The sequence below is a fragment of the Bradyrhizobium sp. LB13.1 genome (genome assembly GCF_054056815.1).
The window spans coordinates 227513-285183 of the sequence record NZ_JBSRYQ010000001.1; the positions used below are offsets into that span (position 1 = coordinate 227513).

Annotated in this window: 47 protein-coding genes, 1 tRNA gene and 2 pseudogenes (1 of these 50 cut by a window edge); 29 read left to right on the forward strand and 21 right to left on the reverse strand. The window is 64.4% G+C overall.

Going from position 1 to position 57671, the window contains the following annotated elements; translation table 11 throughout:
• Positions 1-263, reverse strand: the beginning of a protein-coding gene (locus ACVWYI_RS01090) for an ABC transporter substrate-binding protein (RefSeq protein ID WP_354106847.1). It extends 727 nt beyond the left edge of the window; 263 of the gene's 990 nt are visible here — the first part of the coding sequence; the start codon lies at positions 261-263; its stop codon lies beyond the left edge, outside the window.
• A gap of 189 nt (positions 264-452) precedes the next feature.
• On the opposite strand from ACVWYI_RS01090, the gene ACVWYI_RS01095 reads away from it, so the two are divergent.
• Both ACVWYI_RS01095 and ACVWYI_RS01100 read left to right on the forward strand, forming a co-directional pair.
• The gene (locus tag ACVWYI_RS01095) at positions 453-1406 is read left to right on the forward strand and encodes a LysR family transcriptional regulator (protein ID WP_456660980.1); all 954 of its coding nucleotides are present in this window, start codon (positions 453-455) and stop codon (positions 1404-1406) included.
• Positions 1407-1595: 189 nt separating this feature from the next.
• The gene (locus ACVWYI_RS01100; protein ID WP_456660981.1) at positions 1596-2780 is read left to right on the forward strand and encodes an integrase core domain-containing protein; all 1185 of its coding nucleotides are present in this window, start codon (positions 1596-1598) and stop codon (positions 2778-2780) included.
• 44 nt (positions 2781-2824) lie between these two features.
• On the opposite strand, the gene ACVWYI_RS01105 is transcribed toward ACVWYI_RS01100, so the two are convergent.
• Positions 2825-2914 (reverse strand) — tRNA-Ser (locus ACVWYI_RS01105).
• Positions 2915-3111: 197 nt separating this feature from the next.
• On the opposite strand from ACVWYI_RS01105, the gene ACVWYI_RS01110 reads away from it, so the two are divergent.
• Positions 3112-3453, forward strand: a complete 342-nt coding sequence (locus tag ACVWYI_RS01110; RefSeq protein ID WP_456660982.1) for a hypothetical protein — start codon at positions 3112-3114, stop codon at positions 3451-3453.
• Positions 3454-3511: 58 nt separating this feature from the next.
• On the opposite strand, the gene ACVWYI_RS01115 is transcribed toward ACVWYI_RS01110, so the two are convergent.
• From ACVWYI_RS01115 to ACVWYI_RS01130, 4 genes are read right to left on the reverse strand one after another with little or no spacing between them, the layout of a single operon-like run.
• Positions 3512-4975, reverse strand: a complete 1464-nt coding sequence (locus ACVWYI_RS01115; RefSeq protein ID WP_456660983.1) for a trehalose-6-phosphate synthase — start codon at positions 4973-4975, stop codon at positions 3512-3514.
• 18 nt (positions 4976-4993) lie between these two features.
• On the reverse strand, positions 4994-5191 hold the full coding sequence (locus ACVWYI_RS01120; protein WP_456660984.1) for a hypothetical protein: 198 nt from the start codon (positions 5189-5191) through the stop codon (positions 4994-4996).
• A 23-nt stretch (positions 5192-5214) separates the two neighbouring features.
• Complete coding sequence (gene otsB / locus ACVWYI_RS01125; protein WP_456660985.1) at positions 5215-6036, reverse strand: trehalose-phosphatase; 822 nt, start codon at positions 6034-6036, stop codon at positions 5215-5217.
• 3 nt (positions 6037-6039) lie between these two features.
• The gene (locus ACVWYI_RS01130) at positions 6040-7527 is read right to left on the reverse strand and encodes an MFS transporter (RefSeq protein WP_456660986.1); all 1488 of its coding nucleotides are present in this window, start codon (positions 7525-7527) and stop codon (positions 6040-6042) included.
• A 176-nt stretch (positions 7528-7703) separates the two neighbouring features.
• Between ACVWYI_RS01130 and ACVWYI_RS01135 the strand changes: the two genes are divergently transcribed.
• Positions 7704-8042 carry a DUF3175 domain-containing protein gene (locus ACVWYI_RS01135; protein WP_247444614.1) on the forward strand — a complete coding sequence of 113 codons (339 nt, stop codon included), beginning with the start codon at positions 7704-7706 and terminating at the stop codon, positions 8040-8042.
• A 39-nt stretch (positions 8043-8081) separates the two neighbouring features.
• On the opposite strand, the gene ACVWYI_RS01140 is transcribed toward ACVWYI_RS01135, so the two are convergent.
• Both ACVWYI_RS01140 and ACVWYI_RS01145 read right to left on the reverse strand, forming a co-directional pair.
• A complete protein-coding gene (locus ACVWYI_RS01140; protein ID WP_456660987.1) occupies positions 8082-10115 on the reverse strand; it encodes a methyl-accepting chemotaxis protein in 2034 nt (677 codons plus the stop codon).
• A 272-nt stretch (positions 10116-10387) separates the two neighbouring features.
• Positions 10388-12427, reverse strand: a complete 2040-nt coding sequence (locus ACVWYI_RS01145; protein WP_456660988.1) for a methyl-accepting chemotaxis protein — start codon at positions 12425-12427, stop codon at positions 10388-10390.
• 352 nt (positions 12428-12779) lie between these two features.
• Between ACVWYI_RS01145 and ACVWYI_RS01150 the strand changes: the two genes are divergently transcribed.
• From ACVWYI_RS01150 to ACVWYI_RS01165, 4 genes are all read left to right on the forward strand, one after another.
• Complete coding sequence (locus ACVWYI_RS01150; protein WP_247345050.1) at positions 12780-13265, forward strand: (2Fe-2S)-binding protein; 486 nt, start codon at positions 12780-12782, stop codon at positions 13263-13265.
• 84 nt (positions 13266-13349) lie between these two features.
• A complete protein-coding gene (locus ACVWYI_RS01155; RefSeq protein ID WP_456660989.1) occupies positions 13350-15692 on the forward strand; it encodes a xanthine dehydrogenase family protein molybdopterin-binding subunit in 2343 nt (780 codons plus the stop codon).
• A gap of 15 nt (positions 15693-15707) precedes the next feature.
• The gene (locus tag ACVWYI_RS01160) at positions 15708-16508 is read left to right on the forward strand and encodes an FAD binding domain-containing protein (RefSeq protein ID WP_456660990.1); all 801 of its coding nucleotides are present in this window, start codon (positions 15708-15710) and stop codon (positions 16506-16508) included.
• A gap of 200 nt (positions 16509-16708) precedes the next feature.
• The gene (locus tag ACVWYI_RS01165) at positions 16709-17821 is read left to right on the forward strand and encodes a CaiB/BaiF CoA transferase family protein (RefSeq protein WP_456660991.1); all 1113 of its coding nucleotides are present in this window, start codon (positions 16709-16711) and stop codon (positions 17819-17821) included.
• Positions 17822-17988: 167 nt separating this feature from the next.
• Here ACVWYI_RS01165 and hppD read toward each other — a convergent pair whose 3' ends face one another.
• Positions 17989-19104, reverse strand: coding sequence for a 4-hydroxyphenylpyruvate dioxygenase (hppD, locus tag ACVWYI_RS01170; protein WP_354106011.1), 1116 nt, complete (start codon positions 19102-19104; stop codon positions 17989-17991).
• A gap of 122 nt (positions 19105-19226) precedes the next feature.
• On the opposite strand from hppD, the gene ACVWYI_RS01175 reads away from it, so the two are divergent.
• Both ACVWYI_RS01175 and ACVWYI_RS01180 read left to right on the forward strand, forming a co-directional pair.
• Entirely contained in the window at positions 19227-19706 is a 480-nt protein-coding gene (locus ACVWYI_RS01175) for an Lrp/AsnC family transcriptional regulator (RefSeq protein WP_247345064.1), read from the forward strand.
• A gap of 74 nt (positions 19707-19780) precedes the next feature.
• Positions 19781-20092, forward strand: coding sequence for a DUF1272 domain-containing protein (locus ACVWYI_RS01180; RefSeq protein ID WP_354106010.1), 312 nt, complete (start codon positions 19781-19783; stop codon positions 20090-20092).
• 70 nt (positions 20093-20162) lie between these two features.
• On the opposite strand, the gene fahA is transcribed toward ACVWYI_RS01180, so the two are convergent.
• From fahA to ACVWYI_RS01205, 5 genes and pseudogenes are all read right to left on the reverse strand, one after another.
• Positions 20163-21434: a fumarylacetoacetase gene (gene fahA, locus ACVWYI_RS01185; protein ID WP_456660992.1), complete on the reverse strand. Its 1272-nt coding sequence runs from the start codon at positions 21432-21434 to the stop codon at positions 20163-20165.
• A 155-nt stretch (positions 21435-21589) separates the two neighbouring features.
• On the reverse strand, positions 21590-22936 hold the full coding sequence (gene hmgA / locus ACVWYI_RS01190; protein ID WP_456660993.1) for a homogentisate 1,2-dioxygenase: 1347 nt from the start codon (positions 22934-22936) through the stop codon (positions 21590-21592).
• 2 nt (positions 22937-22938) lie between these two features.
• A complete protein-coding gene (locus ACVWYI_RS01195; protein ID WP_354106007.1) occupies positions 22939-23892 on the reverse strand; it encodes an MBL fold metallo-hydrolase in 954 nt (317 codons plus the stop codon).
• A gap of 23 nt (positions 23893-23915) precedes the next feature.
• Complete coding sequence (locus tag ACVWYI_RS01200; RefSeq protein WP_456660994.1) at positions 23916-24140, reverse strand: DUF2783 domain-containing protein; 225 nt, start codon at positions 24138-24140, stop codon at positions 23916-23918.
• A gap of 8 nt (positions 24141-24148) precedes the next feature.
• A pseudogene (locus tag ACVWYI_RS01205) lies at positions 24149-25793 on the reverse strand (FAD-dependent oxidoreductase).
• Positions 25794-25903: 110 nt separating this feature from the next.
• Between ACVWYI_RS01205 and ACVWYI_RS01210 the strand changes: the two are divergent.
• On the forward strand, positions 25904-26446 hold the full coding sequence (locus ACVWYI_RS01210) for a MarR family winged helix-turn-helix transcriptional regulator (protein WP_456660995.1): 543 nt from the start codon (positions 25904-25906) through the stop codon (positions 26444-26446).
• Here the strand turns inward: ACVWYI_RS01210 and ACVWYI_RS01215 are convergent, their stop codons facing one another.
• Complete coding sequence (locus ACVWYI_RS01215; protein ID WP_456660996.1) at positions 26447-27253, reverse strand: N-acyl homoserine lactonase family protein; 807 nt, start codon at positions 27251-27253, stop codon at positions 26447-26449. It abuts the gene before it with no gap.
• 373 nt (positions 27254-27626) lie between these two features.
• On the opposite strand from ACVWYI_RS01215, the gene ACVWYI_RS01220 reads away from it, so the two are divergent.
• The 5 genes and pseudogenes from ACVWYI_RS01220 (at position 27627) to ACVWYI_RS01240 (ending at position 34483) form a co-directional block, all read left to right on the forward strand.
• The gene (locus ACVWYI_RS01220) at positions 27627-29126 is read left to right on the forward strand and encodes a caspase family protein (protein ID WP_456660997.1); all 1500 of its coding nucleotides are present in this window, start codon (positions 27627-27629) and stop codon (positions 29124-29126) included.
• Between the two features lie 143 nt (positions 29127-29269).
• Complete coding sequence (locus ACVWYI_RS01225) at positions 29270-29941, forward strand: OmpA family protein (protein WP_456660998.1); 672 nt, start codon at positions 29270-29272, stop codon at positions 29939-29941.
• Between the two features lie 158 nt (positions 29942-30099).
• A pseudogene (locus tag ACVWYI_RS01230) lies at positions 30100-31030 on the forward strand (efflux RND transporter periplasmic adaptor subunit).
• Complete coding sequence (locus ACVWYI_RS01235; protein WP_456660999.1) at positions 31030-34179, forward strand: efflux RND transporter permease subunit; 3150 nt, start codon at positions 31030-31032, stop codon at positions 34177-34179. Before ACVWYI_RS01230 ends, ACVWYI_RS01235 begins: the two are co-directional and overlap by 1 nt.
• Positions 34180-34243: 64 nt before the next feature.
• Positions 34244-34483: a DUF433 domain-containing protein gene (locus tag ACVWYI_RS01240; protein ID WP_247345106.1), complete on the forward strand. Its 240-nt coding sequence runs from the start codon at positions 34244-34246 to the stop codon at positions 34481-34483.
• 11 nt (positions 34484-34494) lie between these two features.
• Here the strand turns inward: ACVWYI_RS01240 and ACVWYI_RS01245 are convergent, their stop codons facing one another.
• Complete coding sequence (locus tag ACVWYI_RS01245; RefSeq protein ID WP_247345109.1) at positions 34495-35169, reverse strand: Crp/Fnr family transcriptional regulator; 675 nt, start codon at positions 35167-35169, stop codon at positions 34495-34497.
• A gap of 261 nt (positions 35170-35430) precedes the next feature.
• Between ACVWYI_RS01245 and ACVWYI_RS01250 the strand changes: the two genes are divergently transcribed.
• From ACVWYI_RS01250 to ACVWYI_RS01260, 3 genes are all read left to right on the forward strand, one after another.
• The gene (locus tag ACVWYI_RS01250; RefSeq protein ID WP_247345112.1) at positions 35431-37497 is read left to right on the forward strand and encodes an AsmA family protein; all 2067 of its coding nucleotides are present in this window, start codon (positions 35431-35433) and stop codon (positions 37495-37497) included.
• A gap of 250 nt (positions 37498-37747) precedes the next feature.
• Positions 37748-40195: an adenylate/guanylate cyclase domain-containing protein gene (locus ACVWYI_RS01255; protein ID WP_456661000.1), complete on the forward strand. Its 2448-nt coding sequence runs from the start codon at positions 37748-37750 to the stop codon at positions 40193-40195.
• A 295-nt stretch (positions 40196-40490) separates the two neighbouring features.
• Entirely contained in the window at positions 40491-41318 is an 828-nt protein-coding gene (locus ACVWYI_RS01260; RefSeq protein WP_456661001.1) for a hypothetical protein, read from the forward strand.
• Here the strand turns inward: ACVWYI_RS01260 and ACVWYI_RS01265 are convergent, their stop codons facing one another.
• Both ACVWYI_RS01265 and ACVWYI_RS01270 read right to left on the reverse strand, forming a co-directional pair.
• Positions 41319-42587, reverse strand: coding sequence for a Spy/CpxP family protein refolding chaperone (locus ACVWYI_RS01265; RefSeq protein WP_247345120.1), 1269 nt, complete (start codon positions 42585-42587; stop codon positions 41319-41321).
• A 157-nt stretch (positions 42588-42744) separates the two neighbouring features.
• A complete protein-coding gene (locus ACVWYI_RS01270) occupies positions 42745-43770 on the reverse strand; it encodes a LysM peptidoglycan-binding domain-containing protein (RefSeq protein ID WP_456661002.1) in 1026 nt (341 codons plus the stop codon).
• 261 nt (positions 43771-44031) lie between these two features.
• Between ACVWYI_RS01270 and ACVWYI_RS01275 the strand changes: the two genes are divergently transcribed.
• The 6 genes from ACVWYI_RS01275 to ACVWYI_RS01300 all read left to right on the forward strand — a co-directional run bounded on the left by ACVWYI_RS01275 (position 44032) and on the right by ACVWYI_RS01300 (position 51263).
• Entirely contained in the window at positions 44032-46695 is a 2664-nt protein-coding gene (locus ACVWYI_RS01275; protein WP_247444594.1) for a bifunctional diguanylate cyclase/phosphodiesterase, read from the forward strand.
• A gap of 320 nt (positions 46696-47015) precedes the next feature.
• Positions 47016-47975 carry a helix-turn-helix domain-containing protein gene (locus ACVWYI_RS01280; protein ID WP_456661003.1) on the forward strand — a complete coding sequence of 320 codons (960 nt, stop codon included), beginning with the start codon at positions 47016-47018 and terminating at the stop codon, positions 47973-47975.
• A gap of 98 nt (positions 47976-48073) precedes the next feature.
• Positions 48074-48364 (forward strand): hypothetical protein, encoded by a 291-nt coding sequence (locus tag ACVWYI_RS01285; protein ID WP_456661004.1) that lies wholly within the window; start codon positions 48074-48076, stop codon positions 48362-48364.
• A gap of 108 nt (positions 48365-48472) precedes the next feature.
• A complete protein-coding gene (locus ACVWYI_RS01290; RefSeq protein ID WP_456661005.1) occupies positions 48473-49678 on the forward strand; it encodes an NAD(P)/FAD-dependent oxidoreductase in 1206 nt (401 codons plus the stop codon).
• A 93-nt stretch (positions 49679-49771) separates the two neighbouring features.
• On the forward strand, positions 49772-50689 hold the full coding sequence (locus tag ACVWYI_RS01295; RefSeq protein WP_456661006.1) for an MBL fold metallo-hydrolase: 918 nt from the start codon (positions 49772-49774) through the stop codon (positions 50687-50689).
• Positions 50690-50903: 214 nt separating this feature from the next.
• Complete coding sequence (locus ACVWYI_RS01300; RefSeq protein ID WP_247345139.1) at positions 50904-51263, forward strand: hypothetical protein; 360 nt, start codon at positions 50904-50906, stop codon at positions 51261-51263.
• Between the two features lie 29 nt (positions 51264-51292).
• Here the strand turns inward: ACVWYI_RS01300 and ACVWYI_RS01305 are convergent, their stop codons facing one another.
• Together ACVWYI_RS01305 and ACVWYI_RS01310 are read right to left on the reverse strand one after the other, a co-directional pair.
• Complete coding sequence (locus ACVWYI_RS01305) at positions 51293-51415, reverse strand: hypothetical protein (RefSeq protein ID WP_279666951.1); 123 nt, start codon at positions 51413-51415, stop codon at positions 51293-51295.
• Positions 51416-51511: 96 nt separating this feature from the next.
• A complete protein-coding gene (locus ACVWYI_RS01310; protein WP_247444589.1) occupies positions 51512-51688 on the reverse strand; it encodes a hypothetical protein in 177 nt (58 codons plus the stop codon).
• Positions 51689-51821: 133 nt separating this feature from the next.
• Between ACVWYI_RS01310 and ACVWYI_RS01315 the strand changes: the two genes are divergently transcribed.
• From ACVWYI_RS01315 to ACVWYI_RS01325, 3 genes are all read left to right on the forward strand, one after another.
• Positions 51822-51953 carry a hypothetical protein gene (locus ACVWYI_RS01315; RefSeq protein WP_256467631.1) on the forward strand — a complete coding sequence of 44 codons (132 nt, stop codon included), beginning with the start codon at positions 51822-51824 and terminating at the stop codon, positions 51951-51953.
• Between the two features lie 120 nt (positions 51954-52073).
• The gene (locus ACVWYI_RS01320; protein ID WP_456661007.1) at positions 52074-53198 is read left to right on the forward strand and encodes a lactonase family protein; all 1125 of its coding nucleotides are present in this window, start codon (positions 52074-52076) and stop codon (positions 53196-53198) included.
• A gap of 318 nt (positions 53199-53516) precedes the next feature.
• A complete protein-coding gene (locus ACVWYI_RS01325; RefSeq protein ID WP_456661008.1) occupies positions 53517-54404 on the forward strand; it encodes an efflux RND transporter periplasmic adaptor subunit in 888 nt (295 codons plus the stop codon).
• Positions 54405-54570: 166 nt separating this feature from the next.
• On the opposite strand, the gene ACVWYI_RS01330 is transcribed toward ACVWYI_RS01325, so the two are convergent.
• Entirely contained in the window at positions 54571-55419 is an 849-nt protein-coding gene (locus ACVWYI_RS01330) for a caspase family protein (protein ID WP_456647717.1), read from the reverse strand.
• Positions 55420-55838: 419 nt separating this feature from the next.
• Between ACVWYI_RS01330 and ACVWYI_RS01335 the strand changes: the two genes are divergently transcribed.
• Positions 55839-57569, forward strand: coding sequence for a hypothetical protein (locus tag ACVWYI_RS01335; RefSeq protein ID WP_456661009.1), 1731 nt, complete (start codon positions 55839-55841; stop codon positions 57567-57569).
• Positions 57570-57671 lie beyond the last annotated feature (102 nt).

Here is a 57671-nt window from a genome sequence, read left to right on the forward strand (position 1 = left end):
CGCAACGTACCCTGACCGGCCAGATTATACATGCCGGCCGTGAACCCGGTGACGCCGATATCGCAAGCGCCCGCCGAAACGGCCACGGCGACGGGCTGCGCGGCATCGAAATAGGCGAGGGTGATGTCGAGCCCTTCGTCTGCGTAGTAGCCTTTCTCGACGGCAATGAAATTTGCGGCCGACGAGGTGAACCTCAACCCACAGACCTTCACGGGATCGGCTGCGTGGGCGACCGAAGCCAGAGTCGAGATCGCGCAGGCCACAAGCCCAGCAATCGTGCGGTTTCTCATGAGAGATCCTCCCGTTTCCTTTTGGTTGGTTGGAAACAGAGAAGCCTGCTCAGGCCTATTGACACAATGAAAGCTTTTGCCATCCTCTATGCCTTGAAGGCATAGCAATTAGCAAGCTTTTGCCATCCTCTATGCCTTGAAGGCATAGCAATTAGGGACGACATGGCTGCCGACAGGACGAGTGAAGATTCCGTCGAATACGGACAAGTCAGGAAAACCGCTGCGGACAGGCGGCGCCTGAGCCTCCGCCAGATTGAGGTGTTCCGGGCGGTTATGGCGTCAGGCACCTTGAATGGCGCGGCCAAAGTCCTGGCCACCACGCAGCCCAGCGTTTCGCGCATCGTGCAGCGTTGCGAGGACATTCTCGGTTTGACCCTGTTCAAGCGAACCAAGGGGCGGCTTGTCCCCACGGGGGAGGCCATTCGGCTGCTGGGTTTGGCAAGCAAGGTCTTCGATGAGCTGGACGAGCTAGGGAATGCGGTTGAGCGCCTCGTCAACGGAGACGGAGGACTATTTCGAATCGGCGCCACCGGCAGCCCGGGTCGTGCGGTGGTGCCCAACGTCATCGCCCGCATGCACGAGGCCCTTCCGAAGCTGCAGTTTCATATCGATGTTCTGATGTTGGAGCAGATCATCGACTACCTGCTCCTCCAAAAGGGAGAGTGTGTAGTTTCTATCTTTCCAGTAGCTCACCCTTTGATCGAAAGCGTGCCCGTGCGTCCATGCAAACTCGTTGCGCTTGTTCCGTCTGCTGATCCGTTGGCGGCTTTCGACAAACTGACGGCTACGGACCTCAAGGACAAGTTCTTGATCCTTTTTGAGCCTCATACGCCCCACGGCTCGATCGCGGAAAAGCAGTTTAGAGAAATTGGGATCGAGCCGCACGTTGGCATACGGGTCCGCCATATCGAAACGGCGATAGGCCTTGTGCACGAAGGCGTTGGGATAGCAATCGTCGACGATGTCGCGGTAGTCGGTGAGACCGGCCGACGCTTCAGCACGATAGACATCGATGGCAGTCCGGCCCTTTCGGTGCATCTGAGCTGGAACCGTGAACAGTCGCAGTCGCAGATGTTTCGGCATTTCAGGCGGCTGCTTCACCTACCCGCGCAATGAGGGACGACACCTGCCAGCACGCACTCGACATTGCCAGCCGGAATCCGCCGCCTGGACTTTCGCCGCCGGCGGTCCTTCTCGATACTGACTAATTTTCTTCTTAGTTTTTGAGCGGCCCGAGACATAGGTGGCATTTCGTACCGGACACATGGGTTACACTTTTCGCTTTTTTGCAAGCGGGAGGTGTGGATGCCGTGGAAAGCGAGTTCGGTCATGGAAGAACGCCTGCGCTTTGTCGCCCGCCTGTTGGACGGGGAGGCCATGACGGACGTGTGCCGGGATTTCGGCGTCTCGCGCAAGACCGGCTACAAGATGTTCGATCGCTACAAGGAGCACGGTCTTGAGGCCCTGAGCGATCGCTCGCGGCGGCCGGTGCGCTACGCCAACCAGCTGCCGGAGCAGATCGAGAGCCTGATTGTCCGGCTCAAGGGCGAGAAGCCGCACTGGGGCGCGCGCAAGATCCGGGAACTGCTGGTCCGACGGCTGGACGGCGATATCCGGGTTCCGGCCAAGAGTACCATCCATGCGGTCCTCGACCGCCATGACCTGGTCAAGCGCGCCGGCGGGCCGCGCCACCGCGCGCGCGGCACGCCGCTCTCCGCGGGCACGGGACCCAATGATCTGTGGTGCGCCGACTTCAAGGGCGAGTTCAAGCTCGGCAATGGCCGCTACTGTTACCCGCTGACCGTCACCGATCATGCCTCGCGCTTCCTGCTGTTGTGCGAGGCGCTCGATTCCACGCGTGAAGAGCCTGCCATTACCGCCTTTGAACGGCTGTTCCGCGAGCGCGGCTTGCCGTTCGCCATCCGCTCCGACAACGGCGTGCCCTTTGCCAGTCCCAATGCCCTGTTCAATCTCTCAAAGCTCGCGGTCTGGTGGCTGAGGCTCGGCATCGTCATCGAACGCATCAAGCCCGGCCATCCACAGCAGAACGGCCGCCATGAGCGCATGCATCTCACCCTCAAGAAGGAGACGACCCGTCCGCCGGGCGCCAACAGCCTGCAGCAGCAGGAACGCTTCGACGCCTTCGTCCGCGAGTTCAATACCGAACGGCCGCATGAGGCGCTGCAGATGAAATGCCCCGCCGAACTCTATCGCGCCTCACCACGCCGTTACGATGGCTTGCCCGAGTTGATCTATCCGTTCCACGATCGCGAGATTCTCGTGACCGCTTGCGGGCGCCTCTGCCTGCATCGCAAGCGAATCAACATCTCGACCGTGCTGGCCGGCCAGAAACTCGGCATCAAGGAGGTCGACGACGGCATTTGGCTCGTCAGCTTCATGCACTATGATTTGGGATACTTCGACCTGGAGCAGAAAACCCTGCAACCCCTCGACAACCCGTTCGGCACGAGGTTGTCACCCATGTCTTAGGTACAATCTGTTACCGATGTCTCCGGGCTGGACATTTTGACGATTGGCGGAGAGAGTGGGATTCGAACCCACGGTACGGTTTCCCGCACACACGCTTTCCAAGCGTGCGCCTTAAGCCACTCGGCCATCTCTCCGGAGAGCACTCTCTTGAAGGGACGCCGATGATTTTGCAAGGGATCGCGGGGAAATCGGGTTAAATTTCCGTAAGATCTTGTATTTCATAGATAATATCTGACGCGGCCTCAGCGCTCGGAACCCGCTACGGGCCGAACCGGCGGCGGGTTTGGTGCGACGATTCACTTGAGAATGCCCAACCACGACCGGGAGCATCATGACCATCCGTAACGCCATCATCGCGCTGAGCCTGATTTCGGCCCTTGCCGCCGCCTTCGCCGGACCGGCCGCTGCACAAATCTGCACCCGGCAAGGGGTCGACGTGAGCTGCGACGACGGACGGCGCGGGATGCTTTCGGGCGATGCCATCCTCTGGCCCGACGGCACGCGCTCGAGCTCGACGCCGCATCAGAGCGTGATCATCGGCAACAAAAGTTCAGTGCATGTCGGGCCTGGCGTGTTTGTCGGCCAGGGCAAGGGCATGGTGCCGCTGGACGATCCGAACGCGCCGAACAAGCGGCGATGCGCGATTTTGGAGGGCGTGTCGTATTGTTATTGAAGGGCTGCAGCCACTCACCTCGGCCCTTCCCCCGTAAGAACGGGGCGAGGGAGAAGAGCTAAATCAACCGCACACCTGAGATCGCGGACTTCAGCCAGCGCAACGCCTGAGGCGGCTGTGCTTCGAGCGGCGCCACCGCGGCCTTTTCGGTCCGGCACTTCTCCAGCTCGGCGACAAAATCCGCCGACCATTGCTGGATGGTGTGGCCGCGCAGCTTCTTCATCATCGCCTCCCAGCGCATCTTGCGCTCGGTGAGCGGCATCGCGGCCGCGACCGCGACCGCGCGGGCCATGCCGTCGATGTCGTGCGGATTGACCAGCAGGGCAGTGTCGAGCTCGTTGGCCGCGCCGGCGAATTTCGACAGCACCAGCACGCCGGGGTCGGCCGGATTTTGCGCGGCGACGTATTCCTTGGCGACCAGATTCATGCCGTCATGCAGCGGCGTCACCACGCCGATCTGCGCGGTCCGGTAGAGACCCGCGAGCACGGCCTGGCTAAATCCCTTGTTGAGATAGCGGATCGGTGTCCAGTCGGCCTCGCCGTGGCGCCCGTTGACGTCGGACACGAGACGCGCGACCTCGCTCTGGAGATTGCCATAGGCCTCGATGGCACCGCGCGAGGGATTTGCGATCTGCAACAGCGAGATGCTGCGCGCAAACTGCGGATGCTCGGTCCAGAGCCGGTCGAATGCGCTGATGCGGTTGACGAGGCCCTTGGAATAGTCGAGGCGGTCGACGCCAATTGCCAGCCGCTCGCCATTGAGGCTGCGGCGCAGCCGCGACACGTCCGGATGCGAAACCGACTTCGCCGCATATTGCGCGAACTTCTCGGTATCGATGCCGATCGGAAAGACTTCGCAGCGAGTTCGGCCATACTGCGAGATCGCGACGCCGTCCTCGACAACGAGGCCCAGTTCGCCCGCCACATAGCCGAGAAAATTCTGGCAATCGTCATTGGTCTGGAAGCCGAGCAGATCGTAGGCCAGCATCGCCGTGATCAGCTCGCGATGATTGGGCACGCCCTGCATCACCGCGGCGACCGGCCACGGCGTGTGCAGGAAGAAGCCGATCGGGTCGTCGACGCCGAGATCGCGCAATTCCGCGCCGAGCGCGAGGAAATGATAGTCCTGCACCCAGAACGCCGTTTGTGCTTTCCGGAAGCGCATCAAGGCGCGCGCCATGAAGGCGTTGACCTCGCGATAGCTCACATAGTCATCACGCGAGACGCGGATCAGGTCGCTGCGCGAGTGCAGCGCCGGCCACAAGGCTGAGTTGGCAAAGCCTTCGTAATAGCCGCCATAATGCGCCGCCGGCAGATCCAGCGTTGCGATCGCACCCGAACCCAGTGCTTCAATCTCGGCAAACGGTTCCTTTTGATGGCCATCCCGCACACGACCTGAGGAACCCACCCAGATTGCGCCTGAATTCTCAACGACCGGAAGCAACGCAGCCGCGAGCCCGCCCGTCATCGGCTCGTTAGGTTTGCTGCGCGCAACTCGATTTGAAACGACGACTAAGTTCACAGGTCGTCCCCCTCCTGTTCATTCCACCCCATTTAACTGCCGTTCATCAATATGGTTCCGGTCATCATTTCTTCGAATTGAAACCAAAATCAGGCGCGCGCGTTGGAACCAGTTTTTCCTGGAGGGAACACGCCGCTTTCGCTCAACAAAAACCGGTTTGGTGGCCGGGACATGCAGCACGGATAGCGTGCGCACCGGAACGATTGCGAGCGCCAATGTGGCTCTGAGATGTCGACGCCTTATTCCAACCTTGTGTCGTCGAGCAGACGCGCGAGGAACGTGCGCACATCGTTCGGCGCATCGAAATGGCCGTCGACGCCGATGGCGCGGCGGCCCACCGAGAACGAGAGCCCGTTCATGTCGGGCATGATCCCGAACACGGTCTCGTCGGTGACGTCGTCGCCGATGAAGATCGGGCGGCGTCCCTTGAACGGCTCGTGCGTCATCAACTCGCGCACGCCGGTCGCCTTGGTGAAGCCGGAATGCTTGATCTCGCAGACGAACTTGCCCGGCAGCACCTCGATCGGCGCATTGGGCAGGTCGGCGCGGATCAGCGAAACGGATTCATAGATCGCTTTCTCCGCATGCGGCGCGAGGCGGTAGTGCAGCGCCAGCGAATAACCCTTGTCCTCGAGCAGAATGCCGGGACTGAGCTTGGCAACCGCCGCGAGCCGCCGCTTCAACTCCTTGTCCAGCGGCGGCGCGCTGACGGCATCGGCTTCGTTGTCGATGGAAAGGCGCATTTCCGCGCCGTGGCCCGCGACGGCGCGGAACACATCGGGCGCGAAAATCAGGTCGATGTCGTTGAGCGAACGGCCGCTGACCATCGCCAGCGCGCCCGAGGTGCGCTCCGTCAGCCGGTTCAGCGTTTCCGACAGGCCTGGCGGCACCCACACCTCACGCGGCGTCGGCATCAGGTCGAGCAGCGTCCCGTCGATGTCGAGCAGGATCGCTGTCTTGTTGAGATGCGGCACGAGTGCGTGAGGCACCGGCACCGCATCGGGCGCTTCATCGTCGACCATGGTGCGCTTTTGATCCAATTCAGCCAGTTCCGATTTCATAGTCTACTCCATAGATGCAAGCGGCCGCGCGATTTCTTCGAGCGATTTGCGTTCCGCTGAGACGGCATAGCGCCATGCCACGATCGCGGCCGCGATCATCAGGAATGACCCCAGCAAATAGCCGGCGAACACGCTGGTGCGTGATCCCGTATCGATCAGCGCGCCGAATAGCGCGGGGCCGATCACGCCGCCGATGCCGGTGCCGACCGCGTAGAAAACCGCGATCGCCAGCGCGCGGACCTCCAGGGGGAACGTCTCGCTGACTGTGAGATAAGCGGCGCTCGCTGCGGGCGAGGCAAAGAAGAAGATCACCATCCAGGCGATAGTCTGTCCCTGTGCGCTCAGCGCGCCGATCGAAAACAGATAGCCGGACAGCGCGAGCAACAGGCCCGACGCGCCATAGGTGAACATGATCATGATGCGGCGGCCGAGCGTATCGAACAGCCGGCCGAGCAGCAGCGGACCAAGGAAATTGCCGGCGGCGAAGGGGAGCAGATACCAGCCGACCTGATCGGCGCTGATCCCGTAAAAATCGGTCAGCACCAGCGCGAAGGTGAAGAAGATGGCATTGTAGAAGAAGGCCTGCGCGATCATCAGCACGAGGCCGACCATCGCCCGCTGGCGATAGACCGAGAACAGCGTGTGCACGACCTCCCGGATCGGCGTGTGATCGCGCATCTTCAGCCGGATCTTGGTGAAGCGCCCGTCGCTCGTATCCTGGTCGTGCCCGATCACCGAGCGCTCGATCTCGTCGACGATCTTGTGGGCTTGGTCGGGATGGCCGTGGATCATCAGCCAGCGCGGGCTCTCCGGAATCCACATCCGCATCAAGAGCACGACGAGGCCGATGGCCGCGCCGATGAGATAAGCAAGGCGCCAGCCGAGATCGGGACCGATCACAGCGGGATCGAGCAGCACGATGGCCGCCACCGCGCCCATGGCAGCACCGATCCAGAAGCTGCCATTGATGACGAGATCGGTCTGGCCGCGATAGCGCGCCGGTACCAGTTCCTGGATGGTCGAATTGATCGCGGTGTATTCGCCGCCGATGCCCGCGCCGGTGAGGAAGCGAAACAGCGCGTAGCTCGCGACATTCCATGACAGAGCCGTCGCAGCCGTTGCCGAGAGATAGAGCGCAAGCGTGATGAAGAACAGCTTCTTGCGGCCGATGCGGTCGGTCAGCCAGCCGAAACCGAGCGCGCCGAGCACAGCACCCGCAAGATAGGCGGAATTGGCAACGCCGAGATCGAGATTGGTGAAACGCATCGTGGGACTCTGCTTCAGCGCGCCGGAGAGCGCGCCGGCCAGCGTCACCTCGAGGCCATCCAGAATCCAGGTGATGCCGAGCGCGAGCACGACGCGCGTGTGAAAGCCGCTCCACGGCAGCGCGTCGAGTCGTGAGGGAATGCTGGTCTCGATGATGCGATCGACCGCGGTCGCCGTGGAGACCACAGGTCCATCATTCGGCGCTGGGCTTCGCTGCAATTCCATCGCGTTGTTGCATCTGACCAATGGACGCCCCGGCACGGGAGGTGGACGCGGTCGATCCTATCAAGGGGGTGCGGCATTCCGCCTGCCACCTGCGACAACGTCTGCGGCGAGGACAGGTTCCCGTGGAACGACCGTTCGCACCGCTGGTTTTCGGTGGAGCCGCAAGGAGTTGGCGCATGGCTCATGTCAGAAGGACGACACATTCTCGCAAAACAGCGGCGCGCAAGGGCACCAAACGCGCCTCACCGAAGCGCTGGTCACAGCGGGTGACGAAGGAGAGCGACGCGCTCGACCTCAAACACGGCGTGTTCAAGCTGACCAGCGCGAAGAAGATCGCGACTTCGCTGAAGCGCTCGGCCGAGCACAGCGCGCGCCGCAAGACCGGCGCCTACCGCTCGGCGCTGTCGATGCTGACGTTCTACATCAACCGCGCCGGCAAGACGCTGCCGCAGACGCAGCGCACGCGGCTGGAGCGAGCAAAGGTGGAGCTGAAGCGGGTGTTCGGGAGGGAGTGAGCGCGGAAAGCGCGCCCCTCGCTCTGCCGTAACGAAGCCCTACGCCGCCCGGATATTCCCCATGAAGCGGTCGAGTTCGGCGCGCAGCCGGGTGCTTTCGGATGACAGCGTCTTGGCCGAGTGCAGCACCTCTTCCGAGGCCGAGCCGGTCTCGGCGGCGCCGCGGTTGACCTGACCGATGTCGGTGGCGGCGGTCTGGGTGCCCTGTGCGACGGTCTGGACGCTGCGCGCGATTTCCTGCGTCGCCGCGCCCTGCTGCTCCACTGCGCTCGCAATCGACGTCGAGATCGACGAGATCTGGCCGATGGTGGCGCCGATCTCCTTGATCGCCGCAACCGATTCGGCGGTCGCGCCCTGCATGCCCGTGATGTGCGAGGAGATCTCGTCGGTGGCCTTCGCGGTCTGGCTCGCGAGCGACTTCACTTCGCTGGCGACCACTGCAAAGCCGCGGCCGGCTTCACCGGCGCGTGCCGCCTCGATGGTGGCATTGAGCGCCAGAAGGTTGGTCTGCTCGGCAATCGCCGTGATGAGCTTGACGACCTCGCCGATCTGCTGGGCGGCGTGCGAGAGCTTGCCGATGCGACCGTCGGTCTCCTTCGCCTGCACCACGGCGGCTTCGGCAATGCGGCTGGAATCGCGCACCTGGCGGCCGATCTCCTCGACCGAGGCCGAGAGCTCTTCCGTCGCGGTCGCGACCGACTGCATGTTGCTGGAGGCCTGCTCGGAGACGTCGGCGACCTGGCTCGACAGGCTCTGCGTGGTCTCGGCGGTGCGGGTCAGCGTCGAGGCCGCCGATTCCAGCTGCACGGCGGAGGCCGAGACGTTGGAGACGATGGCGCCGACCGCGCTCTCGAAATCGTCGGCAAAGCGAATCAGCTCGGAACGGCGGCTTGCGGCCTGCTCCCTGTTCTGGACTTCGCTCGCGGCGGCATCGCGCTCGGCCTTGGCCACGGCCTGCATCTTGAACTCCTCGACCGCGCCGGCCATCTCGCCGATCTCGTCCTTGCGGCCCAGGCCCGGCAGCACGACGTCGAAATTACCCGAGGCAAGCTCGCGCATCGCCTTGCACATCGCGATCATCGGACGCGAAATGCCATTGCCCAGCATCCAGGCCAACACGGCACCAATGGCGAGGCCGCCGAGCGCCATCATCAGCATCGTCCGCTCGGTGTCGCCGATGGTGGCGTTGGCGCTCTCCTCGATGCGCTGCTGATCGGCTGAGAGGTCCGACCGCAGCTCGCCCGAGAGTTTCAGGATGGCCGCCGCCGTCTTAGTCATCTCCCCGTTCGACTTGACGATGACCTTCACATTCTCGGTCAGCTTTCCGAAGGAGGTGCGGTACTGCTTCAGGAGATTGCCTATCTCGGTGACGCGGTCGGTGATCTTCTGCTCGTTGGCATAGATCGAGACCAGCAGGGTCTCCAGGAACTTGATGCGGGCGGTCACGCCGTCGGCAGTCTTCGGCTCCGGCTTGGCGACGAAGGCGCCGACCGAGGTAGAGACCGCAAGGTATTGCGATGTGATGTCCTTGGCCGTGGTCTGAACGGATGCAAGCCCCGCCAGCGCGGCGGTGTCGGCGAGATCGTCGAACTTGAAGCGGATCTTGTTGCCGACGCTGTTGAGCTCATCGGCCGCGATCTTGTTGTTCTCGCGCGTCAACGTGATGATCTCGCTGAACACCTTCGTAAAACGCTGGAACTCGGCTTCGAGCTTGCCGACCTGCTCACGGCGCGCCGCGCCCGTGGTCGCGGCCGTCGACTTGGCGATCGCCGCCTTCAGATTTTGTTCGGCGGCCTTGGCCGCGGTCTCGTCATCCGCCGCGCCGGTCAGCGCATAGGCCCGCGCCAGCCCCTGATAGCTGATCAGCTCGCGATCGACCGTCCGTGCAAGGTCCGCTTCCGCCACGCTGGCGCGGTAGGAGGCCACAGCGGCCTGGATCCGCTCGAAGCCGAAATAGGCGAAAGCCATGCTGACGGCGAGGATGGCGAGCACCGCCACGAAGCCAAGGATGATTTTTGCGCGAAAGCGCAGGGTGAGCAACTTCGATGTGTTCGGCTTCGACTTGACGGGCATTCCCCCACCCCATTCCATTCGCGGAAAACCAGGCGCAGCCCGGAAGCAGCCCGCTTCCTGACTCTTCTGCACGTTACGGGGCAAAGGATAAGCGGCGGTAAATTTGTGGCGCCGCAACTAGCGGTTAGGTGACGCGGGGGGTGTCTTCATATGATCACTCCCCTCGTCGGAGCGGTTTGACGAAGACGCGGGGTTACCGGCCACGCGCCGCAACTCTTCGCTGAATAATGGGTCCTGGCTTTCCGCCAGGACGACATTGGAAAAGCGACTGCTTACGCCGCCCGGATATTCCCCATGAAGCGGTCGAGTTCGGCGCGCAGCCGGATGCTTTCGGATGACAGAGTCTTGGCCGAGTGCAGCACCTCTTCCGAGGCCGAGCCGGTCTCGGCGGCGCCGCGATTGACCTGACCGATGTCGGTGGCGGCGGTCTGGGTGCCCTGTGCGACGGTCTGGACGCTGCGCGCGATTTCCTGCGTCGCCGCGCCCTGCTGCTCCACTGCGCTCGCAATCGACGTCGAGATCGACGAGATCTGGCCGATGGTGGCGCCGATCTCCTTGATCGCCGCAACCGATTCGGCGGTCGCGCCCTGCATGCCCGTGATGTGCGAGGAGATCTCGTCGGTGGCCTTCGCGGTCTGGCTCGCGAGCGACTTCACTTCGCTGGCGACAACTGCAAAGCCGCGGCCGGCTTCACCGGCGCGTGCCGCCTCGATGGTGGCATTGAGCGCCAGAAGGTTGGTCTGCTCGGCAATCGCCGTGATGAGCTTGACGACCTCGCCGATCTGCTGGGCGGCGTGCGAGAGCTTGCCGATGCGACCGTCGGTCTCCTTCGCCTGCACCACGGCGGCTTCGGCAATGCGGCTGGAATCGCGCACCTGGCGGCCGATCTCCTCGACCGAGGCCGAGAGCTCTTCCGTCGCGGTCGCGACCGACTGCATGTTGCTGGAGGCCTGCTCGGAGACGTCGGCGACCTGGCTCGACAGGCTCTGCGTGGTCTCGGCGGTGCGGGTCAGCGTGGAGGCCGCCGATTCCAGCTGCACGGCGGAGGCCGAGACGTTGGAGACGATGGCGCCGACCGCGCTCTCGAAATCGTCGGCAAAGCGAATCAGCTCGGAACGGCGGCTTGCGGCCTGCTCCCTGTTCTGGACTTCGCTCGCGGCGGCGTCGCGCTCGGCCTTGGCCACGGCCTGCATCTTGAACTCCTCGACCGCGCCGGCCATCTCGCCGATCTCGTCCTTGCGGCCCAGGCCCGGCAGCACGACGTCGAAATTACCCGAGGCAAGCTCGCGCATCGCCTTGCACATCGCGATCATCGGACGCGAAATGCCGGTGCCGAGCAGGAAGGCGAGGACCGCGCCGAGCAGCGTGCCGCCGATGGCCAGCATCAGCACCAGTTGCTCGGTCTTCCCGATAGTCGCTTCCGATTCGGATTCCAGCCGCTGCTGTTCGGCGACGAGGTCCGCCTTCATGGCGGTGGCGCCCTGAAGGATCGCTCCGGCCGAGCCGCTCATCTCGGTGACGAGATCGTCGACCATCTTGGCGTTGGCGATCAGCTTCTCCAGCGCTTCGCGATAGGCCCCTAACAGCGCCTTGGCTTCCTTCAGGCCGGCGACGATCTTGTCGTCCATGGAATAGACCGCGCCGAGCGAGTTCTCGACGAATTTCAGCCGCGCCAGCGCGCTGGTCGCAATCGCCTGCTCGGACGTCAGCACGAAATTGGTCGCCGCCGCGTTCGCGGTCTGGAACTGGGCGTTGACCTGCTTGGTGCCGAACTCGATCGACTGCGCCTCGGAATCGGAGGCGTTGTTGCCGATGTCGTCGAGCTTGTATTTCAGGAGGTTGGCGTTGCGCGTAAGCTGGTTCTGCACCAGCAGCGCGCTGTCACGCTTGGCCTGAAGGACCTTTGCGAAGGTCGTGGAGAAGTTGGAAAACTCCTTGGCGAGCTTGCCCAGGCTTTCCTGCCGCGCCGGCCTCTTGGCGCTCTTGGTGGCCTGGTCGATGGCGTTCTTGAGGTTGGCCTCGGTGTCCAGCGCCGCCTTGGCGTCGTCCTCCTTGCCGGTGACGACGAAATATTTGACGGCCGAGCGATAGGCGAGCAGCTCGCGGTCGATATTGCGGGCGAGATCGGCCTCGGTGACGCTGGTGCGGTAGGACCCGACCCCGGACGAGACACGCTCGAAGCCAAAATAGGAGAAGGCCATGCTGCCGGCGGAGATCACCAGCACGGCGGCAAAACCCAGAATGATCTTGGCCCGGAACCTGAGGGTCGGCATTATAGTGCGCTTCGAGGACGACGCGATACGCCCGGACATTCCTACCCCCATTTTCTATTCAGCCGCGATCCGGTGGCGCCCCGCCCCCTGACCTGGCTGCGCGAAACTAGGGCACAATGGATAAAGGGCGGTAAATTCGGCGCGCCCCCCAGAGTTTGCGGCTCCACCGGCGAAAGCGGGCCGGATAGGGATATGCCGGATAGGGATATAAAGGCTGGCATCCCAGGTCGGCCTGACGCGGCGTTCCGATCCCGTCGCCCCCCAAATCAACGCAGGCCGTCTGGATCAATGACTTTTCCATGACGAAGACTACCAAAATCCTAGTTGCAAAGTTCCGGGTCGCTGTCTCTAATTGGAAACAATCAAAATCAATCCCGGGAGGACTTCAACCGTGTCTACAGTCAAACTGACGGTGAACGGCAAGGCCGTTGCTGTCGATGTCGAGGACCGCACGCTGCTGGTCCAGCTGCTGCGCGAACACCTCAACCTCACCGGAACCCATGTCGGCTGCGACACCAGCCAGTGCGGCGCCTGCGTCGTCCACGTGGACGGCAAGGCGGTGAAATCCTGCACCATGCTGGCGGGCCAGGCCGACGGCGCCAGCGTCACCACCATCGAAGGCATCGCCAAGGGCGACGAACTGCACCCGATGCAGGCCGCGTTCCGCGACAATCACGGCCTGCAATGCGGCTATTGCACGCCGGGCATGATCATGTCGGCGATCGACATCGTGCATCGTCATGGTGGCGAGCTCGACGAGACCACCGTCCGTCACGAGCTCGAAGGCAATATCTGCCGCTGCACCGGCTATCACAACATCGTCAAAGCCGTGCTGGATGCGGCCGGGCGCATGAAGGTCTCGCAGGCGGCCGAGTAAGCGGCGCGCCTCGAAACAAGAACCACCGCTGCCGCTTTCGAGGGAAAGCGCGGTGAAAACAAATTCCGGTCGGGAGGACCAGACATGGGTGTTGAAGGCATTGGCGCGCGCGTCGTGCGCAAGGAAGACAAGCGTTTCATTACCGGCAAGGGCCGCTACGTCGACGACATCAAATTGCAGGGCATGACCCACGCCCATTTCATCCGCAGCCCGCACGCGCATGCCAAGGTGAAGGGGATCGATTCCTCCGCCGCCCTGAAGATGCCGGGCGTGGTCGCGGTGCTCACGGGACAAGAGATCGTCGACGACAAGGTCGGCAACCTGATCTGCGGCTGGGCCATCACCTCCAAGGACGGCAGCCCGATGAAGATGGGCGCATGGCCGGCGATGGCGCCGGAGACGGTGCGCTTCGTCGGCCAGGCCGTCGCAGTCGTGATCGCCGAGAGCAAAAACCTCGCGCGCGACGCGGCCGAAGCCGTGGTCGTGAACTACGAACAGCTGCCCGCGGTCGCCGACGTCCACGCCGCGATCAAGGCCGGCGCGCCGCAGCTGCATCCCGAAGCCCCCGGCAACCAGGTCTATGACTGGGTGATCGGCGACGAGGGCGCCGCGGACGCCGCCATCGCCAAGGCCGCCAACGTGGTGAAGCTCGACGTCACCAACAACCGCCTTGCGCCGAACGCGATGGAGCCGCGCGCGGCCATTGCCGATTACGATTCGGCGGAGGAGCATTTCACGCTCTACACGACGTCGCAGAACCCGCATGTGGCCCGTCTCGTGCTGTCGGCGTTCTACAACATCGCCCCTGAGCACAAGCTGCGCGTGATCGCGCCCGACGTCGGCGGCGGCTTCGGCTCCAAGATCTTCATCTATCCCGAAGAGATGGTGGCGCTGTGGGCCTCGAAGAAGGTCGGCCGTCCCGTGAAATGGACCGGCGACCGCACCGAGGCCTTCCTCACCGATGCGCATGGCCGCGACCACGTCACCCATGCCGAGATGGCGTTCGACGCCAACAACAAGATCACCGGCCTCAAGGTGAAGACCTACGCCAATTTCGGCGCCTATATGTCTCTGTTCTCGTCGTCGGTGCCGACCTATCTCTACGCGACGCTGCTGTCGGGCCAGTACAACATCCCGGCGATCCATGCCGAGGTGGTCGGGGTTTACACCAACACCACGCCGGTCGACGCCTATCGCGGCGCAGGCCGCCCCGAGGCGAGCTATCTGATCGAACGTCTGATGGAGACGGCGGCGCGGCAATTGAAGGTCGATCCGGCCGCGCTGCGCAGGTCGAACTTCATCACCCAGTTCCCGCACCAGACGCCGGTGATCATGGCCTATGACACCGGCGACTTTAACGCCTCGCTCGATGCCGCGATGAAGGCGATCGATTATGCCGGCTTTGCCGGGCGCAAGGCCAAGGCCAAAGCCGACGGCAAGCTGCGCGGCATCGGCGTGTCCTGCTACATCGAGGCTTGCGGCATCGCGCCGTCCAAGGCGGTCGGCAGTCTGGGCGCCGGCGTCGGTTTGTGGGAATCGGCCGAGGTGCGCGTCAACCCGGTCGGCACCATCGAGGTCCTGACGGGATCGCACAGCCACGGCCAGGGTCACGAGACGACGTTCTGCCAGCTCGTCGCGGAGCGCCTCGGCGTTCCGATCAGCCAGGTCTCGATCGTCCATGGCGATACCGACAAGGTGCAGTTCGGCATGGGCACCTACGGCTCGCGTTCCGCGGCCGTCGGCCTCACCGCAATCCTGAAGGCCATGGAGAAGATGGAATCCAAGGCCAAGAAGATCGCCGCGCATGCGCTGGAAGCCTCGGAAGGCGACATCGTCATCGAGAACGGCGAGTTCAAGGTGGCCGGTACCGACAAGGCGATCGCCTTCCCGATGGTCGCGCTCGCGGCCTACACCGCGCACAACCTGCCGGACGGAATGGAGCCGGGCTTGAAGGAAAGCGCCTTCTACGACCCGACCAACTTCACCTTCCCCGCCGGTGCATACATCTGCGAGCTCGAAGTCGATCCCGGCACGGGCAAGACCACCTTCGTGAACTTCGTCGCGGCCGACGATTTCGGCCGGCTGATCAATCCGATGATCGTCGAGGGACAGGTCCATGGCGGCCTGGCCCAGGGCATTGGGCAGGCACTGCTCGAGCACGCGATCTACGATGCCAACGGCCAGCCGGTCACGGCCTCGTTCATGGATTACTCCATGCCGCGTGCCGACGATTTGCCCTCGTTCAACCTCTCCCACACCACGACGCTGTGCCCGGGCAATCCCTTGGGCATCAAGGGTTGCGGTGAGGCCGGCGCGATCGGCGCCTCCGCGGCCGTGATCAATGCGATCACGGATGCGATCGGCAAGAACAATCTGGAAATGCCCGCAACCCCTGACCGGGTGTGGCGCACGATCCACGCGGCTTAAGGGAGAGGAACGAAGATGTACCAGACCATTTATCATCGCGCGTCCTCGGTTGACGAAGCCGTCAGCCTGTTCGCCAAGGGCACCGAGGCGAAATTCCTCGCCGGCGGCCAGACGCTGCTGCCAGTCATGAAGCAGCGCCTCGCCAGCCCGTCCGATGTGATCGATCTCGGCAAGATCAAGGAGCTGCAAGGCGTCGAGCTCTCAGGCGACGTGCTGACCATCAAGGCCGGCACGACCTATTTCGACATCATGCAGAATGCCGATGTGAAGAAGGCGATCCCTGCGATTGCCTATCTCACGTCGATGCTCGGTGATCCCGCCGTGCGCTATCGCGGCACGATCGGCGGCTCGATCGCCAACAACGATCCCGCCGCGGATTATCCGGCCGCGCTGCTCGCGCTCGGCGCCACCGTGAAAACCAACAAGCGGTCGATTGCGGCGGAGGATTTCTTCCAGGGTCTGTTCACCACGGCGCTGGAAGACGGCGAGATCATCACCGCCGTGTCGTTCCCGGTTCCGGCGAAGGCAGGCTACGAAAAAATGCGGCACCCGGCCTCCCGCTTCGCACTGACCGCCGTGTTCGTGGCACAGACGAAGTCGGGCGAGATTCGGGTGGCCGCCACAGGCGCTTCGGAGAGCGGCGTGATGCGGGTCCCCGCGATCGAAGCAGCGCTGAAGGCGAACTGGTCACCTTCGGCGATCGACAGCGTCAGCATTTCGGCGAGCAATTTGCTGGCCGACATCCACGGCACCGCCGAGTACCGCGCCAACTTGATCAAGGTGATGGCGCAACGCGCGGTGGCTGCGGCCGGCTGATAGCGCCTCGACGCAAATTTTCCGCGGCGCGCACTTCGGTGCGCGCCGTTTTTATTTTGGCCACGCGGCATGAAAACCGCTTGCCTCACCGGCGTGAAGGCGAGAAAAGTTAATCAGCCAATTAACTCGCCCCACAGAGGAACGCCTCGGCGCTTGCCGACCATCGGCAATACGCGCCTTGGATCCGAGGAAACAAAAACGTGCTCGATCAACCAGCCCCCACCTCCTCAGTCCGCACCTCCGGCCCGCTGTCGGGCTTCCGCATCGTCGAATTCGCGGGCATCGGCCCCGGACCGTTCGCCTGCATGATGCTGGCCGACATGGGCGCCGACGTCGTCACGCTCGACCGCGTCGGCGCGAAGATGAGCATGAAGTCGGTGGCGGGGCGCGGCCGCAAGGTGATCGAGCTCGATCTCAAGGACAAGGCGGCCATCGCGGAAGTGCTCGACCTGCTTGCAAACGCCGACGCGCTGGTCGAGGGATTTCGCCCCGGCGTGATGGAGCGGCTCGGGCTCGGCCCCGACATTGTGCTCGCGCGCAATCCAAAACTGGTCTACGGCCGCATGACCGGCTGGGGCCAGCAGGGCCCGCTCGCCAATGCCGCAGGCCACGACATCAACTACATCTCCATCACCGGCGCGCTCGCCGCGATCGGCACCAAGGAAGCGCCGGTGCCGCCGCTCAATTTGGTCGGCGATTTCGGGGGCGGCGCACTCTATCTCGTCGTCGGCGTGCTCGCGGCATTGCTGGAAGCCTCGAGGTCCGGCAAGGGCCAGGTCGTCGATGCCGCGATGTGCGACGGCGCGGCATCGCTGATGTCGTTCTTCTTCGACATGACCACGCTCGGCCGCTGGACCGAAGGCCGCAACCAGAATTTTCTCGATGGCGGCGCGCATTTCTACGGCGTCTACGAATGCGCTTGCGGCCATTTCGTCTCGATCGGCTCGATCGAGCCGCAGTTCTACGCGCTGCTGCGCGAGCATGCGGGCCTGACAGACGCCGATTTCGATGCGCAGATGGACCGCAAGGCCTGGCCCGCGCTGAAGCAGAAGTTGCAGGCGGTGTTCAAGAGCAAGACGCGTGAGGACTGGTGCAAGATCATGGAAGGCAGCGACATCTGTTTCGCGCCGGTGCTGACCATGTCGGAAGCGACCGAGCATCCGCACATGGTCGCCCGACAGGTCTTTGTCGAGCGCCACGGCGTGAAGCAGCCGGCGCCGGCGCCGCGGTTCTCGCGGACGCCGTCGGCGGTGCGCGAGCCGGAAGGGGCGGAGATCGGCGCGGTGACGAAGGCGTGGAAGGCTGAGAAATAAGGGCCGCGGTTGCGTCAAATTCCGATGTCGTTCCGGCGAAGGCCGGGACCCATAGCCATAGGATGTGGTTTGGCGAAGACTCGGAGTTACCATCTCGCGCCACAACTTCTCCCTGTGGTTATGGGTCCCGGCCTTCGCCGGAACGACATCTGTTGGGATGCGACAGCCTACGCCGCATCCACCTTCAACACCCCGCGCCGGATCTGGTCTTCCTCGATCGATTCGAACAGGGCCTTGAAGTTGCCCTCGCCAAAACCGTCGTCGCCCTTGCGCTGGATGAACTCGAAGAAGATCGGACCGATCGCGTTGGCCGAGAAGATCTGCAGCAGCACCTTGGTCTGGCCGCCTTCGACGACACCCTCGCCGTCGATCAGTATGCCGTTGGTCTGAAGCCGCGCAATGTCCTCGCCGTGCTTCGGCAACCGCGCGTCGATCCGCTCGAAATAGGTCTCGGGCGGCGCCGGCATGAAAGGCAGGCCGGCTTCGCGCAGGTCTTCGATAGTGCGGTAGATGTCGCGGCAGCCGCAGGCGATGTGCTGGATGCCCTCGCCGCGGTAGATATTCAGATATTCCTCGATCTGGCCGGCATCGCCGGCGTCCTCGTTGATCGGAATTCGGATCTTGCCGTCGGGGCTGGTCAGCGCGCGCGAGAACAGGCCTGACGCACGGCCCTCGATGTCGAAGAAGCGGATCTGGCGGAAGTTGAAGAGCTTCTCGTAAAAGCCGGTCCAGACGTCCATGCGGCCGCGATGGACGTTGTGGGTGAGGTGATCGAGGTAGAACAGGCCGGCGCCTACCGGCTGCGGATCGCGCGCACCCAGCCATTCGAACTCGCTGTCATAGGCCGAACCCGTGGCGCCGTAGCGATCGACGAAGTAGAGCAGGCTGCCGCCGATGCCCTTGATCGCGGGGACGTCGAGCGTCTTCTGCGCGGAGGACGCGTCGGCAGGTTCGGCCCCGAGCGAAATCGCGCGGTCATAGGCCTTCTTCGCATCGACCACGCGGAACGCCATCGACGGGGCACAGGGGCCGTGTGCGGCGACAAAGTCGTAACCGTGGCTGCCGGGCTCCTCGTTGACAAGATAATTGATGTCCCCCTGGCGATAGACCGTTATCTTTTTGCTCTTGTGGCGCGCGACGGGCGCATAGCCCATCAGCTTGAACAGGGCGTGCAGCTCTTCGGGATTGGGGTGCGCATATTCGACGAACTCGAACCCGTCGGTGCCCATCGGATTGTCGGCGGTAACAGTGGCCGGCGGTGCATCGTGCGGAAACGGTCCCATGGCGTTCTCCCAAATTTGCTGCTGCAATGAACTATCCTTCACGGGGCGTGCAATGAGCGTGCAAACGGGACGAGTTTTGGCTATCATATGCACGATCTGTGCATGAAATACGAAAATTACGCATGATTTCGGTAGACGCCTTCGACCTCCGGATCCTGGGCGCGCTCCAGGACGACGGCCGCCTCACCAACCAGGAACTGGCTGACCTCGCAGGGCTCTCGGCCTCGCAATGCTCGCGCCGGCGGATGCGGCTGGAGGAGGAGAAGGTGATATCAGGCTATCACGCCGATCTCTCCAGCGAGGCGCTCGGCTTCGGCGTGATCGCCTTCATCCAGGTGACGCTGGCGACCCACTCGCCGGATAACTCGAAACGCTTCCGTACGCTGGTCAATCGAATCGACGAGATCCAGGAGGCCTATTCGCTCACCGGCGACGCCGACTATGTGCTGAAAGCCGTGCTGCGCGATCTCAAGGGTCTCTCCAATCTCGTCAACGACGTGCTGATGCCGCACCAGAGTGTGGCGCATGTGCGCTCTTCGATCGTGCTGGACAGGCTGAAGGAAAGCACGCGTCTGCCGCTGAAAGAAATCAAGCCCGGCTGAATTCGAGGGAAATCCGGCATTCGCGCTACGCGCGCGATCTGCGATGATCCCGGCCGATCCGCGGAGACTCAGCCATGGCCCTCCAACTTCGACCGAACTGCGAATATTGCGACCGCGACCTGCCGCCGAACGCGACCGATGCGCGGATCTGCTCCTATGAGTGCACGTTCTGTGCGGACTGCGTGGAGACGAAACTCTCCAACGTCTGCCCGAACTGTGGCGGCGGTTTTGCGCCGCGCCCGATAAGGCCAACACAGGAATGGCGACCGGGCGTGTGCACGACGAAGCAGGCTCCGTCGGACAAGCGGGTGCATTTGAAGTACAGCCAGGAGGATGTCGCTGCGCATTGCGCGCGAATCAAAGACGTACCGCCTGAGAGGCGATAGGCTCTCTCCACGCCGTCATTGCGAGGAGCCCTTGCGACGAAGCAATGACGGGTTTATGGGATCGCGCAACTCACTCCGCCGCCAAAACCGTCCCCTCGACCTCGCCGAAGCCGACGCGATAGCCCTCGCCCTGGCACCAGCCGCGCATGACGAGGCTGTCGCCGTCTTCCAGGAACGACCGCTTGATGCCACCCGGCAATTCAACCGGCTCGGTGCCGTTCCAAGAGATCTCCAGAAGACTGCCGCGCTGGTTTTTCTCCGGGCCGGAGATCGTGCCGCTCCCCAGGAGATCTCCGACATTCATGGCGCAGCCGGAGGAGGCGTGGTGCATCAGTTGCTGCACCGAGGACCAGTACATGTACTTGAAGTTGGTGCGACTGATGCCGGCAGGCGCGTTGGCGCCGGCGGCGCGCAAGGAGACGTCGAGCTCGAGATCGTAGTTCTGCGGCTTATCCTGCTTGAGATAATCGAGCGGCGCCGGCTCCTGCTCCGGCCCCTTCAGCCGGAACGGCTCCAGCGCCTCGCGCGTCACCACCCACGGGCTGATCGAGGTCGCGAACGCCTTGGCGAGGAACGGGCCAAGCGGCACATATTCCCACTGCTGGATATCGCGCGCGCTCCAATCGTTGAGCAGCACGAAACCAAAAATCATCTCCTCGGCCTGTTGCTCGTTAAGCATGCCACCCATCGGCGAGGGCTGGCCGACCACGGCGCCCATCTCCAGCTCAAAATCGAGCCGCTTGCACGGGGCGAAGCTCGGCACCTCGACGTTCGGCGGCTTCAGCTGCCCGCGCGGGCGCTTCACCTTGGTGCCGGAGACCACGACGGTGGAGGCACGTCCGTTATAGCCGATCGGCATATGCAGCCAGTTCGGCTGCAGCGCATTGTCCTTGCCGCGGAACATGACGCCGACATTGGTGGCGTGCTCTTTCGAGGAATAAAAGTCGGTGTAGCCCGAGACCGCGAACGGCAGATGCAGTTTTGCATCACTCATCGGCACCAAGGCCTGCTTGCGCAGCTCCTCATTGTCGCGCAGCTCCGGATGATCGTGACGCAAAAGCTCGCTGACCCGCGCGCGCGTCTTCGTCCAGACCTTCGGTCCCAGCGCCATGAAAGAATTGAGCGACGACGTCGAGAACACGCCAAGCGGCCCGACATCGAGGCGCGAATCCTGCTCGAGCTCCCAGAGATCAAGCACGCAATTGCCGATCGCCACGCCGACGCGCGGCGTCGGATTGGCCGCGGTCGAGAACACCCCGTAAGGCAGATTCTGGATCGAAAAATCGGAGGTGGGATCGACGTCGATGAAAGAGCGGAGGCTGGGGTCGTTGGGATGGGACACGGGATTCTCCGAACTCGAGACCGCCATGGCCGGGCTTGTCCCGGCCATCCACGATCTTTCTTCTGCGTTTCAACACGTGGATGCCCGGGACATCTAGCGCGAAGACGCGCTTCGCGCTTCTGCCCGGGCATGACGACGGAGTGGGTGGCGCGGCGCTACGGCCTGTTCGGATCGAACCGCTTCGCGAGGCCCTTCCAGCAATCCGCGTAGTCGTCCTGCAACGTCGCGGCATTCGCCGCATGCGCGGTGACGCGTTGCGGGTAGCGGGTCTCGAACATGAAGGCCATGGTGCCCGTGAGCTTCACCGGCTTCAATTCGCCGTTGCTGGCGTGCTCGAAGGCGTCGCGGTCGGGACCGTGCGGCAGCATGCAATTGTGCAGCGAGATGCCACCCGGAACGAAACCCTGCGGCTTGGCGTCGTAGACCCCGTAGATCAAGCCCATGAACTCGCTCATGATGTTCATGTGATACCAGGGCGGGCGGAAGGTGTTGTCGGCGACCAACCAGCGCTCGGGGAAGATCACGAAATCGATATTCGCCGTGCCCGCGGTCTCCGACGGCGAGGTCAGCACGGTGAAGATCGAGGGATCGGGATGGTCGAAGCCGATCGCGCCGACCGGCGAGAAGGTGCGCAGATCGTATTTGTACGGCGCGTAATTGCCGTGCCAGGCGACGACGTCGATCGGCGAGTGGGCGAGCTGCGTCTTGAACAGCGATCCGCCCCATTTCACGAACAACTCGGTCGGCGTGTCCTTGTCCTCGTAGTGCGCGACCGGCGTCAGGAAGTCGCGGGCATTGGCGAGGCAATTCGCGCCGATCGGCCCGCGCTCCGGCAGCGTGAAGGCGCCGCCGTAGTTTTCGCAGAGATAGCCGCGCGCCGGCCCGTTCGGAATCTCGACGCGGAATTTGACGCCGCGCGGGATCACCACGATCTCGCCGGGCTCGGCGTCAATGCGGCCGAACTCGGTGACGATGCGCAGATTGCCCTGCTGCAGCACGAACATCAGCTCGCCGTCCGCATTGTAGAAGTGCTGGTCCACCATCGACTTGGTAATGAGATAGATATGCGCGGCCATGCCGGCCTGGGTGTTGACGTCGCCGGCCGTGGTCATGGTCTGCACGCCCTGAAGGAAAGTCATGTCCTCCTTCGGGATCGGGGCCGGGTCCCAGCGCAACTGCGCGATCGGCAGATCGTGTTCATGGCACGGCGCCGAACGCCACAGGCCCTCGTCGGCCTTCTCGAAACGGCCCGAATGTTTCACCGAGGGGCGAATGCGATAGAGCCATGAGCGCTCATTGGTGCCGCGCGGCGCCGTGAAGGGAGAGCCGGACAACTGCTCGGCATAGAGGCCATAGGCGCAGCGCTGCGGCGAGTTGCGCCCGATCGGAAGGGCGCCCGGCAGCGCCTCGGTCTCAAAGCTGTTGCCGAAGCCGGACATGTAGCCCGGCGTGACCTGGGCCGAGCTGCGAATGACCTGATCGGGCGAGGTGTTGATGTTCATGACTATCCTCCTTGCAGGGCGGCCCACATCTCCTGGTCGCGCTTGTCGGTCCAGATCACGGGATCGTCGATCCCCGAGGCTTCGTCGAAGGCGCGCGATACATTGAACGGCAGGCAGTGCTCGTAGATGGCGAAGCCCTGGAATTTCGGATCCATCACCTCGCGCGTCGCGGCCATCGATTCCTTCAGCGTGCGGCCCTTGGCGACCGAGATTTCCGCGGCGCCATAGAGCGATGTGACGAAGTCGCGCGTCATCGCGATGGCTTCGCGCACCGTGGCGACCCCGTTGAGCGCATCGCCGCGGCCCGGCGCGATCGCCTTGGGATTGAAGTTGCGGATCTCGTTCAGCGTCAGCGGCCATTCGCGCAAATGCGCGTCGCCGCAATAGCAGGCCGAGTGATATTCGATGAGATCGCCGGAGAACATCACCTCGGCATCGGGCACCCAGGCGACGATGTCGCCCGAGGTGTGGCCGGCGCCAAGCTGCATCAGCCGCACCTCGCGCTTGCCGAGATAGATCGACATCTCGCCTTCGAAGGTCAGCGTCGGCCAGGTCAGGCCGGGAATGCTCGAGGCGTCCTGGAACAGGCGCGGGAAGCGGCCATATTCGGAATCCCAATCCTGCTGGCCGCGCTCCTCGATCAGGCGGTAAGTCTCCTGCGAGGCGACGATGCCCTGCGCCTTGTAGGCGGAGGCGCCGAGTACGCGCACGGCGTGATAATGCGACAGCACGACATATTTGATCGGCTTGTCGGTGACGGTGCGGACGCGCTCGATCACCTTGTTGGCCATCGCCGGCGTCGATTGCGCGTCGAACACCAGGCAGCCGTCGTCACCGACGATGATTGCCGTATTCGGGTCGCCCTCCGCCGTAAAGGCGTAGAGATCGGTGCCGATCTCGGAAAAGGTGATCTTCTTCTCGGAGAGATCGCCGGTGGACGCGAAGTTCTTCGCCATTAATTCGTTCCTTTGGACATTCGTTATTGCTGTTGTTGCTGTTGCTGCTGGCCGTCGATCATGCGTCGCTTGGCGAGTAAAATCGCGTCCCGCAGCACCTCGATATCGCCGATATGGTTGGCGAGGATCAGCACCAGCGCCGCGTCGAAATCGGCGCTTTGCTCGTCGGTGAAGCCATGATGCGCCTCGACGATGGCGCGAAAGGCGTCGTCGGGCCGCGCAAAGTTGGAGCTGGTGGAAAGCGGCATGCGAGTCCTCAATTCAAGCCTTGCTCATTGAAGCCTTGGGCCCGCGACAGCGCTGCCGCGACGCCAGCGCGCGTCGGGTGGCGAAAGCGCGCCGCGACATAACCGTCCGGCCTTAGTAGGTAGGCTGAGCCTGGTTCCGCATCATAGCGCTTTGCGGTGAGCCCCGCCGGATCCGCGAGCCCGTCCTCACCGCCGATACAGATGTCCTTCACACCAACAGGCGCCTCAATCGCCGCGCCATTGCTGAACGACAGCAACGTGAAATCCGTTCCGCCCTGACGGAATGCATCCGTCAAATAGGCTTGCTCGCCAGCGCGCGTCGCAACGGGGGCATCGAGACATCGAACAGCCGGGGAGCGGTCCACCACGCCACGCATCCGCATCGGGCGACAACAGCGGCGAATCATAGCTGCACGGCACCGAGAGCCTGCCGCCATTGACCATGCGCTTGCCGAACTCGGTCTCTTTCGCCAGCGACAGCACCGCCTTGCGCAGCCGCGCCTCCTGGCGCGTGTTCGGCGCCATGAAATCGGTCGAGCGGGTGGATTCGCGGATGTTCTCGTCGGCGGCGAGACTGCGCTCGACATGATAGCTCTCGAGCAGGCTCGCGGGCGAGGTCCCGCGCAGCACGCGGTCGAGCTTCCAGGCGAGGTTTTCGGCGTCCTCGAGTCCGGAATTGGCGCCGCGCGCGCCGAACGGCGAGACCTGGTGCGCGGAGTCTCCCGCGAAAATCACACGGCCATGGAGGAAGCGGTCCATCCGCCGGCACTGGAACTTGTAGAGCGAGATCCACTCGAACTCGAACTTGTCGTGGCCGAGCATGCGCGCGATCCGCGGCCGCACGTTCTCGGGCTTCTTCTCGGTGAGAGGATCGGCGTCGCGGCTGAGCTGGAGGTCGATGCGCCAGACATCGTCGGGCTGTCGGTGCAACAGCGCCGAACGCCCCGCATGAAACGGCGGATCGAACCAGAACCAGCGCTCGGTCGGAAATTCCGCGGTCATCTTGACGTCGGCGATCAGGAACTGATCCTCGAATACCTGGCCGGCGAAGTCGGCGCCGACCATCTGCCGCAGCGAGGAGCGCGCGCCGTCGCAGGCGATGACATATTGTGCGTGCAGATAATAGTTGCCTTCCGGCGTCTCGATGGTCAGCGCAACGGAATCGTTGCGTTGCTCCAGCGCCGTCACCTTGTTGCGCCAGCGCAGATCGATGCCCGGGAGGTCCTGCACGCGATCGGCCAGGTAGGCCTCCGCGTAATATTGCTGGAGGTTGATGAAGGCAGGCCGCTTGTGACCGTCTTCAGGCAGCAGGTTGAACTGGTAGAGCTGGGACTCGCCGTGGAAGATGCGGCCGACGCTCCAGACCACGCCCTTCTCGACCATGCGGTCGCCGACGCCGAGCCGGTCCCAATATTCCAGCGAACGTTTCGAGAAGCAGATCGCGCGCGAGCCTTCGCCGATACGATCGGCGTCATCCAGAAGGACGACGCGCTGGCCGCGCTGGGCGAGGTCGATCGCCAGCGACAGCCCGACCGGGCCAGCACCAACGATCACGACCGGATGCTCGGCCGGGCCTTGGCCGGGACGATCCCGATCGGGGTGGCGGCGATAGCCGAACTGGGTTTTGGCCTGCTGGGTCTTGGCTTGCGCCATGCGCTAACCTCGGCTCTGGTCAGGAGAGGACTGATCTGCTAGATAGTCTCACGTGCAACCATTTTGGACCGGTGCCGGCCGGCCGTCAACTGGAATTCGGAGCGCTCTCCTTGGCGAGGACATCCAGCGACATCGCGCTGAAGACACGGGTGGTGGACGAGGCTTTGCCCATTCCACAAACACGGCTCGACCTGTTCAAGTTCGCGCCGTTCCGGTTGAACCGGCTCGCGGCGGAGGTCAGTGCCGCGCTTTCGGTCGAATATCAGGAACGTCACGGCCTCGATATCCCGGCCTGGCGCGTGATCGCGACGCTCGGCTTCCGCAACGATGCCTGCAGCGCGCAGTACATCGCGCAATGCACCCGCACGCATAAATCCACCATCAGCCGCGCGGTGACCATGCTGCTGCACCAGGGGTTGATCGAGCGCGTCGAGAACGAAGCCGACCGCCGCGAATTCCGCCTGCAGCTGACAAAGAAGGGGCGCACGCTGTACGAGGAGCTGTTTCCGCAATTGCTGCGGCGGGAAGACGAGATCCTCGCCTGCCTCACCGCGCAGGAGCGCAAGCAATTCTCAGCGCTGCTCGGCAAGATCGAACAGAGCCTCGACCTGATCCAGACTAGCGAAGAGGCCGACGCCAAGCAGGCGTATTGATCACTTCGCAAACGACCGCGACGGCGGCAAATGCAGCGCCCAGGCATCGACCTTGTCGCTGGCGCGCGGATAGATCTCGGTCACGATCGGATCGTGGCCGGGAATGAACCGGTCGGGATGGCCGGCGAGCCGCTCGATCATCTCCCAGCCCTGCGCCATGTCGCCGATGTTGTAGACGATCGGAAAAGGGCTCCGGCGCTGGAGGTTGGCGTAATAATGCGCGGCATCGGACGCCAGCACCACCGGCCCGCGCGCGGTCTCGACCCTCACCACCTGCAAGCCGTCCGAATGGCCGCCGACGCGGTGCACAGTGACGCCGGGCGCGACCTCGCCGTCGCCGGAATAGAAATTGACGCGCTCGCCATAGACATGGCGGACCATCTGCGTGACGTGCTCGACCGAGAACGGATGTCGCAACAGTCCGTTGCACATGCAACGGCCCGTCGCGTAAGCCATCTCGCGCTCCTGGAGATGGAAGCGCGCGTTCGGGAAGCGGTCGAGATTGCCGGCGTGGTCGTAATGCAGATGTGTCACGATGATGTCGCGAATGCTCGATGCCGCGACACCAAAGCGCTCCAGCGCATCGACCGGATTGAGCGTCAGCTTGCGCGCCCGCGCGGTCGCTTCCTCGGCATTGAAACCGGTATCGACCAGGATATCGCGGCCGTTACCGCGGATCAGCCAGACGAAATAGTCGAGATCCTGCGCCGCGCTGTCATGCGGATCGGGCGCAAGGAAGTTCATATTGGGGGTGCGCGGCGACATCGTCGCATAGCGCAGTGCGTAGATTTCGTAGGCGTTTCCCATGGTTTTGATCTTGCTCTTTTTCTGGATGGACCTTCAGGGCCGATCGATGGCACCAAGCCATTGTCCGCCGCAAAGGTCAAACATCGGAGGTTGCGATGGACGCCGGTCGGCAATGTGAGACCAATCACATTGTTGTCGCCATGGCTGCCCTAACATGCAGCCGTAATGGCAACCAGAATGCATCGAGTGGAATCGTGACTGCCCGTTTATTCCCCCGCAACGTGCCCATGCGTCGCGGTCAATTGTCGCGATACCGCCGAATTTGCAAGCAGTTGACGCCTCCCTTCCCCGGTTTGATAATGCACATTGCGTAAGTTAAGGTCGCCGCGGCGCAAGCTGGTAACGGCGCCTTTTTGGCTGGACCGCGCTGATTATGAAAATTCGCTTCCTTTTGCTTCTGCCCTTGCTCGTGTCGCTCATCCCGACAGCTCCGTCGCTTGCGGCCGGCGATCGCTTTGCGCTGGTCATAGGCAACGCCAAATATCCGGACGCCGACGCCCCGCTGAAGGAACCGCTCAACGACGCGCGCGACGTCGCAGACGAGCTCAAGCGCGATGGCTTTTCCGTCGAGATCAATGAGAACCTGACCGGCGACGGCATGCGCCGCGCCTTCGACAAGCTGTACGGCAAGATCAAGCCGGGGGCGGTGGCACTGGTGTTCTTCAGCGGATTCGGCATCCAGTCGGCGCGGCAGAGCTATTTGCTGCCGATCGATGCGCAGATCTGGACCGAATCCGACGTGCGCCGCGACGGCATCAGCCTCGAAACCGTGCTTGGCGAGCTCAACACCCGCGGCGCCGGCGTCAAGATCGCGCTCATCGATGCTTCCAGGCGCAACCCGTTCGAGCGCCGGTTCCGCAGCTTCTCGGCCGGCCTCACCCCTGTTATCGCGCCGAACGGAACGCTGGTGATGTATTCGGCGGCACTGGCCTCGGTGGTGTCGGATGCCGGCGGCGAGCACAGCCTGTTCGTCCAGGAACTCCTCAAGGAAATCCGCGTCCCCGACCTGATGGCCGAGGAGACGCTGAACCGCACCAAGATGGGCGTCACCCGCGCCTCGCGCGGCGAGCAGGTGCCGTGGATATCCTCTTCACTGGCCGAAGATTTCTCGTTCATTCCGGGGGCCGGCGGATCGCGTCCGACAACGACGACGCCGCCCGCGGCTCCCGCTCCGCCGCCGGTCGTCGCCAACAACCCGCCGCCGGCTCCGCCTGCGCCACCGCCACCTGTGCTGCCGAAGCCGGCCGACACGACGGCTGCTCCGTCACCGAAGCCGCAGGTCGACGCCGCCTTGCCGCCTCCCCCACCGCCGGTGAAACCGGCCGATCCCATCACCGCTCCGAGCATGGATAGCGGGCCGAGTGCGGCCGTGCTGGCGGAGGACCCCACCATCAAGGGCCTGACGGCCAAGATCGCGGCCAATCCGGACGACGTGAACGCGCTTTACCGGCGCGGCCAGGTCTATGCCAGCAAGGGCGCCTATAACCTCGCCATCAAGGATTTTGACGAGTCGCTCCGGATCAACCCGAAGGACGTCGAGGCTCTGAACAACCGCTGCTGGACCCGCACCGTAGTCGGCGACCTCCAGGGCGGGCTGAAGGATTGCAACGAGGCCCTGCGGCTGCGACCGAACTTCGTCGACGCGCTGGACAGCCGGGGGCTCGTCAATTTGAAATCGGGAGCGGCCAAGAACGCCATCGCCGATTTCGACGCGGCCCTGAGGATCAATCCGCGCCTGACTTCCTCGCTGTTCGGACGCGGGATCGCCAAGCAGCGCAACGGCTCGGCCCAGGAAGGTGCGCTGGACATCGCCAATGCCAAGGCGATGGACCCGAACATTGTTCAGGAATTCGCAAGTTACGGAGTGCGTTGATATTTTTTAAATCGAGGCCGATGTGCCTCGAACCCTCGGTGGCCCGACGAAGACTAATCGGACGGATGCCGCAGGCCCCCTTCGGGGGGCTTATTGCAGGGATTTTGGAACCGCGCGAGCTGGCTGCTCAGGAGGGACTTGCTATGAGATTGGCTGCAAAGGGACTTACCGCAATCCTGTCCATCATCACCGTTGGCGCCGCGCTGTCGCTGACGATCCCGCTGGCATTCGCGGGCGACGACGGCAACAGCAAGAACGTCACCGATGACGAGATCGTCCGCGCGCTGGCGCCGCCGCCGAAAAAGCCGCTGACCCGCGGCCTTTCGATCGCTCCGCAGACCGATCCCGCACCGAGTGCGGCGGAGACCAAGCTGATCCAGTCCGTACGCGGCCGCTCGACACGTTCGCTGTCGTCGACCGAGCGTGAAGAAATCGCGTCGGTGGCCAAGGACAAGCCGAACATCGATCTGGAAATCACGTTCGACTACAACTCGGCCAATATCAGCGCCAAATCGGTTGCCTCGGTACAGGCGCTCGGCCGCGCGCTGACCAGCCCCGACCTGAAAGGCTCGACCTTCGTGGTCGCCGGCCACACCGACGCCGCCGGCGGTGAGACCTATAATCAGGAACTGTCGGAGCGCCGCGCGGATTCGATCAAGCGCTACCTGGTCGACAAGTACAGCATCTCCGCAACCGACCTCGTCACCGTCGGCTACGGCAAGAGCAAGCTGAAGGACCCGGCCCAGCCGATGGCGGAGGTCAATCGTCGCGTGCAGGTCGTCAACATGGAAAACAAGACCACCGCATCGAAGTGACCACGACGTAATCCTTTGAAGTGACAAGTCGTGATGTGGTGTAAAGTCTCGCTTCCAGAGCGCGTCCCGCAGCCTTGCGGGACGCTGCTTTATTTCAGGGAAACGCTCTCTATGGGCCGAGTGCGGATGGCCGTGAGCCAGGCCAGGACGATCCGGCGATGAATCTCTCCGAATATCTCAAGCCGGCCGGAACGGTGGTCTTCGTCGTTGCGCTCGGCGTCGGCTATTATCTGTTCGAGCACCGGCATCGCCCCGAGGCCAAGGAAACGCCGAGCGAGGCGCTGGTCATCGTGACGAAGTCGACCAATGCCTGCTTCTCCGACCTGGTCCGGGTGACCGGCTTCTTCGTGCCGCGCCGCGAAGCCGTGGTCGTCGCCGATCAGGAGGGATCCAGGGTCACCGACCTCTTCGTCACCGAAGGCACGCTGGTCACCGACAATCAGGAGCTGGCGCGCCTGACGGCCCCGCCCCAGATCCCGGGCCAGCCGCAGCGGCCCGGCCCGCAAGGTCCGGTCTCGCTGAAGGCCTCTGCGCCGGGCCCTCGTCACCGAGGTCCGCACCATCGTCGGTGCGCCGGCCTCGCCGCAGGCCGGTCCGATGTTCCGCATCGCCGTCAACAACGAGATCGAGCTCGACGCGCAGGTCCCGGCGGTGCACATGCCCAAGCTCAGCGCCGGCGCGACCGTGCGCATCAGCCGCGACGACTCGCCCGATTTGATCGGGCGAGTCAGGCTGGTGGCGCCCGAAATCGATCGCACTACCCAGCTCGGGCGCGTTCGCATCAGCGTCACCAACAATCCCTCGCTGAAAGTCGGCGTGTTCGCCCGCGCCTCGATCGATGCCAAGCGAAGCTGCGGCGTCGCGGTTCCCAAGACCGCGATCGACCATCTCACCGTGCAGGTCGTCAAAGGCAACATCGTCGAGACGCGCAAGGTACGAGTCGGACTGTCGTCCGACAGCGCCACGGAAATCCTGCAAGGCCTCGACGTCGGCGAAATCGTCGTGGCCGACGCCGGCTCTTCGCTGCATGACGGCGACCAGATCAAAACCATGTTCGCCGATGAACTCGATCGCACGCGGGTACGCTGATGGCTCTCAATATCTCGGCATGGTCGATCCGCAATCCGCTGCCGTCGGTGGTCTTTTCCATCATCCTCCTGATCCTCGGCTGGGTGTCCTTCACCAAGCTCGCGGTGACGCGGCTGCCCTCGGCCGACATTCCCGTGATCTCGGTCGCGGTATCGCAGTTCGGCGCGGCACCCGCGGAGCTCGAATCCCAGGTCACCAAGACGGTTGAAGACGCCGTCTCCGGTGTCGAAGGCGTCAGGCATATCACCTCGCAGATCACCGACGGCCTGTCGGTGACGACCATCCAGTTCGCGCTGGAAACCAACACCGACCGCGCGCTCAACGACGTCAAGGACGCGGTGACGCGCGTGCGCTCCAACCTGCCGCAGAACGTCACCGAACCCCTGATCCAGCGCGTCGATGTCATCGGCCTGCCGATCGTCACCTACGCCGCGATCTCGCCCGGCAAGACGCCGGAACAGCTCTCCTATTTCGTCGACGACGTGGTCAAGCGCGCGCTGCAGGGCGTGCGCGGCGTCGCCCAGGTCGAGCGCATCGGCGGTGTCGAGCGCGAGATCCTGGTCTCGCTCGATCCCGACCGCCTGCAGTCGATGGGGCTGACTGCCGTCAATGTCAGCCAGAGCCTGCGCGGCACCAATGTCGACGTCGCCGGCGGCCGCGCCGAGATCGGCAAGAACGACCAGGCGATCCGCACCCTCGCCGGCGCCAAGACGCTGAGCGACCTCGCAGGCACCATGATTCCGCTGTTCGGCGGCGGCGAGGTCCGGCTCGACGATCTCGGCACCGTCACCGACACCATCGCCGACCGCCGCACCTTCGCCCGCTTCAACGGCGAGCCGATCGTTGCGCTTGGCATCAAGCGCTCCAAGGGTGCCAGCGACGTGAAGGTGGCCGAGGCCGTGCAGAAGCGCATCGACTCGCTCAAGGCCACCTATCCCGACGTCGACCTGAAGGTGATCGACACCTCGGTCGACTATACCAACGGCAATTACCACGCGGCGATCTCGACCCTGTTCGAAGGCGCCATCCTCGCCGTCGTCATCGTGCTGTTGTTCCTGCGCGACCTGCGCGCCACCGTCATCGCCGCGATCTCGCTGCCGTTGTCGATCTTCCCGGCGTTCTGGGCGATGGACCTGCTCGGCTTCTCGCTGAACCTCGTCAGCTTCCTCGCCATCACGCTGTCGACAGGTATTCTGGTCGACGACGCCATCGTCGAGATCGAGAACATCGTCAGGCACATGAACATGGGCAAGTCGCCCTATCGTGCGGCCCTCGAAGCCGCGGACGAGATCGGCCTCGCGGTGATTGCGATCTCGCTGACGATCATCGCGATCTTCGCACCCGCGAGTTTCATGTCGGGCATCGCCGGACAGTTCTTCAAGCAATTCGGCATCACCGTCTCGGTGCAGGTGTTCTTCTCGCTGCTCGCGGCGCGCTTCGTCACGCCGGTGCTCGCCGCCTACTTCCTCAAACATGGCAATCACCAAGAGCCGCCGCCCGGCCGCGTGCTGCGGTCCTATCACAGGATCGTGGCGTGGTCGGTGAAGCACTATTTCGTCACGGTGCTGGTCGGCTTCGGCGTCTTCGCCGCCTCGATATGGAGCATTACGCTGCTGCCGCAGGGTTTTCTGCCGGCGCAGGACAGCTCGCGCTCACTGGTTGCCCTCGAGCTGCCGCCGGGCACGCAGCTCGCCTACACCGAAAAAGTCACCGAAGACATCGTCGCGCGGCTGCGCAAGCGGCCTGAGGTGAAGAGCATCTTCGTCGACGGCGGGCGCGTTCCACCGGGCACCCAGGAAGTCCGGCGCGCCGCTTTGATCATCAACTACACGCCCAAGGACAGCCGCGACATCACCCAGCGCGAGCTTGAATTCTCGATCAGCCAGGAGCTGGAGAACATTCCAGACATCCGCTTCTGGTTCCTCGACGAGAACGGCCTGCGCGCCATCTCGCTGGTCGTGACCGGCGCGGACGCCAACATCGTCAACAACGTCGCCAGCGAGCTCGCGACGCAGATGAAGCGGATTCCGACCATCTCCAACGTGATCTCGGAAACCACGCTGGAGCGGCCCGAGCTGCGCGTCGAGCCGCGCGCCGATCTCGCCGCACGGCTCGGCGTCTCGACCGAAAGCCTGTCGCAGACCATCCGCGTCGCCACCATCGGCGACGTCGGGCCGGCGCTCGCCAAATTCGACGTCGGCGATCGTCTGGTGCCGATCCGCGTGCAGCTCGAGGATGCCGCGCGCGGCAATCTCAAGACGCTCGAGCAGCTCCGCGTGCCGCTCGGCGAGCATGGCGAGAAGGGCGGCGTGCCGCTTTCGGTCATCGCCGACGTCAAGCTCGACCAGGGTCCGACCAGCATCAACCGCTACGATCGCGAGCGGCAAGCAACTGTCGCGGCCGATCTCGTCGGCTCCGCCGCGCTCGGCGACGCCACCAAGAAGATCTACGACCTGCCGGTCATGAAGAGCCGGCCGAAGGGCGTGAAGGTCTCACCCTCCGGCGATGCCGAAAGCCTGAATGAACTGTCCGAAGGCTTTGCCACCGCGATCACGGCGGGTCTGATGATGGTCTACGCCGTGCTGGTGCTGCTGTTCGGCACCTTCCTGCAGCCGATCACCATTCTGTTCTCGCTGCCGCTCTCGATCGGCGGCGCGATCGCGGCCCTGCTGATCACCGGCAAGCAGCTCACGACACCGGTGTGGATCGGCATCCTGATGCTGATGGGCATCGTCACCAAGAACGCGATCATGCTGGTGGAATTCGCCATCGAGTCCATTCGCGCCGGCACACCGCGTGAAGAAGCCATGATCGACGCAGGCATGAAACGCGCACGCCCGATCGTGATGACCACGATCGCGATGGCCGCCGGCATGATGCCAAGCGCGCTTGCGGTCGGCGCAGGCGGCGAGTTCCGCTCGCCGATGGCGCTCGCGGTGATCGGCGGCCTGATCTTCTCGACCATCCTGTCGCTGGTGTTCGTGCCCGCAATGTTCATGGTGATGGACGATCTCGGCGCCCTGATCTGGCGCTTCGGCAAGCGGCTGGTCGTGCACAGCGAGGATGCGGAGGACGCCGGTCATCACGGCGCTGCGCCGGCAGAGGCAGCGCCGGTGCCGAAGGGCATCGCGCACCCCGCAGCGGAGTAGATTCCGAAAAGGCGGGTCAGAGGCGCGCGCTGGCACAAGTCGGTCGCGCGCGTTAGCTTACGACATGGCTTTTGTGCGTATCACGATGGACCCAGCCTGCTGCACTGGCAAAGCCTGCATTCGCGGGCTGCGGTTTCCAGTCGCACGATTGCTCGGCCTGCTGGCAGTCGGCGAGACGCGCGAATCCATCCTCAATGACTACCCGTATCTGGAGCGTGAGGATATTGATGAGGCGTTGCGATACGCGGCCTCCCTCGCAGAGGACACAGTCGCCGATCTCCCTCGTACCTTCCAAGCGAAGTGAAGTCGCTCGACTTACTCGTTCCGCGCGATCGCCGTCAGCTTGGTCATGTTCCTCAGCAGGATGCGGCCGCGCTGGAGATCGAGGATCGCTTCCTTGCGCCAGGCCTGAAGCTGGCGGTTGACGCTCTCGCGCGCGGCACCTACGAAGACGCCGAGCTGCTCCTGCGAGATGTGCACCTCCGAGCCGAAATCGGCGGCGAGCGCGCAGAGGCGCCGCGCGAGGCGAACCGGCAGCGGCTGGAGCATGGACTCTTCCATGCGCTCGCTCTGCCAGCGGATGCGCTGGCACAGCAGCGCGATGATCTTGATCCCGACCTTCGGCTCGCGTTCGAGGAAAGCGAGAAAGTCTTCGCGCCGCAGCACGAACAGCTCGCTGGCTTCGCCCGCGGTCGCATCGGCGGTGCGGCTCTGGCCGTCCAGCACCGCGACCTCGCCGAACAGGTCACCCGGCCCCATGAAGTTCAGCGTCAGCCGGCTGCCGTCGGAGGAGCCGGTCTCGATACGGACCTGGCCTCGACGTACGCCGAACAGCGCGTCGCCGCCATCGCCCTTCTGGAATAGCACCTCGCCGTTCCCCAGATGCTGGGTGTGGCAGAGATTCGACAGCCGCTGGAGCTCGTCTGCGCCGAGATCGGCAAACATCGCGTTCATTTTCAGGATGACCGCAAATTCGGCCTGCTTGCTCATTTCAATGTCCTTGTGAATTTCCGTGGCCAGTGTCCCTGGCCCGTTTCCTTGGCAAATCGCTTGGAACCATCAACATCAGGGTCGCGTAAAACCGCGCCCGGGAAGTGTGTCATAAGTCACATAACTTTGCAGCACCCCAAGACTATTTTTACGCGCTTGGAGCCGCTTCCCGTCCCGGGATAAACTCAGGCGCAAAGGACGGGTGCAAATGACGGTCATCTGCCGGATTCGACGCCGATTGTCCGTCGCTGGAAAGCCGATATGAGAGCAGTGAAATTCGCCGGCGCTGCGGTGGCCGCCGTCATCATCGTGATCGCACTCCTGCTGGTGGTCGGGATCCCCTCGGGCTTCCTGACCTCGACGATTGCCTCGCGGGTGGAGAGCGCGACCGGCTATCGCCTGTCGATCGACGGCACCACCAGGATCAGCCTGTGGCCGACGCTGAACGTGACGCTGAACGACCTCACGCTTGCCGACCCCAAGGACCGCAGCGGCATCACGCGCCTGACCATCGACAGCGTGCAGGCCGACATGTCGCTTTCGAGCGTGTGGTCGGGCCGCCCGAAGATCAGCGAGCTCGTCGTCACCCATCCCGTGCTCTACCAGCCGCTGCTGCGTGAGCGCCTGCCGAATGCCGGCGGCGCGTCGAAGCCGATCGCGCTCGATACCGATGGCGCCACCATCGACCGCGTCAAAGTCACCGATGGCGAGATCGCATTCGCGCGCGTGCGCGACCGCGTCGAGAGCCGCATCAGCGCCGTCAATGCCGATGCGATCGTCGATCGCGACCGCAAGATCAACATCACCGGCACCGCGCGGGTCGGCGAGCACCCGACCAAGTTCGACATCAAGGCGACGACGCCGGCGCCGCCCGCCGACCGGCCGACCATTCCGGTGGATTTCGCCATCGACATGCCCGACGTGCTGAAGTCCCAGCTCGCAGGTCACGCCGAGATGCGGCTCAACGGCGATGTCGTGATGATCAACGGCGTGAACGGCACGCTCGGCGATGGCGCCTTCAACGGCTGGGCCTCGGTCGATATCGCGAGCAAGCCTCTGGTCAAGGTCGATCTCGACTTCCAGCGGCTCGCGATCCCGCTGGCGAAATCGCCGGAAGGCGCGTCCGGACAGCCCTGGAGCGATGCGCCGATCGACGTGTCCGGGCTCAATTATGTCGATGCGCAAATCAGGATCTCGGCGCACGAGGCCGTCATCGGCGATGCGCGCCTCGCGCCGCTGGCGATCGATGCAAAGCTCGCCGGCGGCGTACTGAAGGCCGGCACCGCCAATCTCGGCGCCTATGGCGGCGAGGTCTCGGGCGAAGTGATCCTAGATGCGACCAGCGGCGCGCCGAGCTTCGCCATGCATTCCGACCTCACCGGCGTGCGCGCGCTGCCGCTGCTCCAGGGCCTTGCCGAATTCGACCGGATCGACGGCAAGCTGCAGGCCAAGCTCGCGCTGCGCAGCGCCGGCACCAGCCAACGCGCCTTGATGGCGAACATGCAGGGCACCGCCTTCGTCACTTTCCAGGACGGCGCCATCCGGGGCATCAACATCGCGCAGATGATCCGCTCGCTGACGTCGGGCACGCTGTCCGGCTGGCAGGACAACCAGAACAACAGCCAGGAGCAGAGCACCGATCTGTCACAGCTCTCGGCGTCCTTCCGCATCGACAAGGGTCAGGCGGTGACGACCGATCTCAATCTGATCGGGCCACTGGTGCGACTCACCGGCGCCGGCACCATCGCGCTCGACACCAAAATGATGGGTTTTCGCGTCGAGCCGAAGCTGGTGATGACGACCGAAGGCCAGGGTCGCGCCTCCGAGCCGGTCGGCTTCGGCATCCCCGTGATGATCCAGGGCAGCTGGTCGCAGCCGCGTATCTATCCTGACATGAGCGGCATGCTGGACAATCCGGACGCCGCCTATGCCAAGCTGCGCGAGATGGGCAAGGGCCTGTTCGGCCCCGACGGCGCCGGGCTCGACAATATTTTGGGCAGCCTTGGTCTCGGCGGCACGACCGCGCCGGGTGGCGGCAATGCAGCCGGCAATGCCAATCCGCAAACCCAGCAGCCGGGACAGAACAATCCGCTCGGCGGCCCCTTGGGCGAGGCGATCGGCAATCTGATCCAGCAGGGACTTTCCAGCGGTGCGGCAACCGGCACGGGCAACGGAACGGCCACCGGCCGCAGCCGCAGCCTGCCAGCAACGCCATCGACACCGGCGCCGCAGGCCTCCCCCGCGCCCCCCGCCCAGGAGGACCCGCCGACGGCACCGCAGGACAGCCAGCCGATGAACGACGTGCTGCGGCAGCTCTTCAATCGATGATGGGCGGACCAACGCTCTGGACTCCACGCCAATCCCTTACCTCGGCCTTGTCTCACCCTGCTTCATCCGAACGGATGAGACTGCGACAATTCACCACCCGTCCGGCCCAAACCGGCCTCCCCAGCGGGTAACCAGGCCTGCCGGTCCACCGGTCGTCCGGTCCAAATTATGCTAGCAAATTATGCTAGAAGGACCGCTGGGCCCGCACAGGCCGTAGCGCCGGCGTCGATGGCGGCGCGAGAGGATCGGGATGGCGGGAGCGAACGAGAAGACACGGTTTCTGCGCGAGGGCCTGTTCGCCAAATACGTCGTCTCTCTCGTCGGCCTCGTCGTGTTCGTGCTCGCCGTCAACGGGGCGATGGAGAGCTGGATCTCCTACCGCGCCACCAAGACACAGCTGACCGACGGTCTCGAGGACAAGGCGCAGGCTGCCGCGCGACGGATCGAGCAGTCGATCTCCGAGCTCGAGCGCCAGATCAGCTGGGTGACGCGGGCGAGCCAGGACACGCTCGAGAAGCGCCGCGCCGACTACGCCCAGCTGCTGCACCAGGTCTCGGTCGTCAACCAGCTGTTCCAACTCAACGGCGAGGGCCGCGAGGTGCTGCGCGTCTCGCGCCAGTCGACCACGACCGGCAGCAATGCCGACCTCTCCCGCGACATGCGCTTCACCGACGCCGTCGCCCGCGGCGTCAGCTACGCGCCGGCGTGGTTCTCCGACCGGACGCCGTTCATGTCGATCTCGGTGGCGCATTCCGGTTTCAACGCCGGCGTCACCGTGGCCGAGCTCGACCTCAGCTTTCTCTCCGAGTACCTCACCGACGCCCAGGTCGGCAAGGCCGCCTTCGCCTATGTGGTCGATCCGCGCGGCCGCGTGCTGGCGACGTCGTCGAAGGGCCCCGATGTCGGCAAGGATTTGTCGAAGCTGCCGCAGGTGGCGGCCGCGGTCGCACCAGGCCACGAGCCCGACACGTCGGGCACCGACTTCAACGGCCATTCGGTGATGAGCGCCGCGAGCATCGTGCCGAAGCTCGGCTGGAGTGTGATGTTCGAGCAACCGACCACGCAGGCCTTGATGCCGATCCGCGACCAGCTGGTGCGCATCGCGCTGCTGATCGGCATGGGCCTGCTGGTCGCGATCCTCGCCGGCACGCTGCTCGCCCGCCGCATGATCATTCCGATCACGGCGCTGCGCGACGGCGCGCACAGGCTCGGCGAGGGCGATTTCAGTCATCGCATCGACGTGCACACCTCCGACGAGCTGGAAGACCTCGCCGGCCAGTTCAACCGCATGGCCGGTCAGCTCCAGGAGACCTATTCGGACCTGGAGACCAAGGTCGAGGAGCGCACCCGCGATCTCGCGCAGTCGATCAACGAGCTCAAGGTGCTGGAAGAGGTCGGCCGCGCGGTCGCCGCCTCGCTCGATCTCAATGCCGTGCTGCCGACGATCGCCGCGCGCGCGATCGAGATCACCCACGCCGACGCGGTGCTGATCTACGGCTACGACGCGCAGGCGCGCCGCTTCAATCTGGTCGAGGCCAACGGCATCGACAAATCCGCCGACGGCGCCCATGTCACGATCGACGAAGGCCAGAACATCCTGAGCGATGCGGCCGGGAGCGGCGAGCCGATCGCGCTTGCCGATCTCGACCAGGCCGCCGGGCAGCCGCTGCGCGACGTCGCGATCGATGCCGGCTTCCACTCGGTGCTGGTGGTGCCGCTGGTGGACCAGCAGGGCACGCTCGGCTCGCTGGTGGTGCTGCGCCGGGCCAGCGGCGAGTTCGCCGCCAGCATCATCGGCCTGATGCGCACCTTCGCCAACCAGGCTGTGCTGGCGATGCGCAACGCGCGGCTGTTCACCGAGGTCGACCACAAGGGCCGCGAGCTCGCCGCGGCGCACGAGACCGTGCAGCAGCAGGCGGCAAAACTCCAGGAGCAGACCGAGCAGCTGCGCAACTGGAACCGCTCGCTGGAGGAGCGGGTCGAGAAACAACTCGGCGAGATCGGCCGCATCAAGCGGCTCGAACGTTTCCTCGCCCCGCAAGTGGCGCAGCTGATCGCCTCCTCCGACGGCCACGACGCGCTGCTCGACAGCCACCGCCGCGAAGTCACCGTCGTGTTCTGCGATTTGCGCGGCTTCACATCATTCACGGAGGCGACCGAGCCGGAAGAGGCGATGAACGTGCTGCGCGAATATCACGCGGCACTCGGCGAGCTGATCCACCGCTACGAAGGAACGCTCGACCGCTTTGCCGGCGACGGCGTGATGATCCTGTTCAATGCGCCGATTCAATTCGCCGACCACACCAAGCGCGCGGTCAAGATGGCGGTGGAGATGCGCGACGTGATTGGCCAATTGACCGAGAAATGGAAGAACCGCGGCCACTCGCTCGGCTTCGGCGTCGGCGTCGCCATGGGCTACGCCACGCTCGGCCAGATCGGCTTCGAGCAGCGGCTCGAATATGCCGCGATCGGCAGCGTCACCAATCTCTCCTCCCGCCTCTGCGACGAAGCCAAGGCCGGGCAGGTCGTGGTCAGCCGCCGCGTCTACGGCATGGTCGAGCCCTGGGTCGAAGCCCGCGCGCTCGACGATCTCGTGCTCAAGGGCTTTAACCATCCCGTGCTCGCGATGGAGATCCTGTCGTGGCGCGAGGAGGTGGAGAACGTGGTGGATGCGGCGGCTGCAAGGCGGCGGATGTGAGTTTGCTTTGAACGACAGCTGAACTTGTAAGAAATTCTTACAAGTTGCCGCCGTCGCTTCAAACAAAAAGTGCGAAAACAACCCCATGCACAGTAGACGGCGGCTGCAAGATCAATGACTTACACGGGTGCCGAAGAGCTTTGACTCGTCGGGCAAAACACCGGCAGGACGGCAACATCCCGACGAACCACATCCCTCCTCCCCGCGACTAACGATCGCCTCCGCGTCGAGGCTAACATCCGGATGGAGTCGATCTGTGGCGTTTGCCTTGCCTTCGCGTGCGTATGATTTGCAGATGCTGGATCGTCCCGCCGATCGCGCGCGTGATCACGGTTGGGTCTATGGTCTGCCGCCGGGCATCAGCAGCGAGCAATGGCCGCTCGATCCCGTCACCGGCTTTCCACTGATGCACGGCTTCACATTGAAACTGCCGGAGGATTATCGCGTGCATGGCGAGGACATCGTCGCGGTGTCGTTCTTTGCCACGGCGCCCGATCACAATGACGGCGGGGCGCCCGATGATCCCGAGATTCGCGAGGCGGTGCAGGCGCGCGCCTCGCATCCACGGCTGTCACGCATGACTGACATCCTCGACTACGAGTATGCGGCGCTGCTGCTGACCGCCCGCGAATATGACGGCGCGTTGGCCACGCCGCCCGCGCCGCTTCCGCTTGCGACGGCCGACCGGCCGCGCTGGCTCGACGTCGGCGGCGCCAGCGCTTTCTTCGAGGTTGCCGCGCCTTACGCGACGAAGATGTTCGCGAGCCCTCCGCGCGGAGATCTCGCCGAGACCCGCGCGATCGCGTTGACACCGCGCGCGAGCGATCCCAATGCCGGCAAGGGCCCGCAGGACGAGCACACGCGCCAAAATCCGCCGAGCGGCTATCAGTCCTATTACTATTATGTCGGCGGCGTGCCGAGCCGCGACAATTTCCGCCTGCACGATTGGGGCAAGGAGCACGCCCACAATCATCTCGGCGGCACCATGCGGCCCTGCCAGGCGGTGCCGGAGATGAGCTCGTTCTACGTCGAGTTCGAGGAATATTTCGGCGGTTACAATTTTGCCGGCGGCAACGCGCAGCTCGACTTCAAGGACATAAAGTTCGACTGGGCGTGCGGGTGATCACACCCCGCGCTTCGGCCCGATCGCCTCGAAGCTGGCCTTCTGCTCGTCGCTTAGATCAGCCTCGAAATCATCGAGCGCGTCAGTGACGTCGTTCACCGCCTGCAGCATCGTCTCCAGCCGCGCCTTGGCAGTGGCAAGGCGGGCCTGCGGGGTCGGTGCTGCTTTTGACGGACAGGCGCTCAACGTCTCCATGGTGCGCAGCGTGGTGTCCTGAAGTACGTCGAGACGCGCGCGGGCGATGTCGTCGAGTTTGAGCGTGGACGCGATGTCGGCCGCGGGCCATTGCTGCTGCACGAGCTGCTCGTATTGGCGCTGCACTTTCTCATCGTAGCGGGGATCGCTGTCCGCCTGGCAGGCCGATGCCGCCTGGGGATTCTTTTGCTGGATCGACGCAAGCGCGGCGCTGCGGTCCTTGGCCAGCGCATCGAGCTTTGTCTTCTGGTCGTCGTTGAGGAGATCGACGAATTTTATCAGCGCAGGTGCAACCGCGTCCGTTGCCTTGATCATGGCCGCGAGGCGCTCGCGCATCAGACCGAGCCGCTCCATGGCCGTCGCAGGGACCTGCGTTGGGCAGGCGGCGCGGATCGTGTCGCGCGCCGCCTGCCAGGCGGTGGCGAGTTCGTCGAGCGCTGTGCGCTGCAATTCGTTCGGCTGCACGGCAGCGGCGATGCGGTCGACCGGCAGGCCGCCGGTGTCGCTGGCATCGCAGACAGTCTCGGCGGTCGGCACTCTCCGTCCGCGCCTGCCTTGCGGCGCGGCGTAGGCGGCAAGCTCGGTTACCGCATAGGGCGAAAAGATCGCGGCATAGATGTCGCCATAGCCATAGAGCGAGAGGCTGGTCGCATCGCCGAGGATGATTGCGGTGGTGAGGTCGTCATGCGCGAACGGCCAGAACACCGGGCCAGCCCAGCCGTAGCTGCCATCGGGGTGACGCCACCAGCCTTGCGGGCGCTTGCCGCCGTGCCAGCCCGACAGGGCAGCTTGCGCCGTGAGCGCCGCACGCATGATGTAGGGATTGGCAGGCTGCCCTCGCTCAACACCACGAGGATCTTGTGACCGCAGCGCTGCGGAGCGGTTGCGGCCGCCTCGCACCGCCATGCGCGCGTGGCGCAGGCGCGACAGGCCGATCACGTGGCCGACGGCGAAGCGCGCGACACCGAGCGGGCCGCCGCGCAATCCGAACTGCGCCTCGGCGCGATTTGGCAACAGCACCGCCAGCATCACGAGGGTTGCGCCCGTTAGCGCCAGCCCCAGCCTGGGGCCCATGCGTGATCTCGACATGGCCACTGACCTGTCCACCCTGGCCCTCCTCCGGCGCCGAGCGCGCATCGCGTCGCATCACGTTGACGCGCGAGGGAACCAAATGTTCCGGAAGCACACAGGGCAAAGCGTCGCAACGCGCATCGGCGGTGGCGAAGCGGTGTCACTCCGTCTTCTGCGGCACCACGAAGGTCTGGCCGGGATAGATCAAATTGGGGTTGTGAATCTTGGCGCGGTTGGCGTTGTAGATCACGGCAAAGCGGGCGCCGTCGCCATAGGCGAGCCGGCTGAGCGCCCAAAGGCTGTCGCCGCGGGAGATCACCCGGTTGCCGCCTGCTTCCGCCGGTGCACCACCGACGACGTCCGCCGGCGAGGCCGATGCAACGGTCGTGGCCGCAGGAGTCCGCGCCATGACCCCTGACACGCCCCTGGGTTTCAGTGCGCCCATCAATCTCGGCCGGGCCGCGGGCCTGTCCGATACCGATGCCACGACATCCGACTTGTCATCAGATTTCTCGGCCTTTGCCTCCTGCTTCGTATCTTGCCTCGCGGCCGGCACAGGGCGCGCGGGCGGCGGCGCGGCTTCGGCGATCGTCACCGGCATGCTGCGGCCGGATTGCGTGACGGTGCCGTCAGGCGATTTCGCCCGCAGGGTCAACTCATAGGAACCGGCAGGAAGCTGCGGCGGCGTCATCACGAATTGGCCCGATGCATCCGCCACCACCGTGTCGAGCGGCTTGCCGTCGCGCAGCAGCTCGACCTTGGCTCCCGGCGTCGCCTGGCCCGCGATCACTGCCGCCTCGCCGTGATCGTCGACGCGCGCGACGTCGAAACGGGGGCCGGTATCCGCAACCGCCGGCGGCGGCTTGACCGGCGCAAGATCGGCAAGCGCGGCGGTGACCTGCTTCTGGGTTTCGGCCAGCGCACCCGCCTTCGGCTCGGGGGTCGGCGCCGGAGACGCAGCTGGCGACGGCGGCGCGACGGCGGCGAGCTTTGGCTCTTCCGGCTTGAGTTCCGGCTTGGGTTCGACCTTCTGTTCGACCTTGGCCTCCGGCCTGGCGGCGACCACGGTGTCGGTCTTCGCCCCGTTCGGCAGCAGGCGGCGCAGCTCGGTGGGGCCGATCACCAGCACGGTGCCGCCCACCGCGAGCAGACAGAATGCAATGAAGGCCTTGGATGCGATCGTCATCAGAAACGAACCTTGATCAGAAACGAAGCTTGCAAATCAGCCGGGAACAGCAAATTGCGCCGTTTTGGCCGCGGCAGCAAGACGGTCGATAGGATGATGAGCCAACCCGCCAGGGATGAACCGGCGCCACCCCGCCGGCGTCAAATGCTCGACCGCATCGCGGCACCCGCCTGAATCCGTTCCGATTCATATTTTCCTAACCCTCGCTGGTAACCGGCTCTTGTCGGTTTTGCTGCATCTTGCATCCCACGGGAGGGCTGCATGGGCACATCGATCAGGTGGACCGCGCGCATGCGCGGGTTGCTGCGCCGTTGGCGCGGCGCGCCACTGACTTGGCTAATCGTCGGCGGTTTCGTGCTGATGGCTGCAATGGCCATCGGCACCGCGCTAACGGTCGACCGCTTCCGGCAGAATGCGATCGAGAGCGGCCGCGACAGCCTGGAAAACTCAGTCCGGCTGCTCGCCCGTCATTTCGACCGCGAGTTCGAGGACTTCGCGGTGCTCCAGAAGAGCGTCATCGCGGAACTCGAAAGCCGTAGCATCGAATCCGCTGATGTCTTCCGCAGTCAGATGGCAACACTCGCCATGCACGAGGTGCTGCGCGCAAAGACAAGTGGTTGGTCCGATGTCGCCGGCGCCAATGTGTTCGATTCCAACGGCGTTCTGATCAACTCGTCGCGGCGCTGGCCGGTCGCCAACATCTCGGTCGGTGACCGCGGCTATTTCAACCGGCTCAAGAACGACGCGTCCGCGCAGGAAGAGATCGAAGTCGTGCCCGGACGGTTCGGCGGTGGCGCCGCGATCGTGTTCGCGCGCCGCGTCTCCGGTCCGCACGGCGAGTTCTACGGCATAGTCTCGCGTGCGATCACGCCCGACCAGCTCGAATCTTTCTTCGCCTCGAGCGGGCTCGGCGAGGAATCCTCGATCGCGATGCATCATCAGAACGGCCAGCTGCTCGCGCGCGTTCCGCATGCCGACGCGATGATCGGCCAGAATTTCCGCAACGGAACGCCCGAGCAGATGGCGGTGTTCGAGCGCACGTTCGTCACCACGCAGCTCGCAAGCCCGATGGACGGCAAGGACCGCATCGTCGCCTCGCGCATGCTGACCGGCGAGCCGCTGGTCGTGGTCGCGACCAAGTCGCTCGACGCGACGCTGGCGACCTGGCGCACGCAAACCAAATTCTTCGTCACCGTCGCCGTGCTGTCGATCGGCCTGCTCGTGCTCACGCTTTATCTGATCTTCCGCCAGGTGACGCGCCGGCTCTCGGTGGAGAAGCAACGGCTCGACACCGCGATGAACACCATGACGCAGGGCCTCCTGATGTTCGATCAGGACGAACGGCTGATCGTCTGCAATCGGCGCTACATCGAGATGTACGGCCTGTCGGCCGAAATCGTGAAGCCCGGCGCCCATTTCCGCGAAGTGATCCAGCATCGCCACGACACCGGCTCGTTCCACGGCGACGTCGATTCCTATTGCGACGGCATCTTGAGCAATGCCGGGCAGACGCAGAGCGCGATCGTCGAGACCGCGGAGGGCCGCCTGATCGAAATCAAGAACCAGCCCGGCGCCGCCGGCGGCTGGCTCGCGACCCATGACGACGTCACCGATCGCATCCGCGCCGACGAGCGCATCGCGCACATGGCGCATTACGACGCGCTGACCGACCTGCCTAACCGCGTGCTGATGCGCGGCCATCTGGAGCGCCGCGTCGCGGAACTCAGCCAGGGCAAGCCGTTCGCGATCCTCTATATCGACGTCGACGAGTTCAAGGGCGTCAACGATTCGCTCGGACACGAGGTCGGCGACGAGCTGCTGCGCCAGGTCGCGAACCGGCTGCGCGCCTGCGTCAGCGGCAACGACATGGTCGCACGGTTGGGCGGCGACGAATTCGCCATCGTCAAGGCCGGCACCAACGATCAGGCCGAGCTGACGGCACTCGCCGAACAGATCCTGAAGGCGCTGCGCGCGCCCGTGAACTGCAACGGCCAGGAAATCCCGACCGATGCCAGCATCGGCATCGCGATCGCCCCCGACCACGGCGACACTCTCGAGGATCTGCTCAAGCGCGCCGATCTCGCGATGTATGCGGCAAAATCCGAGGGCCGTCGAACCTTCCGTGTCTTCGCGCCCGAATACGACGCCAAGGCAGGGCAGCGCCGTCAGCTCGAGCTCGATTTGCGCCAGGCGCTCGCCCGCGGCGAGTTCGAGGTGCATTACCAGCCGCTGGTCGACCTTGCGGCCAACGTCGTCAACGGCTGCGAAGCGCTGCTGCGCTGGTGCCATCCCGAGCGCGGCATGATTTCGCCTGCGGACTTCATTCCGGTCGCCGAAGAGACCGGACTGATCGGCGAGATCGGCGAATGGGTGCTGAGGCAGGCCTGCACGGAGGCCGCGTCCTGGCCCGGCGACATCCATATCGCGGTGAACGTTTCACCGGTACAGTTCCGCTCCAGGACGCTGGCGCTCAAGGTCGCAGCTGCGCTGGCGGAGTCAGGGCTGGCGCCCGGACGGCTCGAGCTCGAGATCACCGAGACCGTGCTGATCCGCGACGATGCGGAGGCGCTGACGATCCTGCAGCAGCTGCGCGAGCTCGGCGTGCGCATCGCCCTCGACGATTTCGGCACCGGCTATTCCTCGCTGAGCTATCTGCATCGTTTCCCGTTCGACAAGATCAAGATCGACCGCAGCTTCATCAGCGACATCGGCCAGTCCGAAGACTCGTCGCCGATCGTGCAGGCCGTGGTGCACATGGCCGCCGCCCGTCACATGGCGACGACCGCGGAAGGCGTCGAGACCGAGGCCCAGCGCGAGGTGCTGCGAAAGCTCGGATGCAGCCAGATGCAGGGCTGGCTGTTCAGCCCGGCCGTGCCGGCGGCGAAGTTGAGGCAGCTGTTGTCGGCGCAGGCGGTGGCGGCCTAGCTGCGCACCGGCAACCGTACCCCCCATCAGGGGGATTTGTCGCAAAATCGGACAACGCTTGTTCGCTTCGAAATGCGGTGTTCCTGCGCCACAAACGGGTCCAATCGTCACGGCCGCGTGACGGCCGGCCGCACCTGTTGCCATACCCCCGCCCGCCCGCCGTGCGTTCGCGCAAGTGCGCACCGGCTTGGAGCAGGATCAGACAAAGAATCGCGACTTCAGGAAATACGCCGGGCCTTCGCGACGCATAGAACACGCGCCGACCCGTACGAATACGGACGATTGGTCGGAATCCTGAGGCGATCAGGAGGAGCCACGCCATGATCGGAAGCAGCGCACTCATGCGCAATCCCCCGCACAAAAGTTTACCACCCGCGCCGGACGTGCAACCGGACGACAGTTCGACATGCGAGCGGCGCGCTGCCAATCTGGAGATGGCGCGCGTCCTCAAGACGCAGCCGCTTCGCATGGCCTCCGATTCTCAAAGCGGCGCCATCGCCTATTGGAAACACGAGGCGCTGCACGACATTGTCGAGCCGATGGCCGATCACGTCATCATGGCTTATCCCGCCGGCTCGCAGGCGCTGGAACGGCGCACGGGAAAAACGGCTGCAATTGCGACGGCGCGTGCCGGTGTCGTGACGATCATTCCGGCCGGCTCGACGTCCCGTTGGGACATCCACCGGCCCTTGCATGTCGTTCAGCTCTATCTTCCGCAACGGACGCTTCTGCGCATCGCCGACGAAGCCAACACGGCAAGCCCTGACGATCTGCTGGAAAGAACCGGGCATCCCGACGCCATCACGTCCCGATTGCTCCTGAGCGCGGCCGACTCGCTCGAAGGCAGCGCCACACTGGACACGCTGTTCAGGCAGCAATTGACGGATCTTCTCGCGACGCGCCTGTTGGCCGCCCATGCCGGCGTGCCGGCCACGCTGCAGCCGATTATCGGCGGCCTTTCGCCGGCGGTCCTGCGCCGGGCGATCGAACGCCTGCGTTCTGACAGCGATGCGGATGTTTCGCTCTCGGCGCTTGCATACGACGCAGGTCTGTCGCGTTTCCATTTCTGCCGGTCTTTCAAGGAGAGCACCGGGCTCTCGCCGCATGCCTGGCTGCGCCAGCACCGGCTCGAGCAAGCCATGAACATGCTGCGGGAGAGCGACGAATCGGTCGTCTCGGTCGCCGCTGCACTCGGTTATTCCTCGCAGACCGCCTTCGCCGCGGCATTCAAGAAGCTGACGGGCGAAACGCCGAGCGATTGGCGCAGGCGCGTGCGTTAGCAGCAATCCCTCGACAGGGACGGCAATCGCGCTGGGGCAGCGGCAAATCGGGTCGGGTACATCATCACCATGTCCAGACCAATCGAGGGAGACCAAAGATGACCTGGAAAAACTTCGTCACCCGCCAGCTGATCGCATCACGCCGCCGAAGCCTCGCGACCGCGACCTTGTACGGACTCTCGCTGGCCGTTCGCTTCACGTCGGCGACGGGCGAGGAGGTGGAAATTCCGGCGTACTCGATGCACCCGACGCATCCGCTGGTTTCCATCATGACCCGAAATGGCCCCAGCCTGCCCTATCAGGACTGGGGTGCAATGGAGCCTCAGCCGCTCGTCCTTCGCTACAGCTTGCCGCCGCGTTCGCCGCTGCAACGCTGCATGGCGCCTTAAGACCAGCCATCGACTTCATCTCTTCGTGCCGCTGCCGGACGCTGCCTTCAACGCAGCAACGCGGTCGCGCGCGGACTTTCGAAAAGCGAAACAACAAGGAGCAAATTCATGCGAATCATTATCATCGGTGCCGGCTTCGCCGGCATGTACGCCGCCCTTTCCGCGGCGCGTCAGCGCGAGATCCAGGGCGTCTCGCCAGAGCAGCTCGAGATCGCACTGGTTGCCCCCGCGCCCACGCTCGTGGTTCGCCCGCGGCTCTATGAAGCGAAGCCCGAGACCCTGACGGCGCCCCTGCTCGATGTGCTCGAGTCGATCGACGTCGCCTATGTGCAAGGCAGCGCCGAGACCATCAACACCGAAGCCCGAACGGTGGAGATCGCCACCGCCAAGGGCGCCACCAAGACGCTCTCCTACGATCGCCTTGTCGTGGCCACCGGCAGCCGGCTGTTCCGTCCGAACATTCCGGGCCTCGCCCAACACGGCTTCAGCGTCGATACGCTCGACGAGGCGGTCGCGCTCGACAAGCATCTGCACGGTCTTGCGAAGCGGCCCGCCGTGAACGGACGCGAGACGGTGGTGGTCGCCGGCGGCGGCTTCACCGGCATTGAAGCGGCCACGGAGATGCCGGCGCGGTTGCGCGATATCTTCGGCAAGGATGCCAAGCCCCGCATCATCATCGTCGAGCGCAATATTGCGATCGCGCCTGACATGGGCGAGGGCGCTCGCCCCATCATCGAGGAAGCCCTGCGCAAGGTCGGCGTGGAGACACGGCTCGGCGCCGGTGTGGCCTCGCTCGATCGATCCGGCGTGACGCTGTCGAATGGCGAGCACATCGAAACCGAGACCGTGATCTGGGCGGCGGGCATTCGCGCCGCGCCACTGACCGCGCAGATACCTGCCGGGCGCGACAATTTCGGCCGTCTGCTGGTGGACCGCGATCTGCGCGTGCCCGGTGTCGCGGGCGTCTTCGCCACCGGCGATGCTGCGCGCGCCGCCTGCGACGACGAGGGCAATCACGCGCTGATGTCGTGTCAGCACGCCACGCGGATGGGCGCCTTTGCCGGCAACAACGCCGCGGCAGAGCTGCTGGGCGTGCCGACCAGGCCCTATCACCAGAAGGCCTATGTGACCTGCCTCGACCTCGGCGAAGCCGGCGCGCTGTTCACGCGTGGATGGGAGCGCGAGGTCGAGATGGTCGGCGAGACCGCCAAGAAGACCAAGCAGGAGATCAACACTGTCTGGATCTACCCGCCGAAGGCCGAGCGCGCCGCCGCGCTCGCGTCGGCCGATCCGGAGCGCGTGACTGAGCTCTAGACGCACCAAGCGATGACGACTGCACGTTCCTGGCCGTGCGGCCTGCTCAACCAAGACCAGCCGGAAACTCTACCTTTGAAACAGGAGACCCACATGAATCTGCACAATACCTCATATCCCGTGTCATCGGGGCCCGAAGAGCTCGTTCCCTCGCGCTACGCGCTGAAGATCGGCGAGATCGACGTGCTGGTGGTCAGCGATGGCGTGCTGCCGCTGCCAACCACGATGTTGGCCCACAACGCCGACCCGGCCGTCCGGGCGACCTGGTTGCACGACATGTTCCTGCCGCAGGACGCTTTCGACTGGGCGCTGAACGCGGTGATGGTCCGCAGCGGCGGCAAGACCATCCTCATCGACGCCGGACTGGGATCGGACCCGAACTTGAACTTGCCGCGCGCCGGGCAGTTGATCAAGCGACTGGCGGCCGCCGGCATCGATCTTTCGTCGGTGACCGATCTGGTGCTCACCCATTTGCACATGGACCACATCGGCGGGCTGCTGGTCGACGGGGTGAAGGAGCAACTGTGTAAAGACCTGCGGATCCACGTCGCGGCTGCCGAGGTCAAATTCTGGGAAGCGCCAGATTTTTCCCGCACTGCCATGCCGGAAGGATTCCCGGACGCGCTTCGAGCGACCGCCAAGCGGTTCGTGAAGGAGTTCGGCCCTCGGCTGCGGCTGTTCGATGACGAGCACGAGGTTGCGCCCGGCGTCATCGCCCGTCGCACCGGCGGTCACACCCCCGGACACAGCGTGGTTCGCATGGCGTCCGGCGATGATGCGCTGACATTCGCCGGCGACGCCGTGTTTGCCGTCGGGTTCGAACAACCGGACTGGCACAACGGTTTCGAACACGATCCCGAGGATGCCGCGCGCGTACGCATCAATCTCTTGCGAGAGCTCGCCAAGACCGGCGAGATGCTGGTGGCCACGCACCTGCCGTTCCCGTCCGTGGGCCGGGTCGCGGTGGACGGCGACGCCTTTCGTTGGGTTCCGGTGTTCTGGGACTACTGAACGCTTGCCGGATTAGCATCAACGCAGGGCGCGGACTCATATCATCGATGAGTTCGCGCCCTTGAAAATAGGATCAAACGTCGGACCTCGCGGTTATCGCTCCGCTGAGATGGCTGGAACCCGATCGGCGGGCGTCAGTCGGCATTGCGTCACGCGCAGCGCAGGCGGCTCCCCGTCTGCGCTCCTGCGCGCGCGCGAGATCGAGCGAGGCGATATGGCAATCGCGACTTTCAGGATCATCACGCTCGTAGCGGTTGCCGCCTTGATTGGGCCTTACGTGGAAGCCCGCGACGACGGTCGCTACGCAAACTCTCCCCTCAAGGGCTGGTTCGAGGGCCTGCACAGCAAGGGCGGCGGCGCCTGCTGTGCCGACGCCGACGGCACCGCCCTCGACGACGTCGATTGGGACACGCAAAACGGACATTATCGCGTCAGGCTAATGGGCGATTGGATCGAGGTGCCCGACGACGCCGTGATCACCGAGCCGAACCGTGCCGGCCGCACCATGGTCTGGCCGTATTATATCAACGGACGCGCCAAGATCCGCTGCTTCATGCCCGGCAGCATGATTTGAGGGTTCAGGAAATTTCGCAGGATGCGGGCTTACTTCGCCTGCTTGGCCGCCCGGATCTCGGCGAACTCCGCGTCGGGATGGGTGACGATGGTGGCGAACATGATGCCGCTGATGATGAGCGACCAGGCGGTGTCCCAATAAATCCAAAACACGTGCCAGCCTCCGTTTCGATCTCCTCAGCCCGCGGGATCCGGACAACGGAAAGGCGAGGCTGCTGTTCCAAATGCAAGTGCGGTGCGGGCGGGGCGCTATTCTGGTTTGGTCGGCACCGAGTTGCGATCGGTTTGACCGGTGTGGCGCTTTGCCACGACATCCTCATCGCGCTCGCCTTGATGCGGGCGCGGCGGCGGCTCGGGCTGGCCGGCTTCGCCGCCATGCTTGCCGCCCATGTCGGGCTTACCTTCGAGATCGTTTTCGCGGGGCATGCCCGTTCAATGCGCTGGCGCGGCATTGGTTCGTTTCCGCCTGTGAACGAGTTCATAGGATTGCCGCGGTTTGCAGTGCACGATCGCAAGGCGCGCCCCAGGGGGCATTCATTTGAGGGACGGATTCGGCCTGATGCGGAAACCACTCATCGTCCGGACGATCCTGACCTGCGCGCTGCTCGCGGTCACCGTGTGGACCGTGCTCGGGTCGCCCAAACCTCCGCCCGGCCGGCATCTGCCCTCCCGCACGGCGGCGGTGCGGTAGACCTCCCCACCGATACCATTTCGGCATCGATCAATCCCAATTGGAATTTGGTGCGGCGGGGCGGCTGCCGCTATCCTCGCGACAAAACGACACTGCCGCACCGGCTTTCAGGAGGACCCCATGTTGAGACCGGCCCGACGCGTCGCATCCCGCGCGCCCCGCACTGCGATCGCCACCACCCTCGCTTTCCTCACCCTCATTTCTGGAGTCCGCGCCGGCATGGCCGAGACCTTCGCCTATGTCGGCAATGCCGACAGCAACGACATCAGCGTGTTCAAGATGGCTGAGAGCGGCGAGATGGTTCCCGTGCAGACGGCCGCCTTCACCGGCGTCGAAAAGCCCGGCTCCTCGACGCCGCTCGCGATCACACCCGACCACCGCGTGCTGATTGCGGGCGTCCGCTCGCAGCCGTTCGTTGCGGCGAGCTTTGCAATCGATCCCAAGACGGGTCAGCTCAGCCATATCGGCAACGGGCCGCTCGCCGACAGCATGGCCAATATCGCCCTCGACCGCAGCGGCAAGTTCCTGTTCAGCGCCTCCTATGGCGGCAACAAGGTCGCGCTGAATCCGCTCAACGCCAATGGCGTCGCGGGCGAGCCGAAGCAGGTGATCCCGACCGGGCTGAATGCGCACGCCTTCCTGCCCTCGCCCGACAACCGCTTCGTGTTCGCGACCAATCTCGGCTCCGACCAGGTGCTGGCCTTCGCGTTCGATGCCATGACCGGTACGCTCACGCCGAGCGATCCGCCGGCCCACAAGGTGCCGGAGAAATCGGGGCCGCGACATTTCGTATTCCACCCCAACGGCAAGTTCGTCTATCTCATCCACGAGCTGAACGGCGACGTCGCGGCGTTCGCGTACGAAGCCAAGAGCGGCGCATGGGACGAGATCCAGCGCACCACCGCGCTGCCGGAGGGGTTTTCGGGAAAGCCCTGGGCGGCAGACATTCACATCACCCCCGACGGCCGTTTCCTCTACGCTTCCGATCGCACCACCAACACGCTCACCGCCTACAAGGTCGATGCAACAAGCGGCAAGCTGTCCACGATCGGCAGCGTGCCGACCGAGAAGCAGCCGCGCGGCTTCCACATCGATCCCTCGGGGCGCTACCTCGCCGCCGTCGGCGAACTCTCCGACAGCATGACGGTCTATGCCATCGACCAGAGCGGCGGCGCGCTGACCAAGCTGAAATCCTACGCCACCGGCAAGAAGCCGAACTGGGTGGAGTTCTTGAGCCTGCCGTGAGATTGCTCACCTTTGGAGGCTGCGGGATGAGTTCGGCCTGCATGGTTCGAGACGCCCGCTTTGGCGGGCTCCTCACCATGAGGGTCTGATATCTCGCCGCGAAGCACGACCTCATCCTGAGGGCCAGGCGGGCGTCTCGAAGGATGGCCGCAGGGATGGGGGGAAGACAGCGAACCTTGGCGTCGGTCCCGAAGACTAATTCAACGGGCGGCAACGCGCCGCCCGTGCTGCTGCGGCATTCTCATCCGGCCGGCCCATGGTCTGCCGCGGTTGCTTCTGTTATCGATGAGGCCATCAAGGCCCCAACCGGAATGACCGATGCGTTCATTGCCTGCGCGTTCTTTTTCCCAGCATTTCGTTGCGCTCACCGGACTGCTGTTGCTGTCCGCCCAGCCCGCGCCTGCCGCCGATGACGACGCGCCCAAGGGACCGGCAGTCACGGTGCTGAAGGTCGCAAAATCCTGTTTCTCCGACATCGTCGAGGCCACCGGCACGATCGTCGCGCGCGAGGAAAGCTCCGTGCGGCCCGAGCGGCCCCGCCTGAAGGTGACGGAAGTGCTGGCGGAAGCCGGCGAAACCACCACCGCAGGCCAAGTGCTGGCGCGGCTGGCGCTGCCCGAGGGTGGCACGCTTCAGGTCACCGCCCCTGTTGCGGGCGTGATCGCGACGTCGACCGCGCAGATCGGCAACCTCGCCTCGGCCAAGGGCGAGGCGCTGTTCACCATCGTGGCGCGCAGCGAATACGATCTCGTCGGCCTCGTCGCGACCACCGATATGCGCAAGCTCGCGGTCAACCAGCAGGCGACCGTGCGCATCGCCGGCGCCGGAGATATCGACGGCAAGGTGCGCCGCATCGGCCCGACCGTCGAGCCGAACATCCAGCAGGGCATCGTCTATATCGGCATCTCCTCGCAGAAGCGGCTGTTGCTGAATGCGAGCGGGCGCGCGCTGATCAAGTCCGGACAGAGCTGCAACGTCGCGGTGCCGCTGACCTCGGTGCAATATTCCTCCGCCGGCACCGTCGTGCAGGTGATCCGCCGCAACCGCGTCGAGACCAAGCGCGTCGAGGTCGGACTGATGTCGGGCGGCAATATCGAGGTCCGCGACGGCCTCAACGAAGGCGATGTCGTCGTCGCCCGCGCCGGTGCGCTGTTGCGCGAAGGCGATGCCGTGCGCCCGGTGATGGCCGCGGAAGCTGCGAAGTAGGGTTGCTATAGTCCCGGACGCGCTGCAGCGTGTAATGCTGCTGCGCAGAGCCGGGACCCATCTCTCGTCCAGGCGATAGCCTAAAAAACCAAGCCCCGGCTCAGCGTCGCATCATTGCATGATGCGCCGCGTCCGGGGCACGAGACTTGGCAGAACCTAAGAAAAACTAGCCGCCGGCTTCGCCGAAATGGATATCTTCGAGCAGCGAGGAAGAGACCGACGGGACCTGGTCGCCTTCGCTCGCACGGGAGATGGCAACGCGGGTCTTGTTGAAGACGCTCTCGGCGCTGCCCTGCGCATTGAGATTGGTGAGGAACTCGCTGACCAGCACGCTGTGCTCGCCCTTGCCGTCGTCGACGACCTTGCCGGGCGAAGCCGAGGAAAGGATCAGCGCGTTGTCGGGCGCGGTGATCGGCGCGAGGCCGTGGCTGTACGAGCGGAAGCGGCGCTCATAGGGATTGCGGCGGGAAGCGTCGACCACGACGAGCTTGGCCTTGGCGCCCTGCTCCTTCATCATGTCGAGCACGCCGTCGATGGAAACGCCCTGGCGGCGGACATCGCTTTCCTTCCAGATCACGGCATCGACCGGCAACATGTAGCTTTGGCGGCCGGCCTCTACGCCGTAGCCGCCGAAGAACAGCATGACGACGGTGTCGCGCTTGATCCGGGACTTCAGGCGATTGACGGCGCGGACCATGTCGTCCCTGGTTGCGTCTTCCACCATGTCGACGTCAAAGCCGCTCTTGCGCAGCGACGAGGACAGCGCGCGGGCGTCGTTGATCGACTGCGTCAGCGGCGCGCTGGCGTCCGGGTAATGTCCATTGCCGATGACAAGCGCGAGACGCGAGGTCTGGCCGATCGAGCCGGTGACCTGGTCGGTCGAGATGGCCTTGGCGGCATCGAGCGTACGCATATTGAGGGCAGCATGGGCGCCGATCACGAGCGACACCGTGCCGATGAGGGCTGCGGCGACGGCGATCGTGCGTCGGGAAAGGTCGAGCTGCGTTACATTCATCTCGGTTCGTTCCTGTGCCAAAGACCAGCCAAGCACGCGCACATTGTTTGAGTAGCGCGATAGCGTCTTTAGGTTTGAGGGGTTGGCCGGGGTGTGCCCCCGAATTGCGCGCAACTTGCGGCGCCGCACCAAACAAACCTTTAACCGGATATTGCCTCCCCGGCAATAGATTGCGCAAAACTTGAGCTAAACCGCTGAAGATATTAGTTAATTTCCATCGCCCAATGTGTGATTTTTTTGCGTCCCCGTAGCCTTCCGGAGCTTGATTATGCAGACTTCGTGCCGGCTCTTTCTGTGACCGCTATCACATTTGTATTTCCTGCGAATCCGGGTAGCTTTTTCAACGAGTTGCAGGGGGTGGTGCGCGGCTGGGAGCGTGCCGGCCGGCCCCCGGCCAAATTCCGGCGACCAGGTATTTCATGAGCTTTCAATATTTTGCCGGCGCCGCCTGCCGGGCGCTGACAGCGCGGAAGGACGGCCCCTCGCTTTATGACGTCTGCGATCCCGTATTGTCTGTTGCGGCCAGCGGCGATCCGCATCTGGCCAAGTTCTACAAGACCGCGCTCGGCAATCCCGCATTGCGGGTGCTGCTGCGACGCGCGGGCGTGCCCGAGCTGCGCGACGAAGCGAAACTGGCCCGGCTGCGCGAGGCGCTGGTTCGCGCCCGCGACGAGGCCGAGCCCGATTGGGCGGCGGTCGGCCAGCCCGTCGCCGATCTCGTCGACAGCATCGCGCTGGATCATCCCAAGCCGCCGCCGGCCATGTTCACGGGCGCTATGCCGCAACAATCGCAGATCGACGGCGTGATCCGCGACTGCGCGCAGCATCTGCTCGGCTCGTACCGCAAAAATGGCTTTCTGCCGACCTACGCCGCGTTCAACCTGATCGGCGATCCTGATTTCCGCGGGCGCGAGCTGACCATGGCGCTCACGGGCCTCAACGCGCGCGGCTACAAGAACTCCTCGCTGCTGTTCAATCTCGCCCGCGTCTTCATTGCGCGCTCGCCGGCGCGCGCGGTCGTCAATCCGCCCTGGACCGGCATCGCCGAGCCGATGTGGGAGCCGGTGCAGATCCGCCACCGCTCGGCTTATTACGACGCGTTCTTCATCGAGGCGCTGTTGAGTTACGTCGAGACCGGGCTCGCCTCGTCCACCGACAAGATGGCGGCTGAGCGCGCGATCGCCGACATGGTGGATTTTTGCGTCAACATCAGCCGCGAGGAAGTCGAGGGCCTCGATGGCGCACGGTTCAACGTCATCACCGCGCTGGCGCCCGCGCCGCATCCGCGCTTTTCGCGCTACTTCGCCCAGATCAAGCAGGACCTCGGTTTCGGCGTCTACGTGCCGGATTGCGACACCACGGCCTGCTCGATCTCCGCGGCGACGCAGGCCGGCTGCACCGATCCGATCCTCGACCAGCCGCTGCTGGATTTCTACGCCGGCTACCAGGTGCGCGCGGGCGTCAACGAGCCACGCGTGACCGTGCCGATCAACGACAATATCGACTATGAGGGCGGGGTCGCGACCTGGATCGACAATCTCGAGGGCGAGCGGCCCTACGGCAACGATCTCGATCCGACACTCAATCTCGACATTCTCGAGGTCAGCTTTCGCAACCTCGCGCGCTGGAAAGTATTGGAGACGCCGGCGCGGCTCGCCACCGTGCATCGCATCATCGGCTTTCAGAAGCGGCTTGCCGCGAGCGGCGCCTTCGCCAATCCGCGCTCACACATCTATTACCTGCCGGAGCTCTACAGTGCCTATTTCGGCCGCTGCTACGCAGCGTTCCTGGCGCTGCCGCTGGCGGCGCAGGCCGCGGTCGATCCCGATGGCGATTTCGATTTCATCCGTCACCGCGTGCTCTCCTACGTCCAGGGCGAGCTGATGGCCGCCGAGATGAACGTGTTCGACGCGGCGCTGGCGCTGATCGCGCTCGGCCATCTCGGCGCCGACCCGCGCGCCTTTGCGCCGGCGCTGAACGTGATCGTCGCGAGCTTGGGCGAAGGCGGCCGCCGCGGCCCGTTTCGCGCCTATGAGTGGAACAAGATGAAGACGCCGACGCGGATTTTGGTCGGTGGGCCTGAGGTGACGTCGGCGTTCGTGCTGATGGGGCTGGCGGTGGCCAAGCGGGCGATGGCGGGACGAGGGTGAGATGGTCTCGTGCCCCGGACGCAATGACGGGAAGTTGAAAGCCCGTCTGCCAGGCAAACGCTGGCCGGGCGGACAAAAGCCGACCACAATCGCGAGATCTAT

Bases quoted from the DNA above. Each gene is read 5' to 3' on its own strand.
- ACVWYI_RS01320 (WP_456661007.1), top strand. From the start codon at position 52,074: ATGTTGAGACCGGCCCGACGCGTCGCATCCCGCGCGCCCCGCACTGCG.
- ACVWYI_RS01315 (WP_256467631.1), top strand. From the start codon at position 51,822: ATGCGGAAACCACTCATCGTCCGGACGATCCTGACCTGCGCGCTGCTC.
- ACVWYI_RS01240 (WP_247345106.1), top strand. From the start codon at position 34,244: ATGGCTTTTGTGCGTATCACGATGGACCCAGCCTGCTGCACTGGCAAA.
- ACVWYI_RS01330 (WP_456647717.1), bottom strand. From the start codon at position 55,419: ATGAATGTAACGCAGCTCGACCTTTCCCGACGCACGATCGCCGTCGCC.
- ACVWYI_RS01295 (WP_456661006.1), top strand. From the start codon at position 49,772: ATGAATCTGCACAATACCTCATATCCCGTGTCATCGGGGCCCGAAGAG.
- ACVWYI_RS01235 (WP_456660999.1), top strand. From the start codon at position 31,030: ATGGCTCTCAATATCTCGGCATGGTCGATCCGCAATCCGCTGCCGTCG.
- ACVWYI_RS01285 (WP_456661004.1), top strand. From the start codon at position 48,074: ATGACCTGGAAAAACTTCGTCACCCGCCAGCTGATCGCATCACGCCGC.
- ACVWYI_RS01270 (WP_456661002.1), bottom strand. From the start codon at position 43,770: ATGACGATCGCATCCAAGGCCTTCATTGCATTCTGTCTGCTCGCGGTG.
- ACVWYI_RS01325 (WP_456661008.1), top strand. From the start codon at position 53,517: ATGCGTTCATTGCCTGCGCGTTCTTTTTCCCAGCATTTCGTTGCGCTC.
- ACVWYI_RS01260 (WP_456661001.1), top strand. From the start codon at position 40,491: ATGCTGGATCGTCCCGCCGATCGCGCGCGTGATCACGGTTGGGTCTAT.
- ACVWYI_RS01195 (WP_354106007.1), bottom strand. From the start codon at position 23,892: ATGGCGAAGAACTTCGCGTCCACCGGCGATCTCTCCGAGAAGAAGATC.
- ACVWYI_RS01160 (WP_456660990.1), top strand. From the start codon at position 15,708: ATGTACCAGACCATTTATCATCGCGCGTCCTCGGTTGACGAAGCCGTC.
- ACVWYI_RS01180 (WP_354106010.1), top strand. From the start codon at position 19,781: ATGGCCCTCCAACTTCGACCGAACTGCGAATATTGCGACCGCGACCTG.
- ACVWYI_RS01145 (WP_456660988.1), bottom strand. From the start codon at position 12,427: ATGTCCGGGCGTATCGCGTCGTCCTCGAAGCGCACTATAATGCCGACC.
- ACVWYI_RS01255 (WP_456661000.1), top strand. From the start codon at position 37,748: ATGGCGGGAGCGAACGAGAAGACACGGTTTCTGCGCGAGGGCCTGTTC.
- ACVWYI_RS01335 (WP_456661009.1), top strand. From the start codon at position 55,839: ATGAGCTTTCAATATTTTGCCGGCGCCGCCTGCCGGGCGCTGACAGCG.
- ACVWYI_RS01135 (WP_247444614.1), top strand. From the start codon at position 7,704: ATGGCTCATGTCAGAAGGACGACACATTCTCGCAAAACAGCGGCGCGC.
- ACVWYI_RS01155 (WP_456660989.1), top strand. From the start codon at position 13,350: ATGGGTGTTGAAGGCATTGGCGCGCGCGTCGTGCGCAAGGAAGACAAG.
- ACVWYI_RS01220 (WP_456660997.1), top strand. From the start codon at position 27,627: ATGAAAATTCGCTTCCTTTTGCTTCTGCCCTTGCTCGTGTCGCTCATC.
- ACVWYI_RS01215 (WP_456660996.1), bottom strand. From the start codon at position 27,253: ATGGGAAACGCCTACGAAATCTACGCACTGCGCTATGCGACGATGTCG.
- hppD (WP_354106011.1), bottom strand. From the start codon at position 19,104: ATGGGACCGTTTCCGCACGATGCACCGCCGGCCACTGTTACCGCCGAC.
- ACVWYI_RS01290 (WP_456661005.1), top strand. From the start codon at position 48,473: ATGCGAATCATTATCATCGGTGCCGGCTTCGCCGGCATGTACGCCGCC.
- ACVWYI_RS01310 (WP_247444589.1), bottom strand. From the start codon at position 51,688: ATGCCCCGCGAAAACGATCTCGAAGGTAAGCCCGACATGGGCGGCAAG.
- ACVWYI_RS01200 (WP_456660994.1), bottom strand. From the start codon at position 24,140: ATGCCGCTTTCCACCAGCTCCAACTTTGCGCGGCCCGACGACGCCTTT.
- ACVWYI_RS01300 (WP_247345139.1), top strand. From the start codon at position 50,904: ATGGCAATCGCGACTTTCAGGATCATCACGCTCGTAGCGGTTGCCGCC.
- ACVWYI_RS01265 (WP_247345120.1), bottom strand. From the start codon at position 42,587: ATGGGCCCCAGGCTGGGGCTGGCGCTAACGGGCGCAACCCTCGTGATG.
- ACVWYI_RS01130 (WP_456660986.1), bottom strand. From the start codon at position 7,527: ATGGAATTGCAGCGAAGCCCAGCGCCGAATGATGGACCTGTGGTCTCC.
- ACVWYI_RS01095 (WP_456660980.1), top strand. From the start codon at position 453: ATGGCTGCCGACAGGACGAGTGAAGATTCCGTCGAATACGGACAAGTC.
- ACVWYI_RS01140 (WP_456660987.1), bottom strand. From the start codon at position 10,115: ATGCCCGTCAAGTCGAAGCCGAACACATCGAAGTTGCTCACCCTGCGC.
- ACVWYI_RS01110 (WP_456660982.1), top strand. From the start codon at position 3,112: ATGACCATCCGTAACGCCATCATCGCGCTGAGCCTGATTTCGGCCCTT.
- ACVWYI_RS01275 (WP_247444594.1), top strand. From the start codon at position 44,032: ATGGGCACATCGATCAGGTGGACCGCGCGCATGCGCGGGTTGCTGCGC.
- ACVWYI_RS01250 (WP_247345112.1), top strand. From the start codon at position 35,431: ATGAGAGCAGTGAAATTCGCCGGCGCTGCGGTGGCCGCCGTCATCATC.
- hmgA (WP_456660993.1), bottom strand. From the start codon at position 22,936: ATGAACATCAACACCTCGCCCGATCAGGTCATTCGCAGCTCGGCCCAG.
- otsB (WP_456660985.1), bottom strand. From the start codon at position 6,036: ATGAAATCGGAACTGGCTGAATTGGATCAAAAGCGCACCATGGTCGAC.
- ACVWYI_RS01245 (WP_247345109.1), bottom strand. From the start codon at position 35,169: ATGAGCAAGCAGGCCGAATTTGCGGTCATCCTGAAAATGAACGCGATG.
- ACVWYI_RS01100 (WP_456660981.1), top strand. From the start codon at position 1,596: ATGCCGTGGAAAGCGAGTTCGGTCATGGAAGAACGCCTGCGCTTTGTC.
- ACVWYI_RS01280 (WP_456661003.1), top strand. From the start codon at position 47,016: ATGATCGGAAGCAGCGCACTCATGCGCAATCCCCCGCACAAAAGTTTA.
- ACVWYI_RS01175 (WP_247345064.1), top strand. From the start codon at position 19,227: ATGATTTCGGTAGACGCCTTCGACCTCCGGATCCTGGGCGCGCTCCAG.
- ACVWYI_RS01225 (WP_456660998.1), top strand. From the start codon at position 29,270: ATGAGATTGGCTGCAAAGGGACTTACCGCAATCCTGTCCATCATCACC.